The sequence below is a fragment of the uncultured Ruegeria sp. genome (assembly GCF_947497005.1).
Classification (GTDB): Bacteria; Pseudomonadota; Alphaproteobacteria; order Rhodobacterales; family Rhodobacteraceae; genus Ruegeria.
In genome coordinates, this window is sequence record NZ_CANMFF010000020.1 from 1 (window position 1) to 56,895 (window position 56,895).

53 protein-coding genes (1 of these 53 only partly in view) are annotated in these 56,895 nt (G+C 57.7%); 18 read left to right on the plus strand and 35 right to left on the minus strand.

The genetic code is table 11. The features are described 5' to 3' along the window. Positions 1-268 precede the first annotated feature (268 nt). Positions 269-1,030 carry an NAD kinase gene (locus Q0816_RS21370; protein WP_298854427.1) on the plus strand — a complete coding sequence of 254 codons (762 nt, stop codon included), beginning with the start codon at positions 269-271 and terminating at the stop codon, positions 1,028-1,030. A gap of 252 nt (positions 1,031-1,282) precedes the next feature. Here the strand turns inward: Q0816_RS21370 and Q0816_RS21375 are convergent, their stop codons facing one another. The 3 genes from Q0816_RS21375 to Q0816_RS21385 form a co-directional block, all read right to left on the minus strand. Next, the gene (locus tag Q0816_RS21375; RefSeq protein WP_298854429.1) at positions 1,283-2,722 is read right to left on the minus strand and encodes an amidase family protein; all 1,440 of its coding nucleotides are present in this window, start codon (positions 2,720-2,722) and stop codon (positions 1,283-1,285) included. Positions 2,723-2,813: 91 nt separating this feature from the next. Next, on the minus strand, positions 2,814-4,703 hold the full coding sequence (gene prpE / locus Q0816_RS21380; protein ID WP_298854431.1) for a propionate-CoA ligase PrpE: 1,890 nt from the start codon (positions 4,701-4,703) through the stop codon (positions 2,814-2,816). A 362-nt stretch (positions 4,704-5,065) separates the two neighbouring features. Further along, positions 5,066-7,339, minus strand: a complete 2,274-nt coding sequence (locus tag Q0816_RS21385; protein ID WP_298854433.1) for an NADP-dependent malic enzyme — start codon at positions 7,337-7,339, stop codon at positions 5,066-5,068. 184 nt (positions 7,340-7,523) lie between these two features. Between Q0816_RS21385 and Q0816_RS21390 the strand changes: the two genes are divergently transcribed. From Q0816_RS21390 to upp, 7 genes are all read left to right on the plus strand, one after another. Further along, positions 7,524-8,228, plus strand: coding sequence for a hypothetical protein (locus Q0816_RS21390; RefSeq protein WP_298854434.1), 705 nt, complete (start codon positions 7,524-7,526; stop codon positions 8,226-8,228). Next, positions 8,191-9,294, plus strand: a complete 1,104-nt coding sequence (locus Q0816_RS21395) for a cupin domain-containing protein (RefSeq protein WP_298854435.1) — start codon at positions 8,191-8,193, stop codon at positions 9,292-9,294. Before Q0816_RS21390 ends, Q0816_RS21395 begins: the two co-directional genes overlap by 38 nt. Before the next feature lie 92 nt (positions 9,295-9,386). Then, positions 9,387-9,779, plus strand: coding sequence for a cytidine deaminase (locus Q0816_RS21400; RefSeq protein ID WP_298854437.1), 393 nt, complete (start codon positions 9,387-9,389; stop codon positions 9,777-9,779). 4 nt (positions 9,780-9,783) lie between these two features. Beyond that, a complete protein-coding gene (locus Q0816_RS21405; protein ID WP_298854438.1) occupies positions 9,784-11,091 on the plus strand; it encodes a thymidine phosphorylase in 1,308 nt (435 codons plus the stop codon). After that, a complete protein-coding gene (locus Q0816_RS21410; protein WP_298854439.1) occupies positions 11,088-12,299 on the plus strand; it encodes a phosphopentomutase in 1,212 nt (403 codons plus the stop codon). The genes Q0816_RS21405 and Q0816_RS21410 overlap by 4 nt, the downstream gene beginning before the upstream one ends. Next, positions 12,296-13,282, plus strand: coding sequence for an adenosine deaminase (locus Q0816_RS21415; RefSeq protein WP_298854440.1), 987 nt, complete (start codon positions 12,296-12,298; stop codon positions 13,280-13,282). Before Q0816_RS21410 ends, Q0816_RS21415 begins: the two co-directional genes overlap by 4 nt. Further along, entirely contained in the window at positions 13,279-13,911 is a 633-nt protein-coding gene (gene upp, locus Q0816_RS21420) for a uracil phosphoribosyltransferase (protein WP_050603293.1), read from the plus strand. The genes Q0816_RS21415 and upp overlap by 4 nt, the downstream gene beginning before the upstream one ends. Before the next feature lie 6 nt (positions 13,912-13,917). On the opposite strand, the gene Q0816_RS21425 is transcribed toward upp, so the two are convergent. Beyond that, positions 13,918-14,931: a hypothetical protein gene (locus Q0816_RS21425; protein WP_298854442.1), complete on the minus strand. Its 1,014-nt coding sequence runs from the start codon at positions 14,929-14,931 to the stop codon at positions 13,918-13,920. A gap of 146 nt (positions 14,932-15,077) precedes the next feature. Between Q0816_RS21425 and Q0816_RS21430 the strand changes: the two genes are divergently transcribed. Beyond that, positions 15,078-16,013, plus strand: coding sequence for a DMT family transporter (locus Q0816_RS21430; protein WP_298854444.1), 936 nt, complete (start codon positions 15,078-15,080; stop codon positions 16,011-16,013). 382 nt (positions 16,014-16,395) lie between these two features. Further along, entirely contained in the window at positions 16,396-17,070 is a 675-nt protein-coding gene (locus tag Q0816_RS21435) for a Hint domain-containing protein (protein WP_298854446.1), read from the plus strand. Between the two features lie 56 nt (positions 17,071-17,126). Here the strand turns inward: Q0816_RS21435 and Q0816_RS21440 are convergent, their stop codons facing one another. The 8 genes from Q0816_RS21440 to Q0816_RS21475 all read right to left on the minus strand — a co-directional run bounded on the left by Q0816_RS21440 (position 17,127) and on the right by Q0816_RS21475 (position 24,937). Next, a complete protein-coding gene (locus Q0816_RS21440) occupies positions 17,127-19,328 on the minus strand; it encodes a 3-hydroxyacyl-CoA dehydrogenase NAD-binding domain-containing protein (RefSeq protein WP_298854448.1) in 2,202 nt (733 codons plus the stop codon). Then, positions 19,321-19,809 carry a cupin domain-containing protein gene (locus tag Q0816_RS21445; RefSeq protein ID WP_298854449.1) on the minus strand — a complete coding sequence of 163 codons (489 nt, stop codon included), beginning with the start codon at positions 19,807-19,809 and terminating at the stop codon, positions 19,321-19,323. Before Q0816_RS21445 ends, Q0816_RS21440 begins: the two co-directional genes overlap by 8 nt. Beyond that, positions 19,809-21,020 carry an acetyl-CoA C-acetyltransferase gene (locus Q0816_RS21450; RefSeq protein ID WP_298854451.1) on the minus strand — a complete coding sequence of 404 codons (1,212 nt, stop codon included), beginning with the start codon at positions 21,018-21,020 and terminating at the stop codon, positions 19,809-19,811. Before Q0816_RS21450 ends, Q0816_RS21445 begins: the two co-directional genes overlap by 1 nt. An 11-nt stretch (positions 21,021-21,031) precedes the next feature. Further along, positions 21,032-21,670 carry a glutathione S-transferase family protein gene (locus tag Q0816_RS21455; protein WP_298854453.1) on the minus strand — a complete coding sequence of 213 codons (639 nt, stop codon included), beginning with the start codon at positions 21,668-21,670 and terminating at the stop codon, positions 21,032-21,034. Positions 21,671-21,804: 134 nt separating this feature from the next. Continuing rightward, positions 21,805-22,017 (minus strand): hypothetical protein, encoded by a 213-nt coding sequence (locus tag Q0816_RS21460; protein WP_155151783.1) that lies wholly within the window; start codon positions 22,015-22,017, stop codon positions 21,805-21,807. Positions 22,018-22,071: 54 nt separating this feature from the next. After that, positions 22,072-23,853, minus strand: coding sequence for an acyl-CoA dehydrogenase C-terminal domain-containing protein (locus tag Q0816_RS21465; RefSeq protein ID WP_298854460.1), 1,782 nt, complete (start codon positions 23,851-23,853; stop codon positions 22,072-22,074). A 42-nt stretch (positions 23,854-23,895) separates the two neighbouring features. Next, the gene (locus tag Q0816_RS21470) at positions 23,896-24,297 is read right to left on the minus strand and encodes a MerR family DNA-binding transcriptional regulator (protein WP_298854462.1); all 402 of its coding nucleotides are present in this window, start codon (positions 24,295-24,297) and stop codon (positions 23,896-23,898) included. A gap of 271 nt (positions 24,298-24,568) precedes the next feature. Further along, positions 24,569-24,937: a MerR family DNA-binding transcriptional regulator gene (locus tag Q0816_RS21475; protein WP_298854464.1), complete on the minus strand. Its 369-nt coding sequence runs from the start codon at positions 24,935-24,937 to the stop codon at positions 24,569-24,571. Between the two features lie 116 nt (positions 24,938-25,053). Between Q0816_RS21475 and Q0816_RS21480 the strand changes: the two genes are divergently transcribed. The 3 genes from Q0816_RS21480 to Q0816_RS21490 are packed head-to-tail and all read left to right on the plus strand — an operon-like array spanning position 25,054 to position 27,312. Beyond that, positions 25,054-25,473: a PaaI family thioesterase gene (locus Q0816_RS21480; RefSeq protein WP_298854466.1), complete on the plus strand. Its 420-nt coding sequence runs from the start codon at positions 25,054-25,056 to the stop codon at positions 25,471-25,473. 1 nt (position 25,474) lies between these two features. Next, positions 25,475-25,993, plus strand: a complete 519-nt coding sequence (locus tag Q0816_RS21485; RefSeq protein ID WP_298854468.1) for a PaaI family thioesterase — start codon at positions 25,475-25,477, stop codon at positions 25,991-25,993. A gap of 2 nt (positions 25,994-25,995) precedes the next feature. Next, the gene (locus Q0816_RS21490) at positions 25,996-27,312 is read left to right on the plus strand and encodes an MATE family efflux transporter (protein WP_298854470.1); all 1,317 of its coding nucleotides are present in this window, start codon (positions 25,996-25,998) and stop codon (positions 27,310-27,312) included. Here Q0816_RS21490 and arsC read toward each other — a convergent pair. From arsC to Q0816_RS21510, 4 genes are read right to left on the minus strand one after another with little or no spacing between them, the layout of a single operon-like run. Next, positions 27,309-27,650 carry an arsenate reductase (glutaredoxin) gene (arsC, locus tag Q0816_RS21495; RefSeq protein WP_298854471.1) on the minus strand — a complete coding sequence of 114 codons (342 nt, stop codon included), beginning with the start codon at positions 27,648-27,650 and terminating at the stop codon, positions 27,309-27,311. The two genes, Q0816_RS21490 and arsC, sit on opposite strands and share 4 nt — an antisense overlap. Then, positions 27,647-28,705 carry a quinone-dependent dihydroorotate dehydrogenase gene (locus Q0816_RS21500; protein WP_298854474.1) on the minus strand — a complete coding sequence of 353 codons (1,059 nt, stop codon included), beginning with the start codon at positions 28,703-28,705 and terminating at the stop codon, positions 27,647-27,649. Before Q0816_RS21500 ends, arsC begins: the two co-directional genes overlap by 4 nt. After that, positions 28,702-29,133, minus strand: a complete 432-nt coding sequence (locus Q0816_RS21505) for a DUF1330 domain-containing protein (protein ID WP_298854476.1) — start codon at positions 29,131-29,133, stop codon at positions 28,702-28,704. The genes Q0816_RS21500 and Q0816_RS21505 overlap by 4 nt, the downstream gene beginning before the upstream one ends. Beyond that, the gene (locus Q0816_RS21510) at positions 29,130-29,468 is read right to left on the minus strand and encodes a DUF952 domain-containing protein (RefSeq protein ID WP_298854479.1); all 339 of its coding nucleotides are present in this window, start codon (positions 29,466-29,468) and stop codon (positions 29,130-29,132) included. The genes Q0816_RS21505 and Q0816_RS21510 overlap by 4 nt, the downstream gene beginning before the upstream one ends. Before the next feature lie 107 nt (positions 29,469-29,575). Between Q0816_RS21510 and Q0816_RS21515 the strand changes: the two genes are divergently transcribed. Next, entirely contained in the window at positions 29,576-31,153 is a 1,578-nt protein-coding gene (locus tag Q0816_RS21515; protein ID WP_298854481.1) for a bifunctional UDP-sugar hydrolase/5'-nucleotidase, read from the plus strand. 64 nt (positions 31,154-31,217) lie between these two features. Here Q0816_RS21515 and Q0816_RS21520 read toward each other — a convergent pair whose 3' ends face one another. Continuing rightward, complete coding sequence (locus Q0816_RS21520) at positions 31,218-32,831, minus strand: tetratricopeptide repeat-containing sulfotransferase family protein (RefSeq protein WP_298854483.1); 1,614 nt, start codon at positions 32,829-32,831, stop codon at positions 31,218-31,220. A 94-nt stretch (positions 32,832-32,925) separates the two neighbouring features. Between Q0816_RS21520 and Q0816_RS21525 the strand changes: the two genes are divergently transcribed. Both Q0816_RS21525 and mnmH read left to right on the plus strand, forming a co-directional pair. Then, the gene (locus Q0816_RS21525) at positions 32,926-33,591 is read left to right on the plus strand and encodes an SOS response-associated peptidase (RefSeq protein WP_298854485.1); all 666 of its coding nucleotides are present in this window, start codon (positions 32,926-32,928) and stop codon (positions 33,589-33,591) included. Positions 33,592-33,638: 47 nt separating this feature from the next. Then, positions 33,639-34,691, plus strand: a complete 1,053-nt coding sequence (gene mnmH, locus Q0816_RS21530) for a tRNA 2-selenouridine(34) synthase MnmH (protein ID WP_298854486.1) — start codon at positions 33,639-33,641, stop codon at positions 34,689-34,691. On the opposite strand, the gene selD is transcribed toward mnmH, so the two are convergent. From selD to Q0816_RS21565, 7 genes are read right to left on the minus strand one after another with little or no spacing between them, the layout of a single operon-like run. Beyond that, entirely contained in the window at positions 34,682-36,841 is a 2,160-nt protein-coding gene (selD, locus tag Q0816_RS21535) for a selenide, water dikinase SelD (RefSeq protein WP_298854488.1), read from the minus strand. The genes mnmH and selD overlap by 10 nt on opposite strands. Before the next feature lie 4 nt (positions 36,842-36,845). Then, positions 36,846-37,232: a Na+/H+ antiporter subunit G gene (locus Q0816_RS21540; RefSeq protein ID WP_298854490.1), complete on the minus strand. Its 387-nt coding sequence runs from the start codon at positions 37,230-37,232 to the stop codon at positions 36,846-36,848. Between the two features lie 7 nt (positions 37,233-37,239). Beyond that, the gene (locus tag Q0816_RS21545) at positions 37,240-37,509 is read right to left on the minus strand and encodes a K+/H+ antiporter subunit F (protein ID WP_298854492.1); all 270 of its coding nucleotides are present in this window, start codon (positions 37,507-37,509) and stop codon (positions 37,240-37,242) included. Continuing rightward, positions 37,506-38,003 (minus strand): Na+/H+ antiporter subunit E, encoded by a 498-nt coding sequence (locus tag Q0816_RS21550; RefSeq protein ID WP_298854494.1) that lies wholly within the window; start codon positions 38,001-38,003, stop codon positions 37,506-37,508. Before Q0816_RS21550 ends, Q0816_RS21545 begins: the two co-directional genes overlap by 4 nt. Beyond that, on the minus strand, positions 38,003-39,547 hold the full coding sequence (locus Q0816_RS21555) for a monovalent cation/H+ antiporter subunit D (protein ID WP_298854496.1): 1,545 nt from the start codon (positions 39,545-39,547) through the stop codon (positions 38,003-38,005). The genes Q0816_RS21550 and Q0816_RS21555 overlap by 1 nt, the downstream gene beginning before the upstream one ends. Beyond that, positions 39,544-39,903 (minus strand): Na+/H+ antiporter subunit C, encoded by a 360-nt coding sequence (locus Q0816_RS21560; protein ID WP_298854498.1) that lies wholly within the window; start codon positions 39,901-39,903, stop codon positions 39,544-39,546. Before Q0816_RS21560 ends, Q0816_RS21555 begins: the two co-directional genes overlap by 4 nt. Then, positions 39,903-42,773: a monovalent cation/H+ antiporter subunit A gene (locus Q0816_RS21565; protein ID WP_298854500.1), complete on the minus strand. Its 2,871-nt coding sequence runs from the start codon at positions 42,771-42,773 to the stop codon at positions 39,903-39,905. Before Q0816_RS21565 ends, Q0816_RS21560 begins: the two co-directional genes overlap by 1 nt. Before the next feature lie 222 nt (positions 42,774-42,995). On the opposite strand from Q0816_RS21565, the gene Q0816_RS21570 reads away from it, so the two are divergent. Both Q0816_RS21570 and Q0816_RS21575 read left to right on the plus strand, forming a co-directional pair. Next, the gene (locus Q0816_RS21570; RefSeq protein ID WP_298854502.1) at positions 42,996-43,469 is read left to right on the plus strand and encodes a rhodanese-like domain-containing protein; all 474 of its coding nucleotides are present in this window, start codon (positions 42,996-42,998) and stop codon (positions 43,467-43,469) included. Further along, a complete protein-coding gene (locus Q0816_RS21575; RefSeq protein ID WP_298854504.1) occupies positions 43,466-44,290 on the plus strand; it encodes an alpha/beta fold hydrolase in 825 nt (274 codons plus the stop codon). The genes Q0816_RS21570 and Q0816_RS21575 overlap by 4 nt, the downstream gene beginning before the upstream one ends. Here the strand turns inward: Q0816_RS21575 and mdoH are convergent, their stop codons facing one another. The 11 genes from mdoH to cobM all read right to left on the minus strand — a co-directional run. After that, positions 44,291-46,162: a glucans biosynthesis glucosyltransferase MdoH gene (mdoH, locus tag Q0816_RS21580; protein WP_298854506.1), complete on the minus strand. Its 1,872-nt coding sequence runs from the start codon at positions 46,160-46,162 to the stop codon at positions 44,291-44,293. It abuts the gene before it with no gap. Next, a complete protein-coding gene (locus Q0816_RS21585) occupies positions 46,159-47,658 on the minus strand; it encodes a glucan biosynthesis protein (RefSeq protein ID WP_298854508.1) in 1,500 nt (499 codons plus the stop codon). The genes mdoH and Q0816_RS21585 overlap by 4 nt, the downstream gene beginning before the upstream one ends. Next, the gene (locus Q0816_RS21590; protein WP_298854510.1) at positions 47,655-48,872 is read right to left on the minus strand and encodes an OpgC family protein; all 1,218 of its coding nucleotides are present in this window, start codon (positions 48,870-48,872) and stop codon (positions 47,655-47,657) included. The genes Q0816_RS21585 and Q0816_RS21590 overlap by 4 nt, the downstream gene beginning before the upstream one ends. Positions 48,873-48,900: 28 nt before the next feature. After that, positions 48,901-50,271 carry a tetratricopeptide repeat protein gene (locus Q0816_RS21595; protein WP_298854512.1) on the minus strand — a complete coding sequence of 457 codons (1,371 nt, stop codon included), beginning with the start codon at positions 50,269-50,271 and terminating at the stop codon, positions 48,901-48,903. 179 nt (positions 50,272-50,450) lie between these two features. Further along, on the minus strand, positions 50,451-51,635 hold the full coding sequence (locus Q0816_RS21600; RefSeq protein ID WP_298854514.1) for a CaiB/BaiF CoA-transferase family protein: 1,185 nt from the start codon (positions 51,633-51,635) through the stop codon (positions 50,451-50,453). After that, a complete protein-coding gene (locus Q0816_RS21605; RefSeq protein ID WP_298854515.1) occupies positions 51,622-53,241 on the minus strand; it encodes a thiamine pyrophosphate-binding protein in 1,620 nt (539 codons plus the stop codon). Before Q0816_RS21605 ends, Q0816_RS21600 begins: the two co-directional genes overlap by 14 nt. A gap of 79 nt (positions 53,242-53,320) precedes the next feature. Then, the gene (locus tag Q0816_RS21610) at positions 53,321-53,779 is read right to left on the minus strand and encodes a DUF302 domain-containing protein (protein WP_298854542.1); all 459 of its coding nucleotides are present in this window, start codon (positions 53,777-53,779) and stop codon (positions 53,321-53,323) included. Between the two features lie 84 nt (positions 53,780-53,863). Then, the gene (cobF, locus tag Q0816_RS21615) at positions 53,864-54,607 is read right to left on the minus strand and encodes a precorrin-6A synthase (deacetylating) (protein ID WP_298854517.1); all 744 of its coding nucleotides are present in this window, start codon (positions 54,605-54,607) and stop codon (positions 53,864-53,866) included. After that, on the minus strand, positions 54,600-55,328 hold the full coding sequence (gene cobA, locus Q0816_RS21620; protein WP_298854518.1) for a uroporphyrinogen-III C-methyltransferase: 729 nt from the start codon (positions 55,326-55,328) through the stop codon (positions 54,600-54,602). Before cobA ends, cobF begins: the two co-directional genes overlap by 8 nt. Continuing rightward, complete coding sequence (locus Q0816_RS21625) at positions 55,325-56,647, minus strand: cobyrinate a,c-diamide synthase (RefSeq protein WP_298854519.1); 1,323 nt, start codon at positions 56,645-56,647, stop codon at positions 55,325-55,327. Before Q0816_RS21625 ends, cobA begins: the two co-directional genes overlap by 4 nt. Further along, a protein-coding gene (gene cobM / locus Q0816_RS21630; protein WP_298854521.1) for a precorrin-4 C(11)-methyltransferase crosses the window boundary here: on the minus strand, positions 56,634-56,895 show its end. Its footprint extends 533 nt past the window's final position; only the last 262 of its 795 coding nucleotides appear in the window; the start codon falls outside the window, past its right edge; its stop codon occupies positions 56,634-56,636. Before cobM ends, Q0816_RS21625 begins: the two co-directional genes overlap by 14 nt.

A 56,895-nucleotide genomic window follows, 5' to 3' on the forward strand; every position in this document is an offset into this window, starting at 1 on the left:
GCTGACGGCCCAGCTCGGAGGTGATCGAGCCGAACAGCTCGGGATCACGGTCCGACAAAGACTGGGTGAAAAATCCGGTGTCACGGAGATTGGCGTTCATGGGCGCTCCACATGGCTGGGTAAAATTCTTGCGGATTTCCTATCGGAAACTCCGCATGGGCAAAAGGCTTAAAGCGACGATTTGGCCCGCTGCGGCGTCAAGACTGGCCTATTGGGGAAAGGTATGTTTGTTTCGGAACCAAATGTGCAGCACCGGAAACTGGAAAACATGAAAAAGAGAATCGCCTTTCTTGCCAGCGAGGTCAAAGTGGCGCAAATGGCTCGGGATATTCTGGTGGCCAAACACGGAAATGCTGCACCACGTGATGCAGATGTTGTGGTGGCTCTTGGCGGTGACGGTTTCATGTTGCACACCCTGCACAACATGCAGCATCTCGATACGCCGGTTTACGGCATGAACCGGGGCACAATCGGGTTCCTGATGAACGAGTATCACGAAGACGACCTGATGGTGCGGCTGAACGATGCCGAGGAAGAGGTCATCAACCCGCTGGCGATGCGCGCGATGGATCAATCCGGAAAGTTGCATGAAGCGCTCGCAATCAACGAAGTGTCGCTGCTGCGTGCAGGCCCGCAGGCCGCTCGTTTGAAGATCAGTGTCGATGGCCGTGTGCGCATGGCCGAACTGGTCTGTGATGGTGCCTTGCTGTCAACACCGGCTGGTTCGACGGCTTACAATTACTCTGCCCATGGTCCAATCCTGCCCATCGGGTCGGATGTTCTAGCGCTGACGGCTATTGCAGCCTTCCGCCCCCGACGGTGGCGCGGGGCGCTGTTACCCAAGATCGCGAAAGTTCGTTTCGATGTACTGGACGCTGACAAACGCCCGGTCATGGCGGACGCCGATTCCATATCATTCCCCGAGATCGACTGGGTCGAAATCAAGTCGGATCCTGCTATTGCCCACCGCATTCTTTTCGACCCAGGACACGGGTTGGAAGAACGGCTGATTTCTGAGCAATTCACATAAATTTACGATTCTGCGAGCTTTTTTGAGCCTGTGTGAAGCAGTTCACAGGGAAACCGTTTACAATTGGCTAAGGTGAACGTGCCCGGAGAACACGCCAAGGTGGGAGTGAGTGGCCACCTGAACGGCGTATTCGAATGATTGCGCAAATTTCGCGCTGGCGAGGGTGGGTGGTGCTACGCTCGTCATCAGAATTCCGGGCTTATTTTAGCAGTCGGGCCCCGGGTACAATGACCCGGGGTCTATTTTTTTTGGCTACGGCGCAGCGTCCATCTGTTCCCATAATAGCAGGCACATTTGCCCCACGCGCGCTTCGATTGCTGCGGCGGCATCCACTGCCAGATCTTCACGCCAACGCCGTGCAGCAATCTGAACATTGATCGGCTGAGGACCCCTGGGCAATTCAGCCAACCGTGCGGGAACGCAGGCCGCAGGCAGGCCGAGAAAGTTCATCGCATAAGAATAAACGGCGCAACCCAGAACCTCATGCACACCTTCAGCGCCTTCCGTGTCCCGGTCGGGTTTGAAGAAGGGTTGTGGCAAGAACGGCGACAGGACCAGCGGGTAGTCCTGCAGAAACAGGGACCATTCGCGCGCGTAGTGGCTGCGTTTGGCCAGCATCTGGATCATCTCGGTATCGACGATAGGCGGAAATTCCTGAAAATAGACTTCAAAGATGTTCTGAATGGTTTTGGAACCGGCCGCTTCGATATCCGATTTCATAAGCGTCAGTACTTCGCCCATCAATGTGCGATAGCCGATCCGTCCACATTCAAAAACGTCTGGCGGGTCAATTTCTTCCACGACATATCCCGCATCAATCAGCGCGTCCCGGGCCGTGTCGAGGGCTTGTTCCACATCGGGGTGCAGAGAGTAACCGAATGTGTTTTTGGTAAAGGCCACCTTGATAGGCCCGTCAAAGTCATCACCGCGCCAGGGCATCGGTACATGAAACGGATCACGCGCATCGGCGGCGATCAGACTGGGCATGGACAGATGCAGGTCAGCGGCCGACCGGGTTATAAGGCCCTGAACAGACATCGATTGCGCCAGCAACCCGCGTTCGACATTCTGGCTTGGGTTCCAGGCAGGGACACGCCCTAGTCCGGGTTTCACGGTGACGGCCCCGTTCGCTGCAGCGGGAAAGCGCAGGCTGCCGCCGATATCGTTGCCATGGGCCAACGCACCGATACCGGCCATTACTGCGGCACCAGCCCCGCCGGATGATCCGCCGGGTGAGATATGGTGCCCCCATGGGTTATGTGTGCGCCCATAAAGCGGGTTGTCGGTGTCCGCCCGAAAGGAAAACTCGGGAGTGTTGGTCCGCCCGATGACAATGGCCCCCGCCTTGCGCAAATTGCTGACAATTGGCGCGTCATCCGGCGCGATCACATCCTTCAGTGCGACAACCCCGTTGGTGGTAGCGTGACCCTTCTGGTCGACATTCACCTTGATCGTGACCGGAACGCCATGCAACAGACCGGTCGGTTGACCATTCGCCCGCAAATTATCCAGTGCATGTGCACGTTCCAACGCCTCGGCGCGCAGGTCTTCCACCACAGCATTCAGGTCGGGATTGACTGCATCCATACGCTCGACCGAGGCTTGAACCGCCTCGGTCGCGCTCAGATCGCCGCGTCTTGTTAGGGTGGTCAGGTCTGTGGCGCTGAGACGCCAGATGTCGGTTTGTGTCATGGGCCCTCACTGTCTTACTGCGACAGTAGGGGGCTTGCTTACGGTTGCAAGAGCAGACATGAAAAGGGCGGCCTGTGTACCGCCCTCAAGGTCAATTGGCGTAACCGATTGTCTTTAAGGCGACCTTGATCTCATCAAGAATGGCAGGGTCGTCGATTGTCGCAGGTGTTTTATAGTCCTGACCATCAGCAATCGACACCATCGTGCCACGCAGGATTTTACCAGAACGGGTCTTGGGCAATCTGTCGACAACGACGGCCAGTTTGAAGGCTGCCACCGGGCCGATCTTGTCCCGCACCATCTTGACAACTTCCTGAGTCACGTCGCCGTGATCCCGGTCAGCGCCGGTATTCAGGCACAGGAAACCAACAGGCATCTGGCCCTTTAGCTGATCCGATACACCGATCACGGCGCATTCGGCCACGTCCGGGTGGGCGGCCAGCACTTCTTCCATCCCGCCGGTGGACAGGCGGTGGCCTGCTACGTTTATGACGTCATCGGTGCGCGCCATGATATAGAGGTATCCATCCTCGTCTATCATCCCCGCATCGCCGGTTTCGTAATATCCGGGGAAATGCTCCAGGTAGGATTTCCTGAACCGCGCTTCGGCATTCCACAGGGTCGGCAGCGTGCCGGGGGGCAGGGGCAGCTTGACCGCGATGGCCCCCAGTTCACCCGCTTTCATCGGATGACCGCCTTCGTCCAGAATTTGCACGTCATAACCCGGCATTGGTTTAGCGGGAGAGCCCAGCTTGACCGGCAGCTCCTCTATGCCCAGCGGATTGCCGGCAATGGCCCAACCGGTTTCGGTTTGCCACCAATGGTCGATCACAGGAACCTTCAGTGCGTCTTGCGCCCAGATGATCGTATCGGGGTCGGCGCGTTCACCTGCCAGGTACAGCGCGCGCAGATGAGACAGGTCGTATTTGCCGATCATTTCGCCCTTCGGGTCTTCACGCTTGACTGCGCGAATGGCCGTTGGCGCGGTGAAGAAGCTTTTGACCTTATGTTCCGAGATCACGCGCCAGAAAGTGCCGGCATCCGGTGTACCGACCGGTTTGCCTTCGAACACAATTGTCGTGTTGCCATGAATCAAGGGCGCGTAGCAGATGTAGGAGTGCCCGACGACCCAGCCAACGTCAGAAGCGGCCCAGAATACGTCCCCCGGATCGACGTTATAGATGTTTTTCATCGACCAGTTCAGGGCAACCAGATGCCCTGCAGTTGGGCGCACGACTCCCTTGGGCGCACCGGTAGTGCCGGAAGTGTAGAGGATATACGCGGGATCGTTGCCGTCGACAGGCACGCAATCTGCCGGTTCAACACCGTATTGGAACCCATGCCAGTTGTAGTCGCGCCCTTCGATCAGCTGAGCAACTTCTTGTTCACGCTGAAAGATAACGCAGAAGTCCGGCTTGTGTTCGGCTAATTCAATGGCGCCGTCCAGAAGCGGTTTGTAGTGCACCACGCGCCCCGGCTCCATCCCGCAAGAGGCGGCAATGATCGCTTTGGGTTTGGCGTCATCGACGCGTACGGCCAGTTCGTTGCTTGCAAATCCGCCGAACACGACCGAATGCACAGCGCCCAACCGGGCACAGGCCAGCATCGCCTCAAGCGCTTCGGGGATCATTGGCATATAGATGATGACGCGGTCACCCTTTTCAACGCCTTTTGCCCGCAATGCACCGGCCAGTGTGGCCACCCGGTTGCGCAGTTCAACATATGAGATCTCGCGCTTGGTGTGGGTGATGGGGCTGTCATAGATGATGGCCGTCTGTTCCCCGCGCCCATTTTCCACATGGCGATCCACCGCGTTCCAGCAGGTATTGACCCGGGCATCGCTGAACCATTCATACAAGGGCGCATTGTCGTCAAACAACGCTTTGCTGGGTTCTTTGACCCAGTCGATCCCTTTTGCGGCGTCCATCCAGAACGCCTCGGGGTCAGTTTTCCAGCTGTCATATACGTCCTGATACGCCATCTTGTCCTCCTCACAACGACTTAGACATTGTGTTAGGACCCAGAAAACTTTCGGGCAAGCGCGTCAAATGACGACGCGTCAGTTTATCGCAAAATATTTGCAGGAAATCGCACAATGGCTTGCAAATTTTTGCAAACCCCCCTTTCAATGTTGGGTTTCATGCGTTGAATTGACTGTTTTGCAAACTTGCAAACTTGTCCGTGCAAAAATCTCAGCCGGGGCCGACTCGGCGCGGAGGGTCTCCGCCGCTCTTCCGTTTGCTTCAGAGCCACCGTTATAAGGCATATTTAGCAGAGTAGATGTAAACTATACACTAACCGCACCCCTCGGGGGGATGCGGTTAAAGCAACCGGGTGGCCGGGTTATCCGTAGTGTGCCACCGGAGTTCCGGCGATGGCGGCCATGTTCAGCAACCCACGCGCGGTGATGGACGGGGTGACGATATGGGCTTTGTTGCCCATGCCCATCAGAATGGGGCCAACTTCGATTCCGTCTGCTTTCATTTTCAGGATGTTTCGCACGCCGCTGGCGGCATCCGCATGAGCAAAGATCAGCACGTTTGCTGCGCCCTGCAAACGCGATCCCGGAAAAATACGCGCCCGAAGGTCTGCATCCAGGGCGGCATCCAGGTTCATTTCGCCTTCGTAGACAAAATCGCGCGGCTTCTGGTCCAGAATGTCCAGTGCCGCCCGCAACCGTTTGCCCGACCCTTCAGCCTGATTGCCGAATTGCGATTGCGAACAGAAGGCGATCTTGGGTTTTATCCCGAACCGACGGACATGCCGTGCAGCGCCAATGGTAGATTCGGCCAGTTCTTCGGGCGTTGGCAATTGCCGGACATGTGTATCAGCAATGAACAATGGGCCGTCTTCCAAAATCATCAGTGACAAAGCACCGTGCGGACGCAGGTCGCCATCATCAAACACCTGCTCAACATAGTTCAGGTGCCAGCGGTATTCGCCGAAGGTGCCGCAGATCATACTGTCCGCCTCACCGCGATGCACCATGATCGCGCCAATGGCAGTTGTATTCGTGCGCATGATCGCCTTGGCCAGATCCGGTGTCACGCCACGGCGCTGCATGATCTGGTGATAGGAGTTCCAATAGTCGTAATAGCGCGGATCGTTTTCCGGGTTCACAATCTGGCAGTCGGTGCCCGGGCGAATGGTCAGGCCCAGCTTTTCGCAACGGGCTTCGATGACGTCGGGTCGTCCGATCAGGATCGGTGTCTCGGTCGTTTCTTCGAGGATGGCCTGTGCGGCCCGCAGCACCCTCTCATCTTCACCCTCGGCAAAAACGATGCGGCGGGATGCGACGGCAGCGGCCTCGAAAACAGGGCGCATCAGCAAGGCGGATTTGAAGACAGTCTGGTTGAGCTTTTCCTTGTAGGCCTCAAAATCCTCAATGGGGCGCTTTGCTACACCGCTATCCATTGCTGCCTTGGCAACAGAAGAGGACACCACGCCAACCAGGCGCGGGTCAAAGGGTTTCGGGATCAGGTAATCTGGACCAAAAGTCAGCTGTTCACCCTTATAGGCGGCTGCGGCCTCGGCGCTCGTTGTCGCGCGGGCCATGTCCGCGATGCCGTCAACACAGGCGATTTGCATCGCATCGTTGATCTCGGTCGCGCTGACATCCAAAGCCCCCCGGAAAATAAACGGAAAGCACAAAACGTTGTTAACCTGATTTGGAAAATCGCTGCGTCCGGTTGCGATGATTGCATCCGGCGCAACCTCGCGCGCTGCTTGAGGCAGAATTTCAGGCGTCGGGTTTGCCAGCGCAAAGATAATCGGACGGTTGGCCATCTTCTTGACCATCTCCGGCTTCAGAACATTTGGTCCGCTGAGGCCCAGAAACAGATCCGCATCACCGATAACATCATCGAGCGTTCGCAAATCCGTTTTCTGCGCGAACTGGGACTTATGGGGATTCATATCTTCAGCACGCCCTTCGTAGACGAGCCCGTGGATATCGCACAGCCAAATGTTCTCGCGTTTGACACCCAGTTTCACCAGCATATTCAGGCAGGCAATCCCGGCAGCACCACCGCCCGTCGATACGACCTTAATGTTTTCAAATGACTTCCCTGCCACATACAGCGCGTTTTTGGCCGCAGCTCCGACAACAATAGCGGTGCCATGTTGGTCGTCATGGAAAACCGGGATGTTCATGCGCTCGCGGCACAGCTTTTCGACGATGAAACAATCCGGAGCTTTGATGTCCTCCAGATTTATGGCTCCGAATGTCGGTTCCAGAGCGCAAACGATATCCGCCAGTTTCTCTGGGTCGGGTTGATCGACTTCGATATCAAAGCAATCGATACCGGCGAACTTCTTGAACAGGACGGCTTTGCCTTCCATTACAGGCTTTGACGCAAGCGCACCGATATTGCCAAGGCCCAAAACGGCAGTACCGTTGGAAACCACGGCCACAAGGTTACCGCGCGCGGTATACCGTTCTGCATTGGCGGCGTCTGCCTTGATCTCAAGGCTGGCCTCTGCCACGCCGGGTGAATAGGCGCGGGCCAGATCGCGGCCGTTGGCCATCGGTTTTGTCGCCTTGATCTCAAGTTTTCCGGGTTTCGGGTGGGCGTGATAGTCAAGCGCGGCCTGGCGCAGGTTCGGGGTGTCAGACATCGGCGTTTCAGCTCCCTCTGAAAATTTGATTTAGCATTAAACTATTTTTTCGGCCTTGGCTATGTGTCTAGCTTTACCGAGTTCTCGAAGCTGTGAAGAGCAGGCAGGTTGAAGATTGTCATATCTAGTTTACATCCCTTTCACTTTTCAAATCCCGTCAAAATACAGGCAAAACGAAGCGGTCATGACATTCAAGGCAGAAGATCAGGTCGATGGGCTACGGTCCGGTCTTTTGGCCGAAACCGGTGCCATGCGGTTGGCGGTGTGGGGTTTGGTGCTGTTGAGTATCGCATTTGTGGGTGCGGTTATCATCTGGCCCGAACGCGCTATCGCGTTCAATCAGGAAGGTGGCTTGATCGAAACGGTTTCTGCTGCCGGTTTGCTTGTCGCGGGGCTGGCTGCGTTGTGGCGATATCCGGGTGTTGCTCGCCTGTATATCGGTCTGACGTGCCTTTTGTTGGCTGAACGTGAGTTGGAGGCCAGTTTCTATCAGGAAGACAGCGTGCCTTTTCATATCCTCAACAGTTTGGATATCGCGCTCGACATAACTCTGGTCAGAATTGTTCTGGTCTGCGCCGTTTTGGGTGGCGTGGTCTGGCACGGCATCCCGATGGGATTGCGTGCATTCAAACAACGGACGCCATTTCTTATGGTATTTCTTGCAGCGGGCAGTATTGCCGTCATAGCTCAGCTTCTCGAGGAATTTTCCGGGCTGAACAGTGTAACTTTATCGGTTGCAACGGAAACGCGGCTTTTCGTTTTGGAAGAAATGCTCGAGATGTTCTTTTCGATTGGCATTTTGGCCGCTGTTCTGATCGGATGGCCAAAACTGCAATCCGATGAGAATATTCATGATCAAGACTTCCGATCCTGCGCGAACATTCGCTGAATTACGCTTGCCCACCCGTGAAATACGGGACGACATCCCCTTTTTTACCAAGAAGCTGGGGATGAAGATGGACATGATTTACCCCGCGGACGATCCACGCGTCGCGGTATTTTCAGGACACGGAATACGGTTACGCATCGATAAAGACGCGCCGGAAAGTCCGGGTACGTTGCGTATTCTGACCGATAACCCGGATGGTTTCGCTGATGGTCAACGTGTTCTTGTCGCTCCAAACGGCACCCGGGTTGAGATTGAAGAGCGAAATCCGCCGCTGGTGATGCCGGAAACGGTGCACTCTTTTGTGGTGCGCAGGCTCAAGGATCAGGCCCCGTGGATCATTGGTCGGGCCGGAATGCATTATCGGGATCTGGTGCCGGATCGGTTGGGTGGTTCCATCATCGCCAGCCATATCCGCATTCCCGATGGGGGACCGGTGCCCGACATGGTGCATTTTCACAAGGTCGGGTTTCAACTGATCTTCTGCATCCATGGCTGGGTGGATGTGGTTTATGAAGACCAGGGTGAGAAAATGCGCCTGACGTCGGGGGATTGCTTTATCCAGCCGCCGGAAATTCGTCACCGGGTGCTTGAAGCGTCGGACAATGTTCAGGTGATCGAGATTGGCGTGCCGGCTGAACATGTCACGGAAATCGACCACGACATGCAGCTTCCTACGCCAGATTTTCGCCCGGACCGCGAATGGCAAGGCCAGCGCTTTGTTTATAATCAGGCCAAGAACGCGGAATGGGTACCGTTCCGTCTGCCGGGTTACATCTGTCGCGACACGACAATTGCCGGAAACACCAAGGGTGTCGCTGGCGTCCAGGTCGTGCGCAAAGGGCAGGGCGATCCGGAATGGGCCAGCCATGATACGGATATTCACTTTACCTTCGTGATGGACGGAGAGGTGACGTTGGAAGGTGAAGGTCGCGCGCCGTACCGGCTGGAACAAGGGGATGCCTTTGTCATCCCCCCCGGGATGCGCACGCGGTTGTCCGCCCCCTCGGACAACATCGAGTTGCTGGAAGTCACCTTGCCCGGTACCTTCAACACAACACTGGGATAACCGAAAAACATGAGCTGGGGGCTTCAATTCCCCCGCCTTTTTACATTACGGTGCAAATTTCTGACCAGATGATCAAAAAATAGGGAATCGCCATGCCGCTCAAAGACGCTGCCTTGTCAGTCCGGGAAAACGCCTATGCGCCTTATTCGAACTTCAAGGTCGGCGCGGCGCTTCGGTCTTCGTCAGGCCAGGTCTATTCCGGCTGCAATGTCGAGAACGTGGCCTATCCCGAGGGCACCTGCGCTGAGGCAGGTGCAATTGCTGCGATGGTTGCTGCGGGCGAACAGGAACTGTCAGAGGTCTATGTGGTCGCCTCCAGCCCTCAACCCGTGCCGCCCTGCGGTGGGTGTCGCCAGAAACTGGCCGAGTTCGGCAAATGTGATGTGAAAGTCACTCTGGCAACCGTGGATGGTGCCGAATTTGAGACAACCATCGGAGATTTGTTGCCGGGCGCGTTTGATGCCTCGCATATGGAGGATACCTAACACTATGGATGCGCGTTCGATCATTGCAAAACTGCGCAGGCACGACGTACCGGGTCGAGAAGAACTGATCTGGTTTGCTCAGGGGCTTGCCGACGGCAGTGTCAGTGATGCCCAAGCCGGGGCCTTTGCCATGGCTGTCTGCATGGGCGGTTTGGGTTCTCAGGGCCGTGCGGATTTGACAATTGCGATGCGTGATAGTGGCGACGTTCTCGCTTGGAACGTGGACGGACCAGTGATCGACAAACACTCGACTGGTGGGGTCGGGGACAGCGTCAGCCTTGTACTTGCGCCTGCGCTGGCTGAATGTGGCGCTTTTGTCCCAATGATCTCGGGCCGCGGTCTGGGGCACACCGGCGGGACGCTGGACAAGCTTGAGGCGATACCGGGGGTCAGCACTCAGATCGGGCAAGACCGCCTTGCGCAGATTTTGCGCGAAACTGGCGCGGCCATTGTCGGCGCGACAGGCCAGATCGCACCGGCGGATAAGCGGCTTTATGCGGTGCGGGATGTCACGTCCACAGTCGAAAGTCTGGACCTGATCACGGCGTCGATCCTGTCCAAAAAGCTGGCAGCCAGCCCGGATGCGCTGGTTCTGGACGTTAAAGTCGGCAGTGGCGCTTTTATGAAGACGATAGAAGATGCCCGTAAACTGGCCACAGCATTGACCGAGACGGCGAACACCGCCGGGTGCCGGACGTCTGCCGTGATCACTGACATGAACCAGCCATTGGCACCAGCGTTGGGCAATGCGTTGGAAATCGCGGAGGTGATGAAAGTCCTGACGGGGTCAGACACCTCGCCGTTGGCGGACATATCTGCAGAGTTGGGTGGTGTCCTTCTGACCGATGCCGGCATGTGCGGGTCGGTTGCGGAGGGGCGTGAGAAAATCGCCGGGATCATCTGCGATGGCCGTGCCGCCGAACGGTTTGGTCGCATGATGGCAGCGGTCGGCGGACCTGTTCAGTTCGTCGAGGCATGGGCTCGGTTCTTGCCGGAGGCGAATGTCATCCAAGAAGTTTCAGCCCCTGAAGACGGTTACGTTTCCGCCATTGACGGCGAAGTTCTGGGCCTAAGCGTGGTAGCGCTGGGCGGTGGCCGTCAGATCGAAAGTGACGAGATTGATCCCGCCGTTGGGATCTCGAATATTCTCAGGCTGGGGGATCGCGTGTCCAAAGGTTCGCCGATTGCCGTGATCCACGCCGCGCGGGAAGACGCAGCGCGATTGGCCGCAGACACTGTGCTTGGCGCGATGACCATCAGCGAAACAGTTCCGACGATCCCCGACCTGATCCACGAGAGGATCAGCCCATGAGCCGTGCCTTTCTGGTTGTCATGGATTCCGTCGGAATAGGTGGCGCACCTGATGCAGCCCGTTTTTTCAACGGCGAGGTTCCGGATACCGGAGCGAATACGCTGGCCCATATCGCACGGGCTTGTGCCGAGGGGCGCGCGCAAGAGGGGCGGTCTGGCCCTTTGAGCCTACCGAACCTCGACGCGCTGGGTTTGGGCGCGGCTGCACGGTTGGCATCCAGAGAGACAACTCCGGGACTGGACGCCAAACCCTCAGGCCTGTGGGGCTGTGCGCGCGAGCATTCGCCGGGCAAGGATACACCTTCGGGACATTGGGAACTGGCGGGCCTGCCTGTGCCTTGGGATTGGCATTACTTTCCCGATACGATTCCCACTTTTCCTGCGGATCTGAGCCGTGCTGCGGCAGAGGCCGCCGGAACCGAAGGTATCCTTGGCGATTGCCATGCCTCGGGTACGACGATCATCGCTGAATTGGGTGCCGAGCATATGCGCACCGGCTGGCCGATCTGCTACACCTCCGCCGACAGCGTCTTCCAAATTGCAGCCCACGAAGGCAGCTTTGGGTTGGAACGTCTACTGGACATGTGCCGCGCGCTTGCCCCGCGTTTGCATGAGATGAAAGTGGGAAGGGTCATCGCGCGCCCCTTTGTCGGAACGCCAGAGGCTGGATTCGAACGGACAGCCAACCGCAAGGATTTCGCCATTCTGCCACCTGCACCGGTGTTGACCAATTGGGTGCAGGATGCGGGGCGAAGGGTGCATGCGGTGGGCAAGATCGGTGATATCTTCTCGATGCAGGGGATCGACACGCTGCGCAAGGGGTCGGATGCCGAACTGATGCAGCACCTGTCTGATTTGGTGGATGAGGCCGAGGAGGGTAGCCTGACCTTTGCCAACTTCGTTGAATTCGACAGCCTGTATGGTCACCGTCGCGACATCAGTGGCTATGCCCGCGCGCTGGAATGGTTCGACCGGGAAATCGGGAAGATTCTGGCCAAACTTCGCCCCGGCGATCTGTTGCTGTTGACTGCCGACCATGGCAATGACCCAAGCTGGATCGGCACAGATCACACGCGCGAACAGGTGCCGGTCCTGATTGCAGGGCAAGGTGCCGGGCAGATCGAGCAAGCGGATTTTGCCGACATCGCCACCAGCATCGCCCACCACCTGAACATTCCGGCGCAAGGACCGGGAAGGAACTTTCTATGAGCGTTGTCGACCTGCCTAAAATAGAGCTGCACCTGCATCACGAAGGCGCAGCCCCGCCGGCATTCATCCGTCAGCTTGCGCACGAAAAGCGCGTGGACCTGAGCGGTATCTTCAAGCCGGATGGATCTTATGATTTCCGTGATTTCGCGCATTTTCTGAGTGTGTATGAAGCCGCTTGTGAGGTGCTGAAAACGCCCGAAGACTTCCGTCGGCTGACACTGGCAATACTGGAGGAAAGCGCTGAGAACGGCGTGGTATATTCCGAAACCTTCCTCAGCCCGGATTTCTGCGGGGGTGGTGATCTTCTCGCGTGGCGGGATTATCTGAACGCCATTCAAGACGCCGCAGACGAAGCTGAACGTAAGTTCGACATAACCCTGCGGGGTGTGATCACCTGCGTCCGGCATTTTGGCCCGGAACAAGCCAAACGCAGCGCCCATTGTGCAGCAGAGACCGCCGGAGATTGGATTACCGGTTTCGGCATGGGTGGAAACGAATCCATCGGTACGCAGGGAGATTTCAAGTGGGCCTTCGAGTGCGCCCGCGAGGCCGGCCTGCGTCTGACCACCCATGCAGGCGAGTTTGGCGGCCCTGAAAGCGTACAGGATGCCGTTCGCAATTTGGGCGTCGAACGCATTGGCCATGGTGTACGTGCCATCGAAGATCCTGATCTTATCCACGAACTGATAGACCGCGACATCACACTTGAGGTCTGTCCTGGGTCAAACGTTGTTCTGGGTCTTTTCCCTGACTTCGCCGCCCACCCGATCGCGCGTTTGCGCGGCGCGGGCGTCAAGGTCACGGTATCGACCGACGATCCCCCGTTTTTTCACACGACCATGCGGCGGGAATATGAGATGCTGAATGCGGCTTTCGGTTGGGAGGCTGAAGATTTTGCGGCCCTGAATGAGACGGCCCTTGCAGCGGCCTTTTGCGATGAAGACACCCGCGCGCGGGTCAAGAAAAGACTGGAGAACACATGAGCGAACATCTGACCGTCGTCGATCACCCGCTGGTGCAACACAAACTGACGCTCATGCGGGACAAAGGGCGCTCGACCGCCGAGTTCCGGCAATTGTTACGTGAAATCACCCTGCTTCTGGCCTATGAGGTAACGCGTGAAATCCCGTTGACCACCCGCCATATCGAAACACCCATGGAAGAGATGGATGCTCCAATCTTGGCAGGCAAGAAAATGGCGCTGGTGTCGATTCTGCGCGCTGGAAACGGGATGCTGGATGGAGTGCTGGAGCTGGTGCCTTCGGCGCGCGTGGGTTTTGTGGGTCTGTATCGCGACGAAGAAACACTGAAACCCGTGCAGTATTACTTCAAGGCACCCGAGGGCCTGAAAGACCGTTTGGTTATCGCGGTGGATCCGATGCTGGCCACCGGCAACAGCTCGGCCGCGGCCATTGACCTGCTGAAAGAGGCTGGCGCGACGGATATCAGATTTCTCTGCCTGTTGGCCGCGCCCGAAGGCGTCGCGCGTATGAAAGAGGCGCACCCGGATGTGCATATCGTCACTGCAGCACTGGATCGTGAGCTGAACTCGAAAGGCTATATCATGCCTGGTCTGGGCGATGCGGGCGACCGGATGTTTGGAACCAAATAGCCCGGTTTATTCGCCGCAGATATTCTGAAGCCGGACCCAATCGCGGTCCGGCAGCACTTGTTCCAGGGTCCGGCCCGCCATGGGATCGGCCTCGATCAGACCCAATACAGTTTCGCCGGTAATGTCCCGAGCGTAGGCGTATGGGGTTGAGGGCAGGGCGCTTTGCGAGAACATCGCCAGCAAGTCTCTGTCTGGAAGGGAGGGCCGGGGTTGCGACAGCACCTGTTCAGAATAAGCGTCGATAATCTCGGGTGTCAGCCCCCCGGTGGTCAACAGCCGAAAGGCCGAGGATGCGCCGGTTTTGTCCAGCAAGTCATCCAAAGGGTCATTGAGTGCCGCCCGCGCCCGTTCCGCAACAACATATCCCGCTGCAACCGCAGGATCTTCGTGGTCTTCCACTAGCGCGCGGCTTAACAGAACGGTGCCACCGGGCAGACTGAGGCTGTCCTGAACACCTGCGGGCAGAATGATGATCTGCCGCACGCCCGTACGCCGGGCCAGTCGTTCCAGCGACGCCTGCGCATCCCGAGACGTACAGGCCTGTCCCGATACGCGCTCGATCCGGCGCAGAATCGTGTCTCCGATCTCCTGCCGTTTGACTTCGGGCACAACCGAGACAACGTGGTTTTGCAACGCACCGGGCAGCCAGAACGTTAATACCGCCAGAACAGCAGCTGCGACGCCTCCGACGCTGAGCCAGCGCAAACGGCCGGGATGGGGCCGAGAGCGGTCGATGGCACGTTGCAACTGGTCGATCGCTTCAAGCATCGTGGTTTCGGATTCTCCCAATTCCAGCGTCTCATCCGGGTCACCGTCGGGGTTGAAAATGGCTGGATAGGCACCGGGGTTTTGTCGTTCAAGCGCTGCCAGAGACCAATGGGTCAAGGCCCTGTCGTTGAAATCGGAAATGGTCAGGGTGGCTTCGCCAATCGATACCACAACCTCACGCCGCTGTTCATCGGGCGAGGGGCGCCACAGACCGGTGGCTTCGATCCGCTGGTACTGTTTCAGGGCCGTCATCTGGTTGAGGTCTGCTCGAATTTGTTTTGCGACAGCTTAGCATGGCGCGTTCACAGGGCGCAAACCTGTTGCGCGATCTTTCTGAGTTGTGGTGGGCATCCAACAGGACTAAATCTCAGTTTCAAGATCACAATTGAGGCTCGAAGATGCAGGCACATTCAACTTCGTCTCCGGTGCTGGCTTCGGCTTTGATGGTGAGCGCGATGGCGATTATCGGCGTGATCGACAATGTCGTGATTCTGCTGGCCGAAACGGTTGGTCTGTGGCAATTCCATCTGACCCGGGCACTTTTGATGCTGCCGCTGATTGTCGGCTTGTCGCTTCTGGGGTTGGGCAGCCTGCGGCCGCAACGATGGGGGGCCGTCATTCTGCGCAGCCTTTTGATGACTACAGCATTGCTGTTGTATTTCGCATCATTGGCCATGATGCCGATTGCGCAATCGTTGGCAGGCTTGTTTTCTTCCCCAATTTTTGTGCTCTTGATCTCATCATTGGTGCTTAAGCAAACGATAGGACCCTGGCGTATTTGCGCGGTGTTGATCGGGTTCACCGGCATCCTTCTGGTCCTGCAGCTGAGTCCGACAGAGTTTGACATGCGCACCTTGTTGCCGGTCGCTGCCGGATTTTTCTATGCCCTGAGTTCAATTATCACCCGAACGCATTGTTCCGGGGAAAGTACCGTGGCCATGGTGGCTGCCATGTCGACAACACTTGCCCTGGCCGGTTTGGCGGGCGTTCTTCTGTTCACATTCTTGCCTGGTGTCGCACCGGATGGGCCGGATGGCTTTGTCACGCGCGGTTGGGTCTGGGATATGGCCCCTGCGATGCTGTGGATCGCCATTCAGGCTGTTGGTTCGACGATAGCGGTTTTCATGCTGATCAAAGCCTATCAGATAGGGGAGCCGTCTTATGTAGCTGTGTTCGAATACTCGGTCATGATCTTCGGCCCGCTTTTTGCTTTTGTGGCCTTGGGGCAAACAATCGGTGTTATGCAGGTTTTGGGCATTGTTCTGATTGCATCGGCAGGGGCTTTGTTGGGTTGGCGCTCCAGGCGGGCATCCCTGCAGCACGAGGCCGCCTGACGATCTTGGGAGTTGGGTTTGCCTGAAAATTCTTGTCGTGCCTTCGCGGAGGTCAAAATGGGATTCCCCTGGCAGGAAGCGTTCGGATTCGGAAGTTTGCTTGGGCTGTTCGTTTCGGATTTAGCGCAAAAGCCTGATTTTTCACCTTGAGTGTTTACGGATTGACGTGGTTTTCGGGCGGATTCGACCCAAATTAGGCGTAAATATGTCCGAAATAAGACAGTCTTCATTTTTGATGCTAGCTCTTTGACATAAACATTTTGTGCCAAAGGGGGTTAGGCACGTGTCTGAAGTTACGAGTATTTCTGTTTATCTTGATCAGTCGTCTGAGGTTGATCATTCCAGTTCGAACCATGCAGTAAATGCACGCCGAGGCGGTTTTTTGCACGGTACGAAGATTGCCACCACCGGTGGCTGGAAACCGGTTGAGCGCATTGTTGTCGGAGATCTGGTTCGAACGCTGGATCACGGGTTCAAAGAGGTGCGACGCATCTCGACCAGTGTCGTGGTCATTCCAGCCGATGAACGCCGTACAGAGTATTTGCCGATCTTTGTACCCGCGCGCGCGGCGTATAACGGGCGGCCCGTCTGGCTGATGCCCGAGCAGGGCATGGCGCTGAACCTGACCAAGATTGACGCCGAGGCCATCGGGTGCTCCATAGTGCCCGCGCGATTGCTGAATGGCGCAGGCCGGTTGATGTCGCAGGCACCGGGGTCGTCGTTTGAGGTGCGTTCCCTGTTCTTCGATGATGATCAGGTGATCTTTGTCGAAGGCGGGCTGCAAGCTTATTGCCCTTCGGGCCGTTTTAACATGAGGGGCACACCCAACGGACCAACCTACGATGTCGCAGACGAAGATGTCGCCGCTGACCTTGTAAACTCGATAGCAAGCAGGGGCGATATGTCGGCCCTTGCCAACCCATTGGGTGCTCTGCCTGCACCCATTCCGCAGGAACCGATATTTCCGATCCGTCCGCCCTCTGGGGTCAGGCGGCCGGGTCGACCGGGGCGTCCAAACGCGCCGGTGCTGTTTCTGCGGCCCGAATGGCAGATCTAACCAAACACTGACAAGAACGATGCAGGCGCGTGATTTCACGCGCCTGCATCACTGTTTCATGCTGCTTTTGCTTCGGGGTTGAAGCGCCCGTAGAAGCTTTGCCCCTTGCCCGCCATCTCTCGCAGCAGCGCTGGGCAGGCAAAGCGTTCGCCGTATTTCTCGGCCATTTGATCACAGCGTTCGGCTGCGTAAGGCGTGCCGATGATATCCAGCCAGCTTAGCGGACCACCTGACCATGGCGCAAAGCCCCAGCCCAGGATGGCACCCACGTCGCCTTCGCGGATGTCTTCCAGCACACCTTCTTCCAGCGCACGGACGGCTTCCAGAACCTGTGCAAACATCAGACGTTCCTGCACTTCGATCAGGTCGGGCTGGTCCTCGGCGTGCGGATATTTCTCCTGCAGGCCCTTCCAGTATTCGACGCGTTTTCCCTTTTCGTCATAGTCGAAGAAGCCCGCGTTTGCCTTGCGGCCCAGACGACCCTGTTCTTCCATCCAAAAGATCAGATCGTCCGATGGGCTTTCCGGATAGGCATCGCCCATGGCTGCCTTTGTTGCACGAGCGATCTTGGCACCCAGATCAATCGAGGTTTCGTCAGTCAGTTGGATCGGCCCAACCGGGAAGCCAAGCTGACGCGCGGCGTTGTCGATCAGCACAGGGTTTACGCCTTCGGCGATCATTCGCACACCTTCGTTGATATAAGGAATGATGCAGCGGTTGGCGTAGAAGAAGCGTGCATCGTTGACCACAATCGGCGTTTTTCGGATCTGGCGGACATAGTCCAGCGCCTTGGCCACCGCGCGATCGCCGGTTTCCTTGCCCTTGATGATCTCGACCAGGAACATCTTCTCGACCGGCGAGAAGAAGTGGATGCCGATGAACTGGTCAGACCGCACAGAAGCCTTGGCCAGATCGGTGATCGGCAGGGTCGAAGTATTTGAAGCGAAGATGCAGTCTTCCGGGATAATCGCCTCAACCTTCTTGGTCATCTCAGCCTTGACGCCCACGTCTTCGAAGACGGCTTCGATGATCAGGTCACAACCTTTCAGGTTGTCCAGATCCGGCGTTGCGGTGATGCGGCCCAGCATGGCTTCTTTCTTTTCAGCCGTGACTTTGCCGCGCTTCATGCCTTTGTCCAGGTAGGTCTCGGTATAGGCCTTGCCCTTGTCGGCGGCTTCCTGATCGCGGTCGACCAGAACGACATCCATTCCGGCCTGAGCAGATACCAGTGCAATACCAGCGCCCATCATGCCTGCGCCCAGAACACCGATCTTCTTGACCGACTGGTCCGGCACGCCCGCGGGACGTACAGCACCTTTTTCCAGCGCTTCCTTGTTCAGGAACAGCGAGCGGATCATCGCACCCGACGACGGGTTCATCAGGACAGAAGTGAACCAGCGCGCTTCGATCTTCAGTGCAGTGTCGAAATCAACCAGAGCGCCTTCATAAACCGCGCTCAGCAGGGCCTTGGCCGCAGGGAAAGCCCCTTGGGTCTTGCCGTTCACCATCGCTGACGCACCGACGAAGTTCATGAAGCCTGCAGGATGGTAGGGGGCACCGCCGGGCATCTTATATCCCTTCGCGTCCCACGGTTTGACCAGATCGGCATCCTTGGCGTTCAGCACCCATTCCTTGGCTGCGGCCATCGGGTCGGCTGCAATCTCGTCGATATAGCCTGCGCCCTTGGCCTTTTTGACGTCCAGCATCTTGCCTTCCAACAGCAGCGGAGCCGCAGCAATGGCCCCAACTTTGCGGACCATGCGGGTTGTGCCGCCCGCGCCGGGGAAGATGCCAACCATGATCTCGGGCAGGCCGTATTTCGCCTTGGGGTTTTCAGCCGCAAAGATGCGGTGCGTGGAAAGCGGCAGTTCCATACCGATGCCCGCGGCGGTGCCGGGCAGAACGGTGGCAATTGGCTTGCCGCCCTTCTTGGTTTTGGGGTCCATGCCTGCCATCTCGATCTTGCGCAGCAGGGCATGCATTTGCATCGTACCCTCAAACAGACCTTTGGCCGGGTTGTCGCCTGCCTGTTCTTTCATCACGGCCAGCAGGTTCAGGTCCATGCCGCCCGCGAACGACCCGTCCTTGCCTGAAGTGACGATAATGCCTTTGACCTCATCATCGGCCAGCGCCTGGTCGATGCAGTCGCTTAGCTGTGCAAGACCGTCAAAGGACATCACATTCATGGTTTTCCCGGGCACATCCCAGGTGATTGTGGCGACGCCGTCCGCGTCTTTTCTCAGAGTGAAATCAGTCATTGTCATCTCCAATCTGGTCAGCCGTGAGCGGGCTGCCATCCTTGCGGGTGAAGGAAAAGCCGTTCTCATCATCCTTCACCATCATGTCTATATCGCTGTAATAGCCGGTCTCGGTCGGGGTCCGAGTGCCCACCACCAGAAAGGTCATGGGCGCATCGGTTTTGTTCACAAGGTGATGGCCGTTGGCCTCACCTGCGGGCCAGGCAGCGCAGTCACCGGGCTGCATATCGTGCTCGCCATCGTCATCGACCAGCGTGCATGAGCCGCTGAGGATGATGGCAAACTCGTCCTGTTCCATGTGATAGTGGCGCAGCGAGGACAGGCCCTGCGGTTCCAACCGCACGATGTTGACCCCGTATTGGGTCAGCCCACCCGCATCACCGACGCGCTGCGCGAAACGACCCGCAGTCGCCTCGGCCAGCTTGCCGGGATAGGACGAACCGCCCTTGAACGGAATCTGAGAGAGGTCCAGCTTGGGCATCAGACGCGCTCGATAATGGTTGCAGCACCCATACCGGACGCAATGCAAAGCGTGGCCAGACCGGTTTCCTTGTCCTGACGCTCCAGCTCATCCAGCAGCGTGCCGATGATCATTGCGCCGGTTGCACCCAGCGGGTGACCCATCGCGATCGACCCGCCGTTGACGTTGACCAGCGCCGGATCGACATCAAACGCCTGTTGGAACCGCAGCACGACCGAGGCGAAGGCTTCGTTCACTTCGAACAGGTCCAGATCACTGATCTTCATACCGTTGTCGGCTAGGATCTTTTCCGTCACCGGAACCGGGCCAGTCAGCATGATGGTCGGGTCAGTGCCGATCTTGGCCGTCGCCTTGATGCGGGCGCGCGGTTTCAGGCCGTACTTCTCGCCGAATTCCTTGTTGCCGATCAGAACCGCTGCCGCGCCATCCACAATGCCCGAGCTGTTGCCCGCGTGGTGGATGTGGTTCACTCGTTCAAGATGCGGGTATTTCAGCATCGCGACCTTGTCGAAGCCGGGCATCTGTTCGCCCATCATCGCAAACGATGGGTTCAGCGCGCCGAGGCTCTGCATGTCGGTGGTGGGGCGCATGTATTCGTCGCGATCCAGAATGGTCAGGCCGTTCTGATCCTTGACGGTGATTACGGACTTTTCGAACCGGTTGTCCGCCCATGCTTCCGCCGCGCGTCTCTGTGATTCAACTGCCAGCGCGTCAGCGTCATCGCGGCTAAACCCATATTCCGTTGCGATGATGTCGGCCGAGATACCCTGTGGCACGAAATAAGTGTCCATTGCCAGCGAGGGGTCAACGGCAATCGCCGCGCCATCGCTGCCCATGGCAACACGGCCCATCATTTCGACGCCGCCCGCGATGTAGGCTTCGCCTGCACCACCCTTGACCTGGTTTGCGGCCAGGTTCACGGCTTCCATGCCCGAGGCGCAGAAACGGTTGATGGCCAGTCCGGGGATCGACTGATCCAGATCCGAGGCCAGAACCGCCGAACGGGCCAGACAACCGCCCTGTTCCATCACTTGCGTGACGTTGCCCCAGATCACGTCTTCGACGGCGTGGCCTTCAAGGTTGTTACGCTCTTTCATTGCATTCAGGGTCAGGGCGGACAGGCGCACCGAGGTCACCTCGTGCAGGCTGCCATCCTTGCGGCCCTTGCCACGCGGGGTGCGCAGGGCGTCATAAATATAAGCTTCGGTCATGGGTCTTCTCCTCAAGCTCGATCCGACGGGTTGCCGGGCATCAGGTCATATGGGTGTTTCCAACCGGGCTGCTCGGACAGTCGAGCCAGCCAGGCGTCGATATGAGGCCAGTCGGCACGGTCAAAGCCGAATGGTTCGGGATAATAGAGGTAACCGGAGCAGCTGATATCGGCGTTGGTCACGCCGTCACCAACGATCCAATCGCGGCCGTCCAGATGATCGTTCAGCACTTGGTACGCGGCCTTCAGCCGTCCCTGATTGAAGGCAATCACATCGGGATTGCGGTGTTGTTCCGGGAGGAAGTTGATCAGGAAACGGGTCAAACCGGCCATCGAGCTGAGTTTGTGATTGTCCCACAGGACCCAGCGCAGAATGTCGTAATTCTCTTCCCGATCCTTGCCGCCAAACTTGCCTGATTTCTCAGTTACATAGGCCTGAATGGCACCGGATTGGCTGGTGCGGAACTCACCATCGATCAGGACAGGCGCTTCGCCCATTTCATTCACTTCGGTGCGATACTCGGGCGTACGGGTAACACCTTTGAAGAAATCAACAAAAACCGGCTCCCACTCCAGCCCGGACATTTCCAGCGCCAAAGCTGCTTTGTAGCTGTTTCCGCTTTCTCCGAAGCAATGAAGTTTGATGGTCATTCGATCGCCCCTCCCAAGGCATATGCGCGAAGTCGACATTCGCGTATTTCGAGAAAGACCAACCAATAGGCAAAGTGCCTTCTGGGTTCGTCTTTCTGAAAACACGCCCACCTGAAAACAGATGGCTGGTGTGTTTAACGTTTCCGCGCTTCAAGTTCGGAATTGAAGATGCGCAGGCGGTGGGTCAGGTTCTCCTCATCAATCACGCTGTTGAAATTCTCGAACAGAAAGGACAGTGCTTCACCTTCATCCAGACCGGCCTCACGCGAGAACGCTTTGAGCTTGCGATACCCATCCTCAGTCATCGCAACGGGAAAGCGGCGGGTCAGGCGAAAACGCTTTGGCATGTGGTTCCTCCGGTAAGCTGGGTCCGGGCAATGTTACCCGGACCCAGACTGTGATCAGAAGCTCGCCGCGTCCAGTGCCATGACCGTGTCCGCGCCGGTCTGGATACGGGCCAGGTGCATACCCGTGGCGGGCAGGCGGCGTGCCATATAGAAACGCCCTGTGTTGATCTTAGTCTCATAAAACTCTTTGTCCGAGGCACCATCGTCCAGCGCAACTTGTGCGGCCTTCGCCATCTGCGCCCACATCAGGCCCAGACAGACATGGCCGAACATGTGCATGAAGTCATATGAGCCGGACAGAGCATTGTTCGGGTTCTTCATGCCTTCCTGCATGAAATACATGCCAGCGGCCTGCAGATCCTTTGACGCAGCTTTCAGCGGTTCGATGAACGTCTTGTCGAAAACCTCATTCTGACCCGAATTTTCTTTGCAGAAGGTTTTGACCATCTCAAAGAACGCCATGACGTGCTTGCCGCCATCCTGCGCCAGCTTCCGGCCCACGAGGTCCAGCGCCTGAACGCCGTTCGCGCCTTCGTAGATCATCGCGATGCGAGCATCCCGGGTGTACTGGGACATGCCCCATTCTTCGATGTAGCCGTGGCCGCCATAGACCTGTTGGGCCTGAACGGTCATGTCATAACCTTCGTCGGTCAGGAAGCCTTTGATGATCGGGGTCAACAGCGAGATCAGCCCGTCCGCGTCCTTGTCGCCTGAGCGGTGTGCCTTGTCGATCATGGTCGCACCCCACAGAAGGAACGCGCGCGCACCTTCGGTGAAGCTTTTCTGGTCCATCAAGTTGCGACGGATGTCGGGGTGGACGATCAGTGGGTCGGCCGGGCCATCGGGGTTCTTAACACCGGTCACATCGCGACCCTGCAGACGGTCCTTAGCGTATTCCAATGCGTTCTGGTACGCTGCCTCGGCCTGCGAAACGCCCTGCATGCCGACACCCAGACGCGCTTCGTTCATCATGGTGAACATGGCCCGCATGCCTTTGTGCTCTTCGCCCAGTAGCCACCCGGTAGCTTCGTCATAGTTCATGACGCAGGTCGAATTGCCGTGGATGCCCATCTTTTCTTCGATCTTGCCGACCGAAACCCCATTGCGCTCACCCGCAGAACCGTCTTCGTTGACGATGAATTTCGGCACGATGAACAGCGACACGCCCTTGATACCCTCAGGCCCACCCGGGATTTTGGCCAGCACCAAATGGATGATGTTGTCGGCCATGTCGTGTTCACCGGCCGAGATAAAGATCTTCTGGCCCGAAATCTTGTACGAGCCGTCGCCCTGCGGTTCCGCCTTGGTGCGCATCAGGCCCAGATCGGTGCCGCAATGCGGTTCGGTCAAGTTCATGGTGCCGGTCCATTCGCAGCTGACCATGTTCGGCAGGTACTTGTTCTTCTGCTCGTCCGTCCCGTGCGCCAGAATGGCCGAGGCCGCGCCATGGGTCAGGCCCTGATACATGGTGAATGCCTGGTTGGAGCCCGAGAACATCTCGCCGACTGCGGTACCAATCACATAGGGCATATTCTGGCCGCCATACTCTTCGGGCATGTCGAGGCCAGTCCAGCCGCCTTCTTTCATTTGCTCGAAGGCGTCTTTGAACCCTGTAGGAGTGTACACGATACCATTTTCCAAACGGCATCCTTCGGTGTCACCTACGATGTTCAGCGGATGCAGAACGTTGGTGGCAACCTTACCTGCTTCTTCCAGAACCGCGCCGGTGAATTCGGCTTCCAGTTCGTCATAGCCGGGGATATCCGACTGCGAGACGTTCAGAACGTTGTGCAGGATGAACTGCATGTCTTTGGTTGGCGCGTTGTAAACGGGCATGTGAAGCTCCCTTAATTCATATGTCCGGAGGGCAGAGCGATGTTACTCGGCTGCCTTTTTTTCCTGTTTCATCGAGGCGATGACTTTCTCGCCCCAGCGCAACTGCTCTTTCAGATCGTCGATGGCTTGCGTCAGTTCTTCGCGACGCGCCTCCATGTCAGCCAGACGTTCGCACGCAATTTCAAAAGTGCGGGTCATTTGAGTGACTTGCTGATCGCCCACATGGTACAAATCAAGCAGTTGTCGAATTTCTTCGAGGCTAAACCCAAAGCGCTTGCCGCGCAGGATCAGTTTCAGCCGCGCCCGGTCACGCTTGGTGAACAGACGTTTCTGGCCTTCACGGATCGGGAACAGAAGTTCCTTGGCCTCATAGAACCGCAAGGTGCGTGGTGTGACATCATAGGTCTCGCACATCTCGCGGATGGTCATCACATCTTCGGTCATTCGTCATACTCTCGTCACTGGCGTCATGAGATATGAGTTGCGCAGTTGGTAATCGCTTTACAACACGAGAGTGACGTTTACGTAATTCAGACGCTGCGTCACTTTATTGTTGACGTAACATCCGGTCACGTAAGCGGGCTGCAGGGTAATTTTCTTTCCGTGACGTCAAGCTGATTTCGTTGCCAAAGCAGTCGCAATTGCACAAACGACGCGCTTCCCTTCCCATAAACTTGGGTCCCGATGAATAAAAAGCTCAGCGTAGGTGGGCCGACTATTCCAGCGATTTGGCCGTTTGGTCGCGCAGACTTTTGAGTTCGTCCATGGCCTCGTCCAGTTGTTGGCGTTGCTGCTGAAGCTCGCTCATCTGGCGATCTGCCATCTCGACAAAAGTGGCCATTTGCGCCTCATTGCCCTGATCTTCATAGATCAGAAGCCATTGGCGAATCTCTTCCAGAGGGAATCCGAACTTGCGGCCACGCATGATCAGCTTCATCCGTGCGCATTCCCTTGCGCCATAAAACCGGGACCGGCCTTCGCGGTCCGGTTGCAGAAGCTCGATATATTCGTAATAGCGCAGGGTGCGCGGTGTTACCTCGAACTCCGTGCACATTTCTTTGAATGACAAACGGTTGTTGGACATTCCTGGTCTCCTCGCCAGCAACCTAGGCGGTCCCGATCCCCAGCGCAACAGGTGGGCTTGCCCTTTGCCAAAACAGCGGCTCATAAAGGGAGGGCAGAGAACAGGACGCAAATCTCATGGTCGATAAGACAGTTTTAGCCCGCCAGTTTATCGAGGCGATACCTCATGCGCGGGCTCTAAACCTGACGCTGACCCATATCGGCGAGGGTGAGGCAGAGATCACGCTGCCATACAACGAGGATCTGATCGGAGACCCGCGCACCGGTGTGATCCATGGCGGAGCAATCTCGACCATCTTGGATACGTGCTGCGGTGCTGCTGTGATGAGCCACCCCTCCGCGCCCGGAGGGACTGCAACCATCGACCTGCGGATCGACTACATGCGGGCGGCAACGCCAGGTCAGACGATAACGGCGCGCGCGACCTGCTATCACATCACGCGGAACGTGGCCTTTGTTCGGGCCACTGCTGTGGATATCGACAAGGACTTGCCTGTGGCCACCGCTGCGGGGTCTTTTACGGTTGAGGGGAATTAATATGGCAAGACCTCGTCCCGAACCGGTGCAGGTGGTCAAGCAAAGGCGTGATGCGGCATTGCGTGCGCTAGTTGATGGTGTCCCTTACATCCGTTTTCTCGACATCAGCTTCGACCGGCGCGGGGATGAATTGACCGGAGTGCTGAATTTCGATGACAAACTGATCGGCAATCCGTTTTTACCTGCGATTCATGGTGGGGTGACAGCTGCGTTTCTGGAAGTAACAGCCGTCATCACCCTCAGTTGGGAGCATATGTTCCCGCGTATCGAAAGTGGTGAGATCGACGGTGAGACCATCGTGACGGACAAGAGCATTCGGTTCCCCAAGACAATTGACTTTACCGTCGATTATCTGCGCTCGGGCCTTCCGCGGGATGCTTATGCACGGGCCTTTATCAGCAGGTCCGGACGGCGCTATGCCTCGGTCCGGGTCGAAGCCTGGCAGGACAATCACGCAAAACTGTTTGCGCAGGCATCGGGGCATTTTCTGATGCCTCAACCCCCTAAGGACAAGAGCTGACCATGCAGGACGCCTCGGCACCCATCACGCATAGGCGGGTGCTGAAGGTCGCGGCGCCAATTGTCCTGTCGAACGCCACAGTTCCGATTCTGGGGGCAGTGGATACAGGCGTTGTCGGACAGATGGGTCTGGCGGCTCCGATCGGGGCGGTTGGAATTGGGGCCGTGATCCTGTCCACTGTCTATTGGGTTTTCGGCTTCCTGCGGATGGGAACCACCGGTATGGCGGCGCAGGCCCGCGGGGCAGGTGATACCGTTGAGACCCGCGCGTTGCTGATACGCGGCCTGATGCTTGGGGGCGCGGCTGGGCTGTTCTTTATCCTCGCGCAAGTAGCCGTGTTCGCAGGTGCGTTTGCACTGTCTCCAGCAAGTCCCGAGGTTGAAGCGTTGACCCGCGCATACCTGGAGATTCGTATCTGGGGCGCGCCCGCAACGATTGCGCTTTACGCCGTTACGGGCTGGCTGATTGCTGTCGAGCGCACGCGCGGCGTGTTCATTCTGCAGGTCTGGATGAACGGGCTGAATATCGTGCTGGACCTGTGGTTCGTACTGGGCCTGGGCTGGGGAGTCGAAGGCGTTGCCATCGCTACTTTGATTGCGGAATGGACCGGCTTAGCCTTGGGGCTGTGGCTGTGCCGGGACGGGTTCGCGGACGAAATCTGGCGCGATTGGGCTCGCATATTTGATACCGCCAGGTTGCGACGGATGTTGCAGGTCAACGGCGATATCATGTTCCGCTCGGTTCTGTTGACCGCATCGTTCACAACTTTTCTGTTTGTCGGCTCGGATCTGGGCGATGTGAATCTGGCAGCCAATCAGGTCTTGCTTCAGTTTCTTGAAATCACAGCCTTCGCGCTGGATGGGTTTGCTTTTTCCGCCGAAGCGTTGGTAGGGGGTGCAGTTGGGGCCAGAGACAGGCACCAAGTGCGTCGGGCTTCTGTCATGGCGTCGCAATGGGGTGTGGGCGGCGCGCTTTTGTTGGGCGCGGTTTTCTTTGTTGCCGGTCCGGCTCTGATCGATCTCATGTCAACCTCGCCGCAGGTGCGCGAAGCCGGGCGCGAGTTCCTGTTCTGGGCTGCGATTGCCCCGGTAATCGGGGTGGCCAGCTGGATGTTTGATGGTATCTACATCGGTGCTACCTGGACCCGCGCAATGCGCAACGCGATGATTCAGTCGGTGGCGATCTATGTGGTTGCGCTATTCATCTTGGTGCCGAGTTTCGGCAATCACGGCCTGTGGGCCGCGTTGATGGTTCTCAATATTGCACGTGGCGTGACAATGGGTTGGCGCTATCCTAAGCTTGAGGCACAGGTAGGCTAGAGCAACGCCAACAGATTTTCCGGCGGGCGGCCGATGGCGGCTTTGCGTCCGACAATGGCAAGCGGGCGTTCAATTAGGATCGGGTTCTCGGCCATGGCACGGATCAGGTCATCGCCGGACGAGGTTTTAGTCAGCCCCAGTTCCTTGAACCGATTTTCGCCTGTCCGCATCATTTCAATGGGCGACAGTCCAAGAGCGGACTGTGCCGCACGCAATTGTTCCACTGTGGGCGCGTCTTCAAGATACTTTCGCAGAGTGATCTGCGCGCCATTTTCTTCCAACAGCGCCAGTCCGGCGCGGGATTTGGAACAGCGAGGGTTGTGCCAGTATTCGATCATAGCCAATCCTTTTGTTTGCTGCCGACGGCTTGGGATACGGTGTCAAAGCCGTCACGAGCCAGAAGCTCATCGACTCCTCTGGCTATGTCTGCCGCCAGAGAAATGCCGCCATAAACCATCGCCGTATAGAACTGTACGGCCGACGCCCCGGCGCAAATCTTGGCGTAGGCCTGCTCGGCATTGCTTATGCCGCCGACACCGATCAGGGGAATATTACCACCCGTCAGCTGGCTGAGCCGCGCCAGGACGCGAGTGGATTTTTCGAACAGCGGCGCGCCCGACAAACCACCGGCTTCACTCTTATGCGCACTATGCAGCCCGTCGCGGGACAGAGTGGTGTTGGTGGCGATCACAGCGTCCACTCGGGTTTCGCATGCGACATCGGCGATGTCCTGTATTTCTGCTTCGGACAGATCAGGCGCAATTTTGAGGAAGATCGGCAGTGCACGCGGCAGCGTGTCCCGCGTCTCGATTACGCCGCTCAAAAGCGCGGTCAGTGCAGCTTTGCCCTGCAAATCCCGCAGCTTTTCCGTATTCGGGGATGATACATTGACCGTTGCAAAATCCAGAAGTTCGGCGCAATGGGCCAGCACTTTGACAAAATCACCGGCGCGGTCATCGCTGTCCTTGTTGGCTCCAAGATTCAGGCCGATCACCGCGTTCTTGGGACGGCTAGCAAGCCGTTTGGCCATCACCTCCATGCCTTCGTTGTTGAAACCAAAGCGGTTGATTGCAGCTTTGTCCTCGGTCAGGCGAAACAGGCGCGGCTTGGGGTTTCCCGGTTGCGGGCGAGGCGTGACCGCCCCGACCTCAATAAACCCGAACCCAGCGCGCGACAGGGGCGTCAGAACTTCGCCGTTCTTGTCAAACCCAGCAGCCAAGCCAATCGGGTTCGACAGTTCCAGCCCGGCCAATTTGGTTTTCAGGCGCGGTGTTGTCACTGGTCCCGGAGCAGGCGTCAGCCCGGTTTTCAACGCCCTGATCGACATCCCGTGGGCGGCCTCGGGGTCCATGCGGTGCAGGGCGGTCAAGCCCAGTTTTTCTATCAATTTCATCCGAACGTCTTCCCGCCTTCACTTGAACCGCACCGGATCAGGCGCGAGGTTTCCACTGCGGCCTGGCGATGGACCACCGCCGCTCGGTAAACCGGGTCTGTCACCATTTCAAGGAATGCATGTGCGGTCGGGTAGCGCGCAATAAAAACGGCATCCCACGTTTCATCCGCTGGACCAATCAGGGTTGTCTCAAAAATCCCACGCCAAAGGATGCTCGCCCCAATGCGCTCAAGGATCGGCGCGGTTTCCGCACCGTACTTGTGATAGGCCTGCGCACCGTTCAGCCCTGCCTCTGACAATTCATGCGAGGGGGGATACTGTGCCTCGGCCCGGAATCTCACTAGATTGAGCATTTCAATCGGCTTGTTCCGATCCAAGGTCTTAAACGCCTCGAACTGGTCGCGATCCGGGTCGACATAGGACGTCACGTCATGCCCTCGGGAAACCGGTGCGCTGCACCGTCAAAGGGCAGAGGGCGCGACCAGACAACGTCGCTCATCCTGATCTGGCGATAGAGATGCGGGAACAGGGCATCGCCGCGCGAGACCTCCCATTTCAGGTCGTCGCCCATCGCATCGACCTCACATGCCAGCAAAGTCAGCCCTTCAACGCCAGCAAAGTGCTTGGCTGCCGTTTCAGCGGCTTGCTCGGCGGTTGAGAAGTGGACAAACCCGTCAGCGACGTCAATCGGTGCGCCGTCTGTGGCGCCCTGGTTTTGCAAGGCGGCCCATTCTTCGGCTCGGAAAATCTTGTATATCAGCATACTGACCTGATGCCCCGCTGGGCGCACGGAATCAAGCCGGATTTCTTCTTTGACTCTCTGTCGTGATGGGCGCACGATCCCCATAAACAATAACTGGGAGTTCCAAGATGCAGACCCGATTTTTGACTTCAGTTGCGGTTCTGGGCCTGACCGCTGGTGTTGCAACAGCCGACTACAAGTTGACGATTTTGCACACAAACGATTTTCATTCACGTTTCGAGCCGATCAATAAATACGACAGCGGATGCGGCGCCGAAGACAATGCTGAAGGCAAGTGTTTTGGTGGATCGGCGCGCCTTGTAACTGCCGTCAACGAAGCACGGGAGCGTGCCGAGAATTCGATTCTGGTGGACGGCGGGGATCAGTTCCAGGGGTCTCTTTTCTACACTTACTACAAGGGCAAGGTTGCTGCCGAGTTCATGAACAAGCTGGGCTATGATGCCATGACCGTGGGCAACCACGAGTTCGACGATGGCCCTGAAGTGCTGCGCGGCTTTATCGACTCGGTCGATTTCCCGGTTCTGATGTCTAACGCCGATATTCGCGACGAAGAACTTCTGACCGACCATATCAAGAAATCTACCGTGATCGAGGTGGGCGGCGAAAAGATTGGCCTGATTGGACTTACGCCGATCGATACGGATGAACTTGCATCGCCTGGACCCAACGTGACCTTTTCAGACCCGGTGCCGGCAGTGCAGGCCGAGGTCGACAAACTGACGGGTGAAGGTGTCAACAAGATCATCGTGCTCAGCCATTCAGGTTATGGTGTCGATCAGCGTGTCGCACAGGAGGCAAATGGGGTCGATGTGATCGTCGGCGGGCATTCGAATACATATCTTTCGAATGTGTCGGAGAAGGCCGCAGGCCCCTATCCTACGGTCGTCAACGGTGTGCAGATCGTTCAGGCTTATGCTTATGGCAAGTTTTTGGGCGAATTAAACGTCACATTTGATGACGACGGCAAAGTGTTGGAAGCCGTTGGTGAACCACTGATCATGGACAACGCCGTGACCGAGGATCAGGCCGCATTGGACCGGATCGCGGAATTGGCGGTGCCTCTGGATGAAATCCGAAGCAAGGTGGTCGCAAACGCGGCTGACGCCATCGAGGGCGATCGCGCTATGTGTCGCGTACAAGAATGCCCGATGGGCAATTTGGTTGCTGATGCGATGCTGGCACGGGTCGCGGAACAGGGCGTTCAGATCGCCATCGCCAACTCGGGCGGTTTGCGGGCGTCTATCGATCCTGGTGATGTGACTATGGGCGAAGTGCTGACTGTGCTGCCCTTCCAGAACACGCTGTCCACATTCGAGATCAATGGTCAGGGCGTCATCGATGCCCTTGAAAACGGCGTCAGCCAGGTGGAGGAAGTGAAAGGTCGTTTTCCGCAGGTTGCGGGCCTGAGCTTTGCCTGGGATCCTAGCGTTGCACCGAACGAAGGGCGTATCAGTGACGTGATGGTCGCCGAGGGAGACGGGTTTGTTCCGATTGATCCGAACAAGACCTACCTTGTCGTAACCAACAATTATGTGCGCAATGGTGGTGACGGGTACAAGATGTTCGAAGGCGATGACAAGAACGCTTATGATTTCGGCCCGGATCTTGCGGATGTAACTGCGGAATACCTGGCGGAAAACGCCCCGTATCAGCCTTATGTCGATGGACGCATCAAACAGAAGTGACTCTGGTCTCCGAAATGACAAAAGCCGCATCGATATGATGCGGCTTTTTCTGTTTCCAGACGGATCAGGTGAAGTCGTATTCCGGCCAAAGTTCCCGGTCGAACCCGTCGAGCATCGGTTTGATCTGATCCGCGACTTCGCGCCAGCCCCCGATTGACTTGGTCGAAATCTTGTTACGCACCTGATCGATACTGGCTGTACGTACTTGTTTGGTGTTCTTCTCGGGCTGCACCATGGAATCGTGCCATTCGATGTCACAGAATTCTGCAATTCGCTTGCTGTGGGTCAGGGGATCCGCCACCAGATCTTCATAGGGCATAGTCAGAATTCGGCCTGCGAATACCTTGTCCCAATGGGACATGTAACGGCGATACAGGTTTGCGGTATGTGCAATAGCCTCAAGGTTTGAGGCGTAGTTCATGCCACCTGCAGGGAACCTCCTGATCCACTTTGACAACCCGACATCACGCGGGTCACGCAGCATGTTGATGATTTTGGCGTTGGGGAAGGCAGCCAAAATAAAGCCGACGCGTTGAAAGTTGTGTGGGAGTTTATCGACGAAGGCGACGGAGCCGGCAGGAACCTGCGGCATCTGTTCGCGATAGTAGCGTGCAATCCCGCTCGCGGATTCTGCATCGAGTACCTTGTCCGACGTGTGAAATCTGGTCGACAATTCGGGCATCAGGGTCAATTCACCGCAGCCGGCAATATCGGGTGCAGAGCTCAGCATCATCTCCATCAGGGTCGTGCCGGATCGTGGCTGGCCAACAACAAAGATCGGCACTGGCGTGTCGCTCTGGACGTCAGTGAGCTCAGCCAACCCATGCGGGAACAACCTCAGAATCTCGTTCAGTTTTTCTTCTTCAGCTGCGAAATCATAGGGCAATATCTCATGCTGAACAGCGTTTGCCCTTTTAAACTGCGGCATCGCAGTGGCAAGGTCGTCGCCCTTCTGGATAAGATGTGCCTTGGCAAATTCAAGCTCCTGCAAAGGCTCGTCGTGCTCGGCCATGGAGTCTTCCACCGCAGCAATAAATTGCGGCACCGTGTCTTTTGCCGTCATGGTTGCCACCTGCAATAGTGCGTTGGGGTGATGAGGTTTGACCTCAAGAATGTCCCCCAAAATCTTCAGTGAGCCCTCTTTGTCGCCTGCCTGATGCAGATTGACTGCCTTTTGAAACGCAACGACGGTGTTTTCCGGGGCCAGATCATAAGCACGTTGAATGTCCAGCGTGCTTTCTTCGACGAAGCCCATGTGATGGTACGCCCGGGCGCGTTTTGCAAGCAATTCCGGGTTGTCCGGGTCAGAGGTCAGTTTGTGAGTGGTGAACTCAACGATCGACCGCCAGTTTTTGCCCTCACGCTGAATCTCATCAATGACCCGCATAAGTTCCCGATTGTTGGGGAATTTTTCGATCTTTTTCTCGGCATAGGCCAAAGCCCGCGAGATCTGTTCCGTTTGCATCAGTGCGTTTGCCAGGTTCTCAGCAAACTGCGGATCGTCCGGTTTCATCCGCGAGGCTTCAACGAAATGTGGGATGGACTTCCTGTACTGCTTCATTTCAGTCAGAACAAAACCAGCGATGGCTTGGTAGTCCGAGTCGTTCGGAAACTTCTTGATACCCAGCTGGGCCTTTTTCAGCGCTTGCGGAAGCTTGCCCGCGTCCAAAAGGGCCATTGCTTTACTCTTGAGGGATTGCGTTATTTGGTTTTCCATGTGACCCCGTAAGATCCTGTGCCAGTATCAAGATTGTTTCGGTGGTTCATTACCCATGTGCGGACGGTTTGCAATAACTCTTCCCAATGACGCGATGGCGCAGCTGTTTTCTGCACGCCCTGCAAATGCGCTGCCTGCGGTTCCGAACTTCAATGTTTGCCCGACAAATCAAGTGCATGTGGTGCGCGGCGGTGATTCCGGCCGTCAACTGGATGCGCTGCGCTGGGGGTTTCTGCCGCATTGGTACAAGACCGAAACCGCCGGGCCGTTGCTGATCAATGCGCGGTCCGAGACATTGGCGGAAAAACCTGCCTTTCGTGAGGCCTGCCGGTCGCGCCGCTGTCTGATCGTGGCAACAGGATTTTATGAATGGACCAAGTCGGAACAGGGAACGCGTCTGCCATGGTATATTCATCGTAAGGATGGAACCCCGATTGCATTTGCAGGGGTCTGGCAGGATTGGGGGCCAGATGAAAACCGACAAGGCACCTGCGCAATTGTCACGACGGCGGCCAACGAAAAACTCAGCGCCATTCACCATCGGATGCCTTTGATCTTGGAACCCGAAGATTGGCCATTGTGGCTGGGGGAAGTAGGAAAGGGGGCTGCACGTCTGATGCAGCCAAGCGTGGAAAATCTGCTGACTTTTCATCGTGTCGATGCGGCAGTGAACTCGAACCGGGCCAGCGGGCCCGATCTGATCGAACCTTTCGACGCTTGAGGGCGCGTGACCTTTCCTTTGGAAACGCATCAAGCTAGACCTTCGGCATGGCTCTGAATTTTCCTGATCTGACACAGCTTTACGCGCATGATTATGACACTGTCATCGACGTGCGCAGCCCGGCGGAGTTCGCCGAAGATCACTTGCCGGGCGCGATCAATCTGCCGGTTCTAAACAACGAAGAACGTGCCCGCGTTGGAACCATTTATGTGCAGGAAAGCCCGTTTTTGGCGCGCAAGCTTGGGGCTGCTCTGGTGTTCCGCAACGCGGCCAGCCACATCGAGCAGCATCTCAGCCATCATGAAGGCAGTTGGCGCCCTTTGGTTTATTGTTGGCGCGGCGGGCAGCGTTCCGGATCGTTCAGCTGGATGTTACAGCAAATCGGTTGGCGCGCAGAGGTGATAGACGGAGGTTACCGCACCTACCGAAGGCTGGTGAAAGCAAATTTGTATGACGATCCGTTGGCTCATCGCTTGGTGGCGTTGGATGGCTATACCGGCACGGCCAAGACAGAGCTGCTGGCCCTGTTGTACACACGCGGGGTGCAGGTTCTGGACCTTGAAGCACTGGCCAATCACCGAGGTTCTTTGCTAGGGGAAAGACCGGGGGGGCAGCCCAGCCAGAAAGCCTTTGAATCGGCGCTGGCGGGGGCGCTTTGCGGGATGAATCCGGCGCGCCCGATTATGGTCGAGGCGGAATCTTCCAAGATTGGTAACCTGATCCTGCCGCCCAGCTTGTGGAATGCTTTGTGTGCAGCCCCGCGGGTGAACATCACGGCTCCGATCGAAGCGCGCGCCACCTATTTGGTTCGGGCTTATGACGACATCCTGTCTGACAGCGATCGTTTGCGAGATCGACTATCACCGCTGCGCTTACATCGTGGGCACGAGGTCGTTGACGGATGGATGCACCTGATTGAGGCGGGGGAAAAACAGGCGCTGACTCAGGCGTTGATGGAGCAGCATTATGACCCGGCTTACACAAAGTCGCGGCGCTCTCGAACAGTTGAGGTTCTGGCCAGCCTTGATCTCGCTACCTTGGACGACGTCGGTTTGAGCGAGGCGACCACCCGGCTTGAAAGCCTGCTGGATCAGTTTTGAAGGCGCAGACCTGGCGTATCGGTGAGTTCACCAATGATCGTGGCCGGAAATCCTGCGTTCTTGAGATCACCAAGAAGGGTATTGGCAATCTCAGGCGCGACCGCGGCCAGCAAACCACCCGCTGTTTGCGGATCAAATAACAAAGCGGTTTTACCTTCAATCGGCAGATCAGGGGCAATTGCCCGATTGTCAGCAAAGATCGTTGAGCGAACGCCCTGATTGGTCAGCTCCAGCGCGCCGTTCATAACCTCCACCGCGTCCAGATCAAGCAAAGCACCGCACTTTGAAGCTTCGCAGATGCCTTGCAGGTGACCGGCCAGACCAAATCCGGTCACATCGGTCATCGCATGGGCCTGGCCCAATATGCGGGCCGCTGCGCCCTGCGGCTGTGTCATCTGCTGATAGGCTGCTGCGATCCAGGCACCATCAGCCAAGCCTGCCATCTCGGCCGCCATCAGAATACCGCTGCCTATTGGTTTGGTCAGAATCAGACGATCACCCGGCTGCCCACCCGCCAGCGTTATCGGGGCGGTCTCACACAGGCCTGTCTGTGTGAAACCGATGGTCATCTCGTCGCCCATGGAGCTGTGCCCGCCCACAATCTCGGCACCAGCGTCCCGCATGACGTCGCCTGCAACAGACATAATTTCGGTCATGGTACGGCTTTGTAGAGCAGCGGACATGCGCGGTAGAATGATCGTTGCTGTGGCTGCCTGAGGCGCGGCCCCCATAGCCCAGATATCCCCCAAGGCGTGAACGGCGGCTATGCGCGCCATAAGAGCGGGATCGTTGGTGAAAGCCCGCAGGTGATCTGTTGTAATGACCTGCTGAACCCCGCCTGTCTGGAGCAGAGCCGCGTCGTCTCCGGGCAGGGGTGTGATGTCCGTGCGGGTGGGGGCGGGTTGCGACTTCAGGGCGATTTGCAAAGCGTCGCGTCCGACCTTTGCACCGCACCCTCCGCACATGGGCTTTTCTCCCAGCGCCTCTTCAAGACCGGTCGCCCCTTCGCGCGGCAAGGCCGGGGTTTTCATCTGCGGAAGGTCCCGGAACCTGTTCATGAAGGTCTGGTCGATGTGGTTTTTCCATGTCCACATCATCGGTCCGCTGAAAGATGTTCCGAAACGCTCTCCCAGTGCTGATTTTCCACCCAGCGAAATCAGTTTGAGGTAATCTTTCTGCGGGTCATATTTGCGCATTCGACCGGCCCCCAGCGCTGCCCGCAGATTGTCGAACAGAACGGGTGCCTCGCGCACCGCGTAGACGCCCGCCTTGGGTCTGGGGTTGTCTGTCAGATGGGCGCAATCTCCGGCGGCGAACACCACGGGATCACTGGATTGCAGGTAGCTGTTCACCCGAATGAAGCCTTCCTGAAGGTCCAGCCCGGTATTTTCGATCCAGTCATAGGGCCGCGCTCCGGCTGCTCCGGTCACGAAACTGGCCGGTATCGAGCGCCCGTCTTGCAGTTCGACGTGATCCGGAACGATCCGGGAGATCACAGCGTTTTCAATCACCTCCACACCAAGATCGCGCATCGCGCGCCGGATCGTTGCTGCCGATTTGGGTTTGGTGGCAGTCAAGGCAGAGGCACTGTCGATCAGCGCAATCTGCGCCGTCCGATCTCTGGCTTTCAGCGCATGTGCCATCGCCATGACCAGTTCAACCCCCGCGACTCCACCGCCAATTACAACAACCGAAGCAGGGCCGTTTCCATCCAGATAAGCAGCCCACCGTGCTGCAAATGGACCCAATGGTTTGGCTGGCACTGCATGTTCGGCAAATCCGGGCATTGCAGGCATGTCCGATGTGATCCCAACATTGACAGACGCCACATCGAAACCCACCGGGGGACGCCCGTGAACATGCACTTCCTGACGATCGGTGTCGATTCCGTCGACCGCACTCAGAATGACCCGAGTGCCCGCAAACCGGGCCAGTTTGACTAGATCGATGTCCAGTTCCGACCGATCATAATGTCCCGCGACATATCCCGGTAACATCCCGGAATAGGGGGCAGTCGGGCCCGGGTTAATCACGGTCACCCGCACCCCGGGCAAAGAGTTCATGCCCCATTTGCGCAGCAGCAAAGCGTGGGTGTGACCTCCGCCAACTAGAACCAGATCGCGTGTCAGTGGCAGTGGAGGTGTGTGCATAGGTTTAATTCGTGCTGTGGTCCGGGACGTCCTCGACCTGCTCCACCGCGTGGGTGGCCCAAAGCTCATCCTCGCCCGCATCTGGCAGATCTTCGGGCTTTTCATGACGATGAATGTGCCATTTGGCAATGAACAGAGCCGTGATTGGAGCGGTCAGGAACAAAAACAGCGTGATCAGAAGCTCGTGCAGGGACAACTTTCCTTCCAGCAGGACGGAGTGCGCGATTGAGGCCAGCAGGACGCCACCCACACCCAATGTCGTTGCCTTGGTCGGCGCGTGCAGCCGGGACATCGGATCTTTCAGCTTGATCATGCCAAAAGATCCGACAAATCCGAATATGCCCGAGACAATCAGGAAAAAGGCGATCAGCAGTTCCACGATGAATGTCATGCCGCCCTCACTCGATGATATTGCCGCGCAGCATGAAGCGCGCATAGGCCACGGTTGAGACAAAGCCCAGCATGGCGATGATCATGGCCGCTTCGAAGAAGATCTCGGTGCCCTGGTCCAGACCATAAAGGATCATCAGGGCAATCGTATTGATCACCATCGTATCCAGCGCCAGAACGCGGGTGCCGACGCCATCGGCGGTGATGATCCGCCACAGACACATCATGATCGCCGCGCCGAAACAGGCAAAAGAAAAGTAGATCGCGTACATGATCATTCGAATATCTCCTTCAGGCGGCGTTCATATCGCTGCTTGATCTGATCCCGTACCTCTTCCGGGTTTGGCGCATCGAGGCAATGGACCAGCAGGTTATGCCCTTGCGCTGACAAATCGCAACTGACTGTGCCCGGAGTCATGGTGATCGTGCCGGCCAGAACCGTGATCGCCTCGGGGGTGCGCAGCTCCAAAGGTACACAAATCCAGTTGGGCTGGCGGTCATCATTGCGCTTGAACAGGATGATCCGGGCCACCGTCACGTTCGCGACGATGATATCCCAAAGCACCACAAGCATGTACTCGACGATCATAGGCCAGTTGCGCAACTTGGGGCGATCCGGCCAATAGGGTTGCGTGACGAACGGGATGATGATGCCGAGGATCAGACCAAAAACCAGAGAGTTCAGTGAAGGCTTGTTTGCCAGCAGAATCCAGACAATCGTCAGCAAGAAGGTCAGGTGGGGGTGCGGGAATATCCGACGCAGCAGTTTCATCACTCTTCCCCTCCCAATACTGCAGAGATGTAGTTTTCAGGTGTAAACAACTGCTCTGCGGTTTTGCTTGTATATTCCAGTGCCGGGCCTGCGAACACCGTCAGCAGGATCAGGCCAGCAACGGCTCCGAATACAGCCGTGAAGGCCAGGCCGGGTTGCGGTTCGGGGGCGACTTGTGCAGGCACGTCTTCATCATCGGCAGGCGCGTCAATTAGGACAACCTGAGTATCGTGGCTTTTCCAGAAGATCAGCGTCCCGGCACGGGCCAGCCCGATGATAGTGACGAAAGAACCGATCAGGATGACCGCCCAGACCGCTGTGGCATCTGCTGCATCCCGTGAGGCGTCCAGAACCAGCAACTTGCCGACAAAGCCGGACAATGGCGGCATCCCCGCCATTGCAATAGCCCCAACAAAGAACAACGAAGCGATCAATCCGCTTTGCGGCATAGGCGGCTTGGGCGTGATGGCTCCTCCCTGCCGTTCCATGATCAGATCTGCAACGAGAAACAGCAACGCTGTCGCGAGTGTTGAATGGAATACATAATACAGTGCGGCAGCGGTTGCGTCGGGCGTGAATTGAGCGATGGCGATCAGCAGTGTGCCCATGGACGCGATGGCGCAGAACGCGACCATGCGGGCGATGTGCCGTGACCCAAGAATACCGATGGCCCCGACCGCCAGTGTCACAAGCGCGGCGGGTTGCAGCCAGTCGCCCACCAGACCCTGTGTAGCCTCAACATCCGGACCAAAGGCCAAGGTGTACATCCGCAGGATCGAATAAGCCCCCACTTTTGTCATGATTGCAAACAGGGCTGCAACGGGCAGAGGAGCGTTGGCATAGCTGGCTGGTAGCCAGAAGTGCAGCGGCAGAACCGCAGCCTTGATACAGAAGACCAACAGCAACAGCACCGCGCCAACCCGTAGTAAGGCTGTATCTTCGGCCGGAATTGCCGCAACGCGCACAGCGATATCCGCCATGTTCAGAGTGCCGGTCACGCCATAGATCGTACCTAAGGCAAACAGGAACAGGGTCGAGCCCAGCAGGTTGTAAGCCACGTACTGCACACCCGCTTTCAATCGCACCGCGCCGCCGCCATGGGTCATCAGACCGTAGGATGCGATCAGCAGAACCTCAAAAAACACGAACAGGTTGAAGGCGTCGCCTGTCAGGAAAGCACCACATACGCCCATAAGCTGGAAGTGAAACAGCGCGTGGAAATGCTTCCCCCGGTCATCCCAGCCCGATGCAATCGCATAAAGCACAATTGGCAAGGCCAGCAGCGCCGTCAGCAGCACCATCATGGCCGACATGCGGTCCAGCACCATGACAATGCCAAACGGCGCGGGCCAGTCGCCAAGTTCGTAAACCTGAATATCTCCGCCTGACGCCTGGGCAGTGATCGTCAACGCAATGCCCAGCAAAGCCACAACACCGGCGACCGAGAAGATGCGTTGCAGATCCAGATGAAAGCGTAGGACCATGATGATGAACGGGGCCAGAATCGCGGGCAGGACAATCGGCGCAACGATCCAATGGTTCATGCGTCATCTCCCGGTGCGTCCACACTGTCTTGCGGGCTCATGTCGATATGGTCGTCCTTGGCAGACAGGTATGCGCTGAGCGAGATCATCACGATCACGGCGGTCATCCCGAAAGAGATCACGATGGCGGTCAGTACCAGCGCCTGCGGCAGCGGGTCGGTATAGGGCACTTCTTCGTACTTGTTCAGGACCGCAGGCGCGTTCAGGGCCAATCGTCCGGTTGCGAACAGGAACACATTCACCGCGTAAGTGATCAAAGACAGGCCCAGAATGACGGGAAAAGTCCGGCGGCGCAGGATCAGGAATATCCCGGCAGCGGTCATGATGCCAACGGCAGAGGCTACGAGCGCTTCCATCAGGCCTGCTCCTTCCCTTGTTCTTCTTCCAAAAGGTCATCCCGCAGCGGGTTGATATCCATCGGGAACTCCTGCGCCATTCCTGGCTGCCATGCAAAGCGCGACAGGCTGTCCAGCGCCAGCATCACCGCGCCCAGAACCGCTAGGAACACGCCGGTGTCGAACAGCATGGCGGTGGCCCATTCGAACTCTTCCAGCGGCGGCCAGTTGATGTAGCCGAAGTCGCTGGTCAGGAAGGGGCGTTCGTTGAACCACGCGCCCAGCCCGGTGGCGGCGGCGATCAGCACACCCCAGCCGATGGTGCCGTGATAGTAGAACCTCTGACGTTCAATGGCCCAAGTATATCCACTGGCCATGTATTGCATCAGATAAGCGATGGCGACGATCAGACCGGCGATAAAGCCACCACCCGGCTGGTTGTGCCCGCGAAAAAAGATATAGGCCCCGACCATCAACGCAATCGGCATCATCACGCGAGTGACCACAACCATCATCAGCGGATGTGAATCCCCCGATTGTGGCCAATGCGGTTTGCGGTTCAGCAGGTAGGCGCGGACATTGCTGCCCAGCACAGATTCAGTCAGGGCAAAGATGATCAGCGCGGCGATACCGAGCACGATGATTTCGCCAAAGGTATCAAAACCCCGGAAGTCGACCAAGATCACGTTGACCACATTGGTACCACCGCCGCCTTTATACGAATTTGCCAGATGGAAATCTGAAATCGTCGGAAAGGCAAAATCGCGCAGCATTATTGCATAGATAAGCGCACCGGTGCCAAGGCCCGCAACAACGGAAATCGCGGCATCCCGCCAACGCCGTGCAGCCGAGCTGTCCCAGGGCGTCTCGGTCGGCAGGAAGTTCAGTGACAACAGCAACAAGATCATCGTCACCACTTCGACCGAGATCTGCGTCAGCGCAAGGTCGGGGGCCGAGAGATAGTTGAAGGCAACCGACACGATCAGACCGACAACACCGATCAACACCAGTGACAATAGGCGGTTCCGATGGAACCACATGATGCCCAGCGTCGCGCCCACCAGACAGATCCAGCCGATGATCGGAATGATCTGCGCAGGCAGCGGAACGCGGGTCTCAATACCGATTGTCCCGGTGGAATACGCGTAATAGCCAAGGCCAACAGTAAAGGCGACGAAGATGATCGCATAGCGGCTGAGGACGCCGTTGTGCATCTCGTCGGTAATCCAGCGGCTCAGCCTTGTCATCGCGTCTATGATCGCCTCAAAGATCTGCTTGGCCTCGGGGCGGGGCAAAGTGTTCCAGATCTGTTCACCCCGTTTGTGCAGCGCCAGCAGGAACAGACCGCCCAGCGTGGCCACGGCTGACATATAAAGAGCCGGTGTGAAGCCGTGCCAGAGTTTCAGCGAATAGTAGGGCAGCTTCTCTCCGCCGATCACTGCACTGGAAACCACGGCAACCAGAGGGCCGACAATGGCCGCAGAATAAAGGCCGATCAGAATGACGAGCATCACCAGCAACGCGGGCGCGATCCACAGCCCTACGGGCGGGTCATGCGGATGAGCGGGGTAATCGTCGCGCTGTGGGCCAAGGAAAACATGGCTGACAAAGCGGAAGGAATAAGCAGCAGAGAACAATGCAGCCAGCAGCGCCAGACCCGGAACCAGGTAGTGCGAGTGCAGCCATGTGGTGTGCACGGTCTCTTCAAGCATCATCTCTTTCGACAGGAACCCGTTCAACGGAGGAAGGCCAGCCATGGACAGGGCCGCAATTGTGCCGATGGTAAAGGTGATCGGCATCAGGTGACGCAGGCCGCCCAGTTTCTTGATATCGCGTGTGCCGGTCTCGTGATCGACGATACCGGCGGTCATGAACAATGCAGCTTTGAAAGTCGCGTGGTTGATGATGTGGAATATGGCAGCTACGGCGGCGATCTTGGTGCCAAAGCCCAGCAGCATGGTAATCAGGCCCAGATGCGAAACCGTTGAAAATGCCAGCAGCGCCTTCAGGTCGTCCTTGAAAAGTGCAATCGCCGCACCGATTAGCATCGTGATCAGACCTGTGGTCGCCACGATATAGAACCAGGCATCTGTTCCGGCTAGAACCGGCCACATTCGTGCCATCAGGAACAAGCCGGCTTTCACCATGGTGGCCGAGTGCAGATAGGCCGACACAGGCGTTGGTGCTGCCATGGCGTGCGGCAGCCAGAAATGGAACGGGAACTGAGCCGACTTGGTGAAACAGCCCAACAGGATCAGGATCAGCGCAGGCATATAATAGGGCGAGGCCTGAATAAGTTCTTTATTCTGCAGGATGATGCTGAGGTCATAAGAACCTACAATATTGCCCAGGATCAGCATCCCGGCAATCATCGCCAGACCTCCGGAACCGGTCACGGCAAGCGCCATGCGCGCGCCCTGACGGCCTTCGGGCAGGTGCTTCCAATAGCCGATCAACAGGAACGAACTAAGTGACGTAAGTTCCCAGAAAATAAGCAAAAGCAATATGTTGTCGGACAAAACAATCCCCACCATCGCGCCCTGAAACAGCAGCAGATAGGTATAGAACTGCCCCATCGGATCTTCGCGCGACAGGTAGAACCGCGCATAGAGGATGATCAGCAACCCAATGCCGAGGATCAGCAAGGCAAACAAAAACCCCAGACCATCCAGCATGAAATTTGCATTCAGGCCCAGCCCCGGTATCCAGTCGAACCGCGCAGTCACAACATCTCCGCGCATGACCGAGGGGATGTGGATCAGCAGGCCCATCAGGGCCAGAAATGTGGTCAACCCGGCTGCGGATGCGGCTGCGTTCCGGCCTGCACGGATCAGCAGGGCGGGAAAAACAGCGCCGAGGAAGGGAAGGGCCGCGATAAGGAATAGGGACAAGTGCGATACTCCGGTCAGGGCGGTCAGGGTGAAGTCAATTTTGTAAGGATATTTTCCCGACTGTCCAGATATTGTAACTTTTTAACAGAGTTCTATTGGGGTTCGGGGAAATAAGCAAAACAGCAAAATAATGACACGATCTTGATCTGGGTATGGTGTTTCAACACATCAGTTCCAGCCCATTTGTGTTAGAACCACCGTCAGCGAACAGGAGGCCGAGACGTGCCCGAGCAAGTGAACCGAACCCGTAGATGGGTGTTGATCGGCGGTTGTAGCGCGATTGCTGCCGGGTTGGCGATCAGAGAATACCGCCTGATCCCCGAAGACCACAGCGGTAGCCGGATCAGCGTAGCCGTCGCCCACGAACAGGCCGTAGACGGGCGCGTATTTTTGGTTGATATCCGCACTCCGCGCGAATGGCGTGCATCGGGTGTCGGCGAGGGCGCAGTGCCGCTGGACATGCGGCGAGAGGATTTCGTTGCTGCGCTGACAGATCTGACGGGCGGCAATCAGGCGGCCCCGGTGGCGCTGATCTGCGCGCGCGGTGTGCGCTCTGCGCGCCTGAGCAACCGCCTGATCGAGGCGGGGTTTACCAATATCATCGACGTGCCCGAAGGGATGTTGGGTTCTGCGGCAGGCCCGGGATGGGTTCGGGCCGGGTTGCCGGTTCACAAATATGACGAGGATGCAGGATGATCCGAGAATTCAGCATGGCAGCAGCCCTTTTGATTGCAGCGCAAGCCGCACAGGCAGGGTGTGCAGGACAGGAAGATGGCTGCGAGACTCCCATGGGCACGTATCACATCGAACTGCCCGATGCGGAGAATGCGCCGATTGTGGTGTTTCTGCATGGGTACGGCGGCAGCGGGTCCGGAACGATGCGCAACCGCGGTATGGTCGAACCGTTATTGGATCGCGGCTATGCCGTGATGGCCCCCGAAGGTCTTGAGCGGCCCGACCGGGGCAGCACCAAAAGCTGGAATTTCTATCCCGGCTTTGGTGAGAGGGACGAAACTGACTTTTTGTCCGAAGTGGTACAGGATGCCGCCGAGCGTTTTGGCGTCGATGCTGACCGGGTCATGTTGGGCGGGTTTTCTGCCGGTGCTTTCATGGTCAACTATTTGGCTTGCGAGGCACCCGACACGTTCTCGGCCTATGTTCCGGTGTCCGGTGGTTTCTGGCGTCCGCATCCTGAAACCTGCGAAGGGCCAATCCGCATGTTCCATACGCATGGCTGGACTGACAACGTGGTGCCGCTGGAAGGTCGCTTGCTTGGCGGCGGACGTTTTCAACAGGGCGATATCTATGCTGGCCTGGAAATCTGGCGCGAGGCGAATGGCTGCGTCGATCACAAACCGGCCGGGTTCAGCACAACGGGTGACTTCATGCGCCGCCGCTGGACCACATGCGCCGAAGGCAGCGCACTGGAGTTTGCGTTGTTCCCCGGAGGACACACGGTTCCTGCTGGCTGGGCCGACATGATTGTTGATTGGTACGAAGGTCTTCCCGGCAGCTGATTATTCTGCCGGGGTCATGTTGCCTTTACCTTTGACCAGTCGCTTCAGCTCATCACGATAGCGACGGGCCGAGCGGGTGATTGCAGGTTCACTGAAATCCTCTCGCATTCCGACCATTTTGCGCGCAGTTCCTGCCGAGACGCCGCTGAGCGCTGACAATGGGATCGCCAGCGCAAGGCTGATGGCAATCGGCGCCAGCCATATCGACACCAGACCGGACAGAATACCGACGCTTAGCGCCACGCCGCTGACAGTTTCCAGCATATGGCACAGGATCAGTGTGCGCAGACCGTAGGTACCGCCGTCGCGGGCTTGCGGCGACCAGCCTCGCTGAATACCGAAGGCTGTGCGAAATACGGCGATCATCTGTTGTACCATCAGGATCGGAGCGTAAAGGACTGACAACAGGACCTCGGCCAGGAACGAGGTAAGGAATTTGCGCCCGCCACCGAAATCCCTATAGCGCACACCGCTCAGCGGCAGTGCCAGAACGCCCAGAACCTTGGGGGCCAGCAGCATGGCATACATGACCAGAATGATCAGCACATGCCGGGTTTCCGACATCTCGGGCCATTGCGGGAACAGAGGATTGTCAGGGCTGAAGTAATGCAGGACAGATGCATCTTGACCCTGACCGATCAGCGCCCACATCAACAACAGGGCAAACCACAAGGGCGACATCAGATATCCGACTGCTCCGTGGAACATGTGAAAGCGCGACACGGCACGGAATCCGGTCGATCCCAGCAGTTTCAGATGTTGCAGGTTGCCCTGACACCAGCGGCGATCCCGCATGGCGTGATCAATGAGGGTAGGTGGCGTTTCTTCGTAAGACCCGCGAATGCGCGGCAGAAAGCGGACGGCCCATCCGGCACGGCGCAGCAATCCAGCCTCGACAAAATCGTGGCTCATGATCAACTTGTCCTGTCCGCTGAACGAGCGCAGCTTGGGCAACCCTGCGCTGTTGGCAAAAGCCTTGGTGCGGATGATCGCGTTGTGGCCCCAATAGTTACCCTCTTGCCCGCACCAACGCGCCAGACCTTCAGCAAAGGCGATACCGTAGACGCCATTGGCAAATTGCTGCATTCGGGCAAAAACTGACTGCGCACCGATCAGCTGTGGATAGCTCTGGATCAGACCCGCGCCCGGATCACGCGCCAGCGCATCGGTCAGGCGAGAGATAGCGCGCCCGGTCATCAGGCTGTCGGCATCCAGAACCAACATGGCATCCCAGTCCGCGCCCCAGCGGCCAACCCAGTCGGCAATGTTGCCGACCTTGCGGTCGGTATTCTGCGCGCGGCGACGATAGTAAAGCTCCAGCCCAGGCGCTAGCGTGGTGCGCAGCGCCTCGACACTGGCCTGTTCCTGCGCCGCAATCTCGGGATCGCGTGTGTCGGACAGGATGAACATGGCGTAATGGTGCTGACCACCGCGCGTCTGCAGATCCTCCAGCATGGTGCGGGCATTGCCCAGCACGTTCCACGGAACCTCGTTATAAACCGGGGTCAAAAGGGCCACTCGAAGGGGTAGTGCGCCAGCAATACGCTCGGGTCGCTCCTGTCTGGACAACGACACCATGCCCAACAGAACAGTACAGACGGTGAAGGAAATCCAGAAGAAGTTGAACGAGATCAGGGTCAGAAGGATGCCTTCGATCAGGTTGATGCCTTCCGCGCCGAACCAGTCGCTCATGACCCATAGTAGGGCCAGAGTGGCAGCCATTGCCGGCGAAAAGGCCAAAGCGCGCCAGAACCCGGCAGACGATATGCGGTTTCGGGATGGTGCATCCGCATCCCGGAACCGCGCACCGAAATCCTGCGCGGGCATCGCCAGAGGGGCCTCGGGCGGCATGATATGCAGATCGCGGCTCATGTGGTCCAACGATAAAGCCAGACCTCTGAGGCAGGCTGTTTGTCTTTGAGCAGTTGCGCACGCAACTCCACATGATTGCGTTCCCCCGGTTCGAATGAGAAAGCCAGTCGAAGGCCACCCGTATCCGGGTTCCGCTGCAACACACCGCCCGAGGTTTCCGCATGGGGCGAGTCTACAAAGATCGTGATTGCGTCGAGGTCCTCAAACAATTCGCTGTCTTCGAAGTCGACAACGGCCAGACGACCTTCACCAAAGGTGTTTTCGCCCATTGCGGTGTTGATCACACGCGGCATCGGAGTGCGCTGGGGTTCTTCCCCCCAGGTCAGGCGATAGGACAGATCAACCTGACTGCCCGCCGCATAGGGTGCAGCTGGGCGCCAATAGGCGACAATATTGTCATAAATTTCCTGATCCGCCGGTATCTCAACCAGTGTCACGGTGCCTTTCCCCCAGTCTTCCTGAGGTTCGACCCATAGGCCAGGGCGCTTGTGATAATTTGCCTCAAGATCGGCGTAATCCGAGAATTCTCGTTTGCGCTGCATCAGACCGAAACCGCGCGGGTTTGTATCAACGAAGGACGAGATCTGCAGGCGGGTCGGGTTGGCCAATGGCCGCCACAAAACCTCGCCCGCGCCGTTGCGGATCAACAACCCGTCGCTGTCATGCACCGCAGGGCGGAAATCGTCGAACCGGCTGTGGTTGGTCTGGTCGAACAGGAACATCGAGGTTCCGGGCGCGATGCCCACATGAGGAAGCTCTTCCCGTGGGAACAGGGTGGCCTCGACATCCATGATGCAATCCGATCCCGCCGTGACGTTGAACCGATAGGCTCCGGTCACGCTGGGGCTGTCCATCAGGGCATGTACAACCATATTGCGCTGACCGGGTGCGGGGCGTTCCAGCCAGAAGCGGATGAATTCGGGAAATTCCTCGCCATCCAGGTCGCCGGTTTTCAGCGCCAGACCGCGTGCAGACAGGCCGTAAACCTCGTGTAGGCCGATGGCGCGGAAATAGCTCGCACCTTGCCAGACGCAGAATTCATCTGTTTTACCGGGGCGGTGCATCTCGGTCCGCAGCCGCAGACCAGAGAAACCCAACGTGTCGTCGATGGGCAGCTGTGGCACATCTTCGGACTTGTCGAACATCTCCAGATCGAAGGCGACAGGTGTGGTCATGCCGTTCTCAACCGTTTCCACCTTGACGGTGCGCGGGAAATACAGGCCGGGCGTGAAGAAATCGACGTTGAACGGCGTCTCGGTTTCGTACCAGAGAGCACGGTCCAGCCGGAACCGGATCGAGCGGTATTGCTGATAGGTCAGATCCTGCCATTCCTGCGGCACCACCTCGCGTTCCGCATAAGGACGGCTGGCCAGATCGCGCGCCATCTCAATCACATACTGACGGTCAAACGGCGTCTCACCGCCTGTCGCATAGGCGGACGGAGCAAAAGCCAGGGCTGTCGTCGAGGCGAGGAATGCGCGACGGGTAAAATTCATTTATTTGACTTCCAGGGTTGTGACTTGAACCACGCGGCCAGATAAGCCACGCCGATGATCATCGCAAAGCCAATCATGTTGGCGGTAAAGACAGTGGCAACATCTCGCCCAGTCTGATCCAGAGCAACACCGATAAGTCGCGCCGCTGCCATGGAAAATACAAAAACTGCAAGGGATTGCTGGCCGACTTTGGTGATAATCATCAGCAAGCATTGCCAGACGCGAGCGCCCACACTGTGGCCAGTCGCGATCAAACGATGACCATGCTCACCCGCTGCGACCCAGCCCAGATAGGCCAGCGACAGGAAGTGGACATAACGCAGGAGGCCGAATTCCGTTTTGCCACGCAGATCCTCAGTTAAGGGCCAACCCGGACGGATCGTTGCGCCAAGATCGGGCGCGGCGGTGTTGATCCATGTAAAGACCTTCCACGACCCGAACGGTGCCGACAGGACGACAAAGGCGATCGCAGCCCAGATCAGGGTTTTCGACACAGGAGGGGCTGGAATCCAGCCGCGCATGAAGGCGAAGCCGGTGAAGAACAACAACTGCCAGCCAAACGGGTTGAAGAACCATTGCCGGTCTGACCAAGGCTCGGCCGGTAAAGCGAGCGCGCCGGTCTGGGCGATGAACCAAATGGCCACTGACACTGCTGCCATCAACCAGAAACTGACCCGATAGAGCGCCATATAAAGCGGCATAAGGGCCAACACCACCAGATACATTGGCAGAATGTCAAAGTAGTTCGGCACATAGGTCAGTGTGAAAATTCCGACCAACTGAGGTGCAGGATCGCTGAAGAAACGCTGCAAGTTCAGGGATGAGATGTAGGTCTTCTCGAAGGCGCCGGTCTGATCCAGCGCGGCCATGGTCATGGCTACAAAGAAGAACAGGGCAATATGCGCCCAATAAACCTGCCAGATACGGTACGCCACACGGGCGGTGCCCATCCACCAACCCTTGTGCAGGAATGCACCGCCAAAAGCGATCGCCGAGGCCATGCCTGAGCAGAACACAAATATCTCGGTCGCGTCGGAATAGCCAAACCGCGCAGGAATCCATTTGGCCCAGGGATCGTTTGGGATATGGGCGATCAGGATGATGAACATCGCGATACCGCGATAGAAATCCAGCCGTGGGTCACGCGTACGGGCAGGGGCTGCGGCCAGGGCCGCAGCAGGTACAAAATCAGAAGCGGGCGATATGGTCGCCATACGTTCTCTGTCCTTCTTGGTCTTCTTGTTATTCGGCGGGAACACTTTGTGCGTCGCCGCTGTCACGGGCCGCGTCGATCAGGGTGCGACGCGCGATGGCATAGTTGTCCTCGCCCCCGGCACGCTTGGCGCGGCGGTCATCCAGAATGCGTTCCACCGCGTCCAGACGCCCTGCGCGCAATCCGGAATCGATGGTTATGCGTTCAAATACATCACGTTGTGCGTGGCTGCCACCGGCCAGTTGCATGGAACCGCGCGCCGCAAGCAGGTGATCAAAGGCTGTGCCGTAATGGCCGTCGCCAAAGGCTTCCAGACCCATGGCAGCGGCGACACCAGGATCAGCCATGCGGCGTGTCATGTCGTCATTTGCGCGCGCCGCGTCCTTGTTCATGCGGTTCAGCATCTTGGTTGTGGCGTCGGTGCGGTTGTCACCGGTCAGCGCCAGAAGATAGTGCAGGTCAGCGAAAATAAGGCAGCCATCTTCGGTGCGTGCGGCACTCAGATCGGCCAGTTCTTCCCAGCGATTTCCAACATTTACGCCTTCGAGTTCAAGCCGAGACAGTAGCGACGTCGCGTTCGAGATATCTCGGTAATCGTCGGTTTTGTCCTTGCGGATATGGGCGTCATACAGCTCCATCACCTGATCGACCTGACCCAGATCCAGATGCATCAATGCTTTGTGCCACCAAACGTGATAGCGAAAATTGTTGCAATGCGCCCACGCGTCCTCGCGCCCAGCCAGCCAGTCAAGGCCCAGCTGCGCGTTGCCGGTCATCTCATGTACGTGGGCCACCGCGTGCAGACCCCAGGCATCGTCAGATACCATCCACAGCGCCTGACGACCCGCAATCTCGGCCTTTTCGTATGCTCCGGTTTCTTCCAGCGCGAAGGAGTGACAGCCAAGCAGATAGCCGCGACCTGGATGGTCTGGCTCATAAGCAGGCATGATCCGTTCGATCGAACGACGCATCCCGTCAGCATCACCCAGAACAAAGCGGGTTGCGTGGCTGAGTTTCATCGCCAGCGTGTCCTGCGGATGATCGCGCAGAATCGCTTCGAATTTCTGTGCGGCCTGAGCCTGTTGGCCCGCCAGGTACAGGGCCAGCGAATCCACATAGAGACGTTCACGTGTCGAGACGGGCTGACGTTCCATCGCTGCGTTGGCAGCAGCCAACGCGTCGACGGCAACCGCCATCATCTCGCGTCGCCCAAGCAGAGCCATGAACAGACCTTTGATCGCGTGACCCAGTGCGAAGTCGGGTTCAAGTTCCAGCACTTTACCCAAGTGCTGGGGAGTGACAGCGGCATGGGCCATGAAACCAAGCAGAACACCATTCCAGGCTTCGACAGCTGTCGGCTGGGTCAGGGTGTTCATCTGTCCAAAAACATCTTGTTTCATACTTGGGTCCAATCTGATTGCGATATTTGACACTGTTCGATGTAACAGAGTGTGCGAGAGGGACGTAACAGTATCGACCCTGCTCTCGAATTGGTGAAATGACGTGTGCGTAAAAGACGAAAAAAACCGCCGATTCAAGGGCATGTTTCAGCAACTTGCCGCCTAATCGTGCAAGTATTTCAATCCTCGAACGGGTTTTCAGCGCTCAAAACAGCCTCCGTATCGGCCCCACAGGCGGGTGGTGCGTTACGATATGTTACAGGCGTACGCGACAGGTTCAGGGGATTCCCGATCAGGTTGACCTGTCCCGGTTGGGCCTGCATAGCGATCTGCATCTGCCGTGCCGCCACCTGTTCCGTGTTGAAAACCTGATCCAGCGTCTGAACCGGGCCAACGGGAACTTTGACAGTTTCGAGGCCTGAAATAACGCTCTGCGTGTCCAGCGCCTGTACTGCTGGCCGCAGGATGGCGTTCAGTGCGTCCCGATGCTCCAGACGGGCGGGGTTGGTCGCAAATCTGGGGTCGTCGGCCAGCTTGGGATTATTGATGAAACTGCAAAGCTTTCTGAACTGACTATCATTTCCGACGGCGAGAATCACATGTCCATCGGCGGTTTCATAGACATCATAGGGCACGATATTCGGGTGCCCATTGCCGCGACGCTGCGGTACATTGCCTGATGTCAGATAGTTCACACCTTCATTGATCAGCCATGCAACCTGCGTGTCCACCAGCGCCAGATCAATCTGCTGACCCTCGCCGGTCAGGTCACGATGGCGCAGCGCGGCCAGAATCCCAACACTCGCATACATCCCGCACATCACATCAGCGATACCCACGCCCACTTTCATTGGTGCGCCTTCTGGATCGCCGGTCAGCGACATGATCCCGCCATAGCCTTGTGCCATCAGGTCATAACCGGGCTTGCTAGCGTTCGGACCGGTATGGCCGTAGCCCGAGATTGAGCAGTAAACAAGGCTTGGAAAATCTTGCGACAGCGAGGCGTAGTCCAGCCCGTACTTGGCCAGACCGCCGGGTTTGAAGTTCTCGATCAGGATATCCGCGTGTGACGCCAGCCGCCGGATTTCCGCCTGACCTTCGGCTGTGGCGATGTCCAGCGCGACGGATTTCTTGTTGCGGTTGGCCGACATGAAATAGGCGCTCAGGTCCGAGCGGTTGCCCTCGGCATCTGTCACATAAGGTGGGCCCCATTGCCGCGTGTCATCGCCTCCAGTTGCCGGGTTTTCGATCTTGATGACGCTTGCGCCCAGATCGCCCAACAATTGGGTGCAGGTAGGGCCTGCCAGAATACGGCTAAGATCCAGAATCTTGACGCCCTTTAGTGGGCCTTCAGATGCGACCATCATAGCCTCCACGCTCAATTTCAGCAGCAATGACGGTAAATGTGTCTGCTTTTACAGCAACTTCCAGCGCTACGCGCAACTCAGCCCGGTTGCGGACTGTGTGCCCGTTTCCACCAAAGGCCTTGCCCATGGCCGCGTAATCGTGATGGCCGAAATCCACGCCCTTGTTGCTCATCTGTCGCTGGCGTTGTTTCAGCTCGATCAGGGCAAGGCTTGCATCCACGAAGACCAGAAAAATCGGGTTGCCGCCCATTTCGGCTGCGGTCGACAATTCCCCGGCCACCATCAGAAACCCGGCATCGCCCGAGAAGCTGATGACCGGGCGCCGGGGTTCGGCCAGTTTCAGGCCAATGGCCATCGGAACCGCGCAGCCCATAGTGCAGAGCGCCGAGGATTGGATCAGCCCGCGTTCTTCGCTGCACTCCCACATCTGGCTCAGCAGGATACGATGCGCGCCGCTGTCAGCCGTTGCCAGTGTTTCAGGCGGCAGAACCGCACGGGTTTCCGCGATGACCGCAGCGGGGCCCCAATCGTCATCGGTGGGGAAGGCCTGCGCCAGCCCGGCTTTGACCTGCGCGGGCTCGCCGCCCGACCAGGTCGTGCGCGCAGGGTTCCCCTTGGCAATGGCCTCCAACGTCTCGGCCGTATCAGCCACCAGATTCAGCCCCGCCTGATGCATATAGTGATCGTTGACCACGGCCGAGATATCGATGACGCGCTTTTTCTCAGAGTCCCAGATCTCGCGCCAGCCGGGGCGCATTTCGATCGGGTCGTAGCCCAGACACAGCACCAGATCCGACTGTTCGACCAGAGGCACTAGGTGTTTGTCAGCCAGCGGCGACAAACCCGCGCCACCCAGACACAAGGGGTGATCTTCGGGCACCACGCCCTTGGCTTTGTAGGTGGTTACAAAGGGAATGCCGAAATGTTCCAAAAACGCCTGCACCACGCTGCGTGAGTCGTCATAAAGGACATCCAGACCGACAATGGCGATGGGGCGTTCGGCCTCGGCCACCCAGCGGCGGGCTTTTTCCAGACATTCGCCACCGGGGCTGACAGGCGCGATTTTGGCAAGGCGACGGCGTTTCACGCCGGTCACGGGCGTATCGGCAACCGAGATTGGTACGTCGATATGAACCGGGCCGGGGCGTGGCTGCATGGCCAGAGACACCGCCTTGTCGGCGACAACATCCGCGCCGTTGGCGGTCAGCGTGAAGGTCCCTTTGGTGATCGAGCGATAGACCTGGCTGTGATCCATCACCTGATGCGTGTAGGTCAAAGCTTCGTCCGCATCGACACAGCCTGTCAGAACGATCATCGGCACGCGATCCTGCAAAGCATTGGCCACCACGTTGATGCCGTTCATTGCGCCCGGTCCCAGCGTGGCCACCAAAATCGCAGGTGCACCATCCCGGTGGTGCACGGCTTCGGCCATGAAACCGGCAGAGTTTTCGTGCTTGGTCAGATGAAAGGTGATACCCGCTTTTTCCAGCGCGTCAACCAGTGTCAGCACCTCGCCTCCAGGCATTCCAAAGGCGTGGCGGCACCCCGCTTCATACAGACGTTGGGCCAGAAGATCCGCAGCGCGGGGCGAGGGGTCCTGCATCAGTCAAGCTCCGAAATTACCGTTCCGAAGCAGATTGCGGAGGACGCCCCCGGACGCAAGGCGGTTCACGTCAGTGTGACTATTTGCCTGCGTCTTCTGCGACCGATTGAAACTTTGTGTCAAGTTCTGCCGCGATATCCAGCAGTTCCTGCCCACCTTCTGATGTGTATGGGGCAAAGACAAAGCTGGGCGTTTTGTAGGATAGGGTGGCAGTCCCGTCCTTGTTTTCGGTAACATAAAACCGGATCGGAGCCTCAATCATCGCGTTGGTTGAGGTTTCCAGCACGCGTACGGCGTAATCGTTGTTGAATGCCCCGATTACCCGGTTGCCCGGGATGGTAATCCCACGCGCGGCTGCCGCCTTTGTGGGTCCGGCCTGAGTGACAACGATCAGCCCGTTTTCCTTGATCGCCGCTTTGGTGGCGTCGACCAGTTCACCATAGGACTTGTCAGTCGGGTGCACGGCCCAGCCCTCAGGCGTGTTTTGAGCCCAGACGGGCAAAGTGATCAGGCAGAGCAGGGGAATGAGGGTTTTCATCATCACGTCTCCGATATCTTGCTGAGATCTGTGTGCCAGACTTGGCCGTGTAGCGCACTCACAAACCTGTGTTCGCGCGCGCGGCTATCTCTCGTGTTTCTTCAGCAGGTAGATATCCATGATCCAACCATGATCGGCGCGGGCGCGGGCACGAGTGTCGAGGATCTGCCGGGCGACCTGATCCAAAGGGCCACTGATCAGCAGTTCTTCTTTCATACCCACATAGGCACCCCACCAGATGTCAAAATCCGCCATATCAAGAGATTGGAACGAACACTCTCCATCAAGCATAACGGCGACTTTTGAGGCCGCTTCAGGCCACCCGCCATCCCGGATACGGCGCCCGGTGGTCACAACGTAAGGAGCGCCCAGTTCGTTGATCGGGATTGCATGAGCCGCAGTAAGCGCCTGCAAGGCGGTGATGCCGGGGATCACCTTTGTGTTAGGTTGAGGGTCCAGTCGTGCCGCGATGCGTAACGAACTGTCATAAAGGGACGGGTCCCCCCAAATTAACAGCGCCACGTGTTGTGCCTCAGGGTGAGCGTCCATCGCCTCTTGCCAGCGCAGGGCAATAGCGTCGTGCCACTCGTCGACGCCGCGTAGATAGCCATCATCCGCGCGGCGTTTGGGGATGTCGAAATAGGCGATCTGGGGCTGGGTTTCGGTGACTTGCGCTATTATATCCTCGCGCAGCCCGGCCAGATCGGCCTTGTTTTCACCCTTGTGTGGGATCAGGATCAAATCTGCTTCTCTGATCACCTGCGCGCCCTGAAAAGTCACGTGATCTGGGTTGCCGGTGCCAATACCGATCAGGCTCAGATCAATCATCTTCGAATTCCGCCAGCGGTCCATAAAGGATCAGGGCTGGGGCCGTGCCAATCTCTGATTTCAGCTGCTCTGCCAGTGTACCAATCGTAGCGCGCTTCAGTTTTTGATCGGGGGTCGAAACGGATTCGGCCATTAGGGCGGGTGTATCAAGCGGTAAGCCATGGGCGTTTAAAGCCTCGACCAGCATAGGAAAGGTACGTTTGCCCATGAACACCACAGTGGTGGCCTGAGGGTCTGCCAGTGCTTTCAGGTTCAGATCGCCCGGCAATTCACCGCTGACATCATGGCCGGTGACGAACTGCACGCGCCGCGCAGTCAGGCGGCGTGTCAGAGGAATACCTGCCGCCGCCGCCGCAGCCACAGCCGAGGGGATGCCGGGTATGATCTCATAAGCAATGTTGGCCGCACGCAAGGCGACAAGCTCTTCCTCCAGACGTCCGAACATGCCGCCATCACCTGACTTCAGCCGCACGACGTGCTGGCCGGTCTGGGCGTAGTCTACAAGCAACCTGCTGACATGGTCCTGCTTGGGCGACGGGCGTCCGGCTCGCTTGCCTACACCCACCAGATCGGCATCCGCGCGAGCATGGCTTAGAATTGGGCCACTGCTCAGGTCATCGAACAGTACAGCGTCGGCTTTTTGCAACCGATCTACAGCCTTCAAAGTCAGCAATTCCGGGTCACCGGGGCCCGAGCCGATGAAGGAGACAAAGCCGCTCATTCAGATGCCTCCGCGATCAGATGAAAGAAGGTACCTGTAACGTTGCCACACACGGACCCTGTCTGAGGTCCCTCCGCGCCTTCGGCATCGAACACACGCGCGAGCGGCGCGTCTGGTTGATCTACAATGGAAGAATAGTGAAACTCATGCCCGCGCAGCACCGCCCCTTTGGTAAATCCGGGCAGCGGTGCCAACAACTCGGCCTTGCGATAGCCAAGGTTGAATTTACGTTTCTTGTAAGAGGTCACAAGACCCAGCAGCCCGGCCATCTCATGTTGCACCCCGTCTTTGTCGATCAGGGCCTGGCCAAGCGCCATGTAGCCCCCGCATTCGCCGTGCACCGGTTTGGTCTTGGCATGATTGCGCAAACCGCTGAGGAACGTATTGGCATCGGCCAAAGTTCCCGCGTGCAGTTCAGGATATCCGCCGGGCAGCCAGACCAGATCGGCATCTGCCGCCGGGGCTTCATCGGCCAGTGGCGAGAAGGGCAAGATCTCGGCCCCGGCTGCGCGCCAACCTTTCAGCAAATGCGGATAGGTGAAGGAAAACGCCGCATCTCGGGCCAATGCGATCCGTTGAGCAGGAGGGCGCGGCAGCGCGGTTGACGATGGCCCAATGGGGCCTGAGGAAGCCGCCCGCTTGATCGCTTCAAGATCCACATGTTCGCGCAGAAACGCGGCATAGCTTACAATAGCACTTTCCAGATCCGGGTGTTCGATGGCCTGAATCAACCCCAAATGCCGCTCGGGCAAGGTCAGATCACCACGGCGGGGCAGAACACCCAGTACCGGCAGGCCAGCCCGTTCCATTCCCAAACGGGTCAACCGTTCGTGACGCGGACTCGCGCAGCGGTTCAGGATCACTCCGGCGAAGGGCAGGTCGGGGTTGTACATCTTAAACCCCAGCGCCGTGGCTGCTGCCGATTGTGCCTGACCGCCGACATCCAGTACCAGTACAACGGGCCACCCCATTCGCAACGCGGTTTCAGCACTTGAGCCATGACCCAGCTCTCCCGGTTTGGCCACGCCATCGAACAATCCCATCGAGCCTTCGGCGACCACGATATCCGCACCATCAGCCTGCGCTGAAATCGAAGTCATAAGCGGATCGCCCATCGCCCAGCTGTCCAGATTGAACGAGGCCCGGCCAGCGGCGGCCCGATGGAAAGCCGGGTCGATATAGTCTGGCCCGCTCTTGAAGGGCTGCACGGTCAGGCCATCCTCGGCAAGTGCACGCAAAAGGCCCAGCATGACTGTTGTTTTGCCGGTACCCGAAGATGGTGCGGAAATCAGAATGCCCGGAGGGTTAGTCATCACCATGGCTCCAGCTTGACCAAGGACTCTCGGCATTTTGCGGGCGATAGCGACGATCGTAATCTTTTGAATACAGGCAGCTTTCGTCGAAACCTTCGCCTGCCAGTGCCGGACCGACCATGATCAACGCGGTGCGCGAGATGCTTTCGTCCAGCGATGCCTTCAAGGTTTCCAGTGTTGCACGGATGATTTGCTCGTCCGGCCAACTGGCCCGATAGACCACTGCCACTGGGCAATTGGCGCCATAGGCCGGG

What these genes read in the sequence shown, in the direction of transcription:
- Q0816_RS21370 (WP_298854427.1), top strand. Translation starts at nt 269, where the DNA reads ATGAAAAAGAGAATCGCCTTTCTTGCCAGCGAGGTCAAAGTGGCGCAA.
- Q0816_RS21375 (WP_298854429.1), bottom strand. Translation starts at nt 2,722, where the DNA reads ATGACACAAACCGACATCTGGCGTCTCAGCGCCACAGACCTGACCACC.
- prpE (WP_298854431.1), bottom strand. Translation starts at nt 4,703, where the DNA reads ATGGCGTATCAGGACGTATATGACAGCTGGAAAACTGACCCCGAGGCG.
- Q0816_RS21385 (WP_298854433.1), bottom strand. Translation starts at nt 7,339, where the DNA reads ATGTCTGACACCCCGAACCTGCGCCAGGCCGCGCTTGACTATCACGCC.
- Q0816_RS21390 (WP_298854434.1), top strand. Translation starts at nt 7,524, where the DNA reads ATGACATTCAAGGCAGAAGATCAGGTCGATGGGCTACGGTCCGGTCTT.
- Q0816_RS21395 (WP_298854435.1), top strand. Translation starts at nt 8,191, where the DNA reads ATGATCAAGACTTCCGATCCTGCGCGAACATTCGCTGAATTACGCTTG.
- Q0816_RS21400 (WP_298854437.1), top strand. Translation starts at nt 9,387, where the DNA reads ATGCCGCTCAAAGACGCTGCCTTGTCAGTCCGGGAAAACGCCTATGCG.
- Q0816_RS21405 (WP_298854438.1), top strand. Translation starts at nt 9,784, where the DNA reads ATGGATGCGCGTTCGATCATTGCAAAACTGCGCAGGCACGACGTACCG.
- Q0816_RS21410 (WP_298854439.1), top strand. Translation starts at nt 11,088, where the DNA reads ATGAGCCGTGCCTTTCTGGTTGTCATGGATTCCGTCGGAATAGGTGGC.
- Q0816_RS21415 (WP_298854440.1), top strand. Translation starts at nt 12,296, where the DNA reads ATGAGCGTTGTCGACCTGCCTAAAATAGAGCTGCACCTGCATCACGAA.
- upp (WP_050603293.1), top strand. Translation starts at nt 13,279, where the DNA reads ATGAGCGAACATCTGACCGTCGTCGATCACCCGCTGGTGCAACACAAA.
- Q0816_RS21425 (WP_298854442.1), bottom strand. Translation starts at nt 14,931, where the DNA reads ATGACGGCCCTGAAACAGTACCAGCGGATCGAAGCCACCGGTCTGTGG.
- Q0816_RS21430 (WP_298854444.1), top strand. Translation starts at nt 15,078, where the DNA reads ATGCAGGCACATTCAACTTCGTCTCCGGTGCTGGCTTCGGCTTTGATG.
- Q0816_RS21440 (WP_298854448.1), bottom strand. Translation starts at nt 19,328, where the DNA reads ATGACTGATTTCACTCTGAGAAAAGACGCGGACGGCGTCGCCACAATC.
- Q0816_RS21445 (WP_298854449.1), bottom strand. Translation starts at nt 19,809, where the DNA reads ATGCCCAAGCTGGACCTCTCTCAGATTCCGTTCAAGGGCGGTTCGTCC.
- Q0816_RS21450 (WP_298854451.1), bottom strand. Translation starts at nt 21,020, where the DNA reads ATGACCGAAGCTTATATTTATGACGCCCTGCGCACCCCGCGTGGCAAG.
- Q0816_RS21455 (WP_298854453.1), bottom strand. Translation starts at nt 21,670, where the DNA reads ATGACCATCAAACTTCATTGCTTCGGAGAAAGCGGAAACAGCTACAAA.
- Q0816_RS21460 (WP_155151783.1), bottom strand. Translation starts at nt 22,017, where the DNA reads ATGCCAAAGCGTTTTCGCCTGACCCGCCGCTTTCCCGTTGCGATGACT.
- Q0816_RS21465 (WP_298854460.1), bottom strand. Translation starts at nt 23,853, where the DNA reads ATGCCCGTTTACAACGCGCCAACCAAAGACATGCAGTTCATCCTGCAC.
- Q0816_RS21470 (WP_298854462.1), bottom strand. Translation starts at nt 24,297, where the DNA reads ATGACCGAAGATGTGATGACCATCCGCGAGATGTGCGAGACCTATGAT.
- Q0816_RS21475 (WP_298854464.1), bottom strand. Translation starts at nt 24,937, where the DNA reads ATGTCCAACAACCGTTTGTCATTCAAAGAAATGTGCACGGAGTTCGAG.
- Q0816_RS21480 (WP_298854466.1), top strand. Translation starts at nt 25,054, where the DNA reads ATGGTCGATAAGACAGTTTTAGCCCGCCAGTTTATCGAGGCGATACCT.
- Q0816_RS21485 (WP_298854468.1), top strand. Translation starts at nt 25,475, where the DNA reads ATGGCAAGACCTCGTCCCGAACCGGTGCAGGTGGTCAAGCAAAGGCGT.
- Q0816_RS21490 (WP_298854470.1), top strand. Translation starts at nt 25,996, where the DNA reads ATGCAGGACGCCTCGGCACCCATCACGCATAGGCGGGTGCTGAAGGTC.
- arsC (WP_298854471.1), bottom strand. Translation starts at nt 27,650, where the DNA reads ATGATCGAATACTGGCACAACCCTCGCTGTTCCAAATCCCGCGCCGGA.
- Q0816_RS21500 (WP_298854474.1), bottom strand. Translation starts at nt 28,705, where the DNA reads ATGAAATTGATAGAAAAACTGGGCTTGACCGCCCTGCACCGCATGGAC.
- Q0816_RS21510 (WP_298854479.1), bottom strand. Translation starts at nt 29,468, where the DNA reads ATGCTGATATACAAGATTTTCCGAGCCGAAGAATGGGCCGCCTTGCAA.
- Q0816_RS21515 (WP_298854481.1), top strand. Translation starts at nt 29,576, where the DNA reads ATGCAGACCCGATTTTTGACTTCAGTTGCGGTTCTGGGCCTGACCGCT.
- Q0816_RS21520 (WP_298854483.1), bottom strand. Translation starts at nt 32,831, where the DNA reads ATGGCCCTTTTGGACGCGGGCAAGCTTCCGCAAGCGCTGAAAAAGGCC.
- Q0816_RS21525 (WP_298854485.1), top strand. Translation starts at nt 32,926, where the DNA reads ATGTGCGGACGGTTTGCAATAACTCTTCCCAATGACGCGATGGCGCAG.
- mnmH (WP_298854486.1), top strand. Translation starts at nt 33,639, where the DNA reads ATGGCTCTGAATTTTCCTGATCTGACACAGCTTTACGCGCATGATTAT.
- selD (WP_298854488.1), bottom strand. Translation starts at nt 36,841, where the DNA reads ATGCACACACCTCCACTGCCACTGACACGCGATCTGGTTCTAGTTGGC.
- Q0816_RS21540 (WP_298854490.1), bottom strand. Translation starts at nt 37,232, where the DNA reads ATGACATTCATCGTGGAACTGCTGATCGCCTTTTTCCTGATTGTCTCG.
- Q0816_RS21545 (WP_298854492.1), bottom strand. Translation starts at nt 37,509, where the DNA reads ATGATCATGTACGCGATCTACTTTTCTTTTGCCTGTTTCGGCGCGGCG.
- Q0816_RS21550 (WP_298854494.1), bottom strand. Translation starts at nt 38,003, where the DNA reads ATGAAACTGCTGCGTCGGATATTCCCGCACCCCCACCTGACCTTCTTG.
- Q0816_RS21555 (WP_298854496.1), bottom strand. Translation starts at nt 39,547, where the DNA reads ATGAACCATTGGATCGTTGCGCCGATTGTCCTGCCCGCGATTCTGGCC.
- Q0816_RS21560 (WP_298854498.1), bottom strand. Translation starts at nt 39,903, where the DNA reads ATGGAAGCGCTCGTAGCCTCTGCCGTTGGCATCATGACCGCTGCCGGG.
- Q0816_RS21575 (WP_298854504.1), top strand. Translation starts at nt 43,466, where the DNA reads ATGATCCGAGAATTCAGCATGGCAGCAGCCCTTTTGATTGCAGCGCAA.
- mdoH (WP_298854506.1), bottom strand. Translation starts at nt 46,162, where the DNA reads ATGAGCCGCGATCTGCATATCATGCCGCCCGAGGCCCCTCTGGCGATG.
- Q0816_RS21585 (WP_298854508.1), bottom strand. Translation starts at nt 47,658, where the DNA reads ATGAATTTTACCCGTCGCGCATTCCTCGCCTCGACGACAGCCCTGGCT.
- Q0816_RS21590 (WP_298854510.1), bottom strand. Translation starts at nt 48,872, where the DNA reads ATGGCGACCATATCGCCCGCTTCTGATTTTGTACCTGCTGCGGCCCTG.
- Q0816_RS21595 (WP_298854512.1), bottom strand. Translation starts at nt 50,271, where the DNA reads ATGAAACAAGATGTTTTTGGACAGATGAACACCCTGACCCAGCCGACA.
- Q0816_RS21600 (WP_298854514.1), bottom strand. Translation starts at nt 51,635, where the DNA reads ATGGTCGCATCTGAAGGCCCACTAAAGGGCGTCAAGATTCTGGATCTT.
- Q0816_RS21605 (WP_298854515.1), bottom strand. Translation starts at nt 53,241, where the DNA reads ATGCAGGACCCCTCGCCCCGCGCTGCGGATCTTCTGGCCCAACGTCTG.
- Q0816_RS21610 (WP_298854542.1), bottom strand. Translation starts at nt 53,779, where the DNA reads ATGAAAACCCTCATTCCCCTGCTCTGCCTGATCACTTTGCCCGTCTGG.
- cobF (WP_298854517.1), bottom strand. Translation starts at nt 54,607, where the DNA reads ATGATTGATCTGAGCCTGATCGGTATTGGCACCGGCAACCCAGATCAC.
- cobA (WP_298854518.1), bottom strand. Translation starts at nt 55,328, where the DNA reads ATGAGCGGCTTTGTCTCCTTCATCGGCTCGGGCCCCGGTGACCCGGAA.
- Q0816_RS21625 (WP_298854519.1), bottom strand. Translation starts at nt 56,647, where the DNA reads ATGGTGATGACTAACCCTCCGGGCATTCTGATTTCCGCACCATCTTCG.